We start from the raw sequence: 57,671 nt of genomic DNA on the forward strand, positions 1-57,671 counted from the left end.
CTATAAAAGAGTGGACACTCAGATAAGCCAATATTAAAGAGATTGGCAGGAGGAAGATATGAGTGTTCAAAGAAGAAGATACGATCCAGATTTCAAACGCAAAGAAGTGGCCCCGGTTCGTTGGGCAGGATCGGGGCATGACTCAGAACCAGAGGCGATACTGATACACCTTTTAGGGAAAAACTATCTGCACAAGTACAGGGAGAAAGATTGTGGTGCTGGTTACCTGATCACCCAAGAAGAGAAACAGTTATGTTCAGCTACCATGCCCAATCTACTCCATCGATCAACTGTGCAGAGAGAGTTACAGGCATTGATCGAGCGAATTATTGAGGTGAATTCAAACGAGAGCTACTTTTACCAAATCGACTTAGTAGCCATCTTCGGGGATTACATCTCTGACACAGAAGACATCGCTCCTGTCGATGTCTTCATCAAGGGTAAGCTCAAGGACTCTATCTTGAAGAAGTATGGCCGTCCCGGAGACGCCGGACGTATCCTTGCCAAGAAACATAAGAGACAAATCATTTCCTCCAAGAATGCAGCTGCATCCCCTGAGCTTCACGCCATAAATACACTACAACGTCAATCACACTCGTTTCAGATCGTTAATTCTCTCCGAGAAATTGCATTCGGTGGACCTATTAGGGTTCGCATTTGTGACATCAATGAACCACCAGAGGAAGTAGATCTGGAAGAACCTATGTTCGTTGTAATCTATGACATTGATGACCCGAGCATCCATAGGGCTGGCATCCCTTACATCCCATTCCAGAACAAGGAAAACTAGTAGTAACTTCTCTCCTGAAGTCATCATTACAGGAACAACCCTGCTCTCGTTGGAACAAACCGGAACACCAGAACACGCACACAATAACGCTTTTACAGTGACATAATAAGGTGACAGCACAGTTTGTTCCTGTGTTCCGTTGTTCCAACGGTTTTCTAGTATTCTTTTGGTTCTTCCTCTCCGGCATAAAGAGCCATCAGATCACGTAATCCTTTGGAGAACAATGTAAGAAATTTGTAATACCTACCAAATATAAGGACAGATACAGTAGAAGTACTTTTCATTACACGAGAAATGCGTATGGGCTTTGGCCGGCCTATACGCATTTCTCGTTTATAGCGTGTGGAAGCCCTTTATTGCGTCTATACAAAACTCGCTGTATAGTCAAACATTATCAGTAATATCATATTCATATGATGTTGTTCCTCTTCCTCTCTTTAGCCTAAGTTTTTCAACGAGGTAATATTATGAAATTAAAAAATCGCTTTCTAGGCATACTTGTCATTGCTATCACACTCATGGCGACAGTAGCTAGTGGTCAGATAATAAAAACAAACGAAGCAAATGCTTACATCGGGCAGAAAACCACTGTATGTGGTTTCGTTGCCTCAAGCAAATATTCTGATAAGTCTACAGGGAGACCAACTTTTCTTAACTTTGATAATACATTTCCTAGACATGATTTTACGATCGTAATCTGGGGCAATAATCGCCAATACTTCGGAAGGCCAGAAAAACAATACAAAGGTAAAGATTTATGTGTTACCGGTCAGATAGAGAGCTTTAAAGGAAAAGCTCAAATCGTAGCTGAAAGACCTTCAGAAATTGCAGTAATTAATTGAGGTCTTAATAATAGTTTCACCACTTGTCCTAGATCAATCTGATGATCCAGCTCAAGAGGTTTATATGGAAACGAATACACGTAACTCCACAGATCGTCGAGGCAAGTCAATTAAGATAAATTTTTACTTAATTACAGTTACTTGAGGGATCGTAGAACCTTGCTATCTCTTCTGCTGGTTTTCTCACTTCTATCCATACCATCAAAGTCCTCGACTCTTCATACAGACAACACAAGTAGGCTACCTGCTGTCCTATCAATGTCCTGTCGCCCTATATGGTTACCGGATGTGTCACGCACAAAGTGTCCAATATTTTCCAGACAATGCAGGACGCTGTGTCAAGAATTAAAAATTCAGACTTTACTGGACACGACAGAAAGCGGAGATAGGTGAGCGTCGAGAATGTCACAGGAAGTAAACTCTGATGGACAGGATTGGAATCATGGGTGCAATCTGCTCTGGTTGGTGGTATTGATTTGATATCGTAGTGATAATCCCGTTCCCAACATAATATTTAATATGACAGCAGATATTGAAGAGCTAAAAAATGAAGTGCTGAGAGAAATTGGACGGAATGTCGTTCTGTACCAACAGTTTGAGGTAATGCTCAAGCTCTTGGTTACCCACGGTAAATTTTCAGGATATGTTTGTGATCTCCAAGGCATTCAGGACAAAAAGAAAGCTAAGGTGATGAAGCAGACACTAGGGCAAGTTGCTGGTCAGTTCTTAGACAACACACTCGGAGAATATCAAGAAAGTAACGAGGAACTTCCAGAGCTAAAAGAGAAAGGGATGCATATGTCCTTTTCGTTCCAAATTCAAACTGATGAAGACTTTTACGTAAAAACCAGGGAGAATATTGCCAAGCTCGTAAAAGAGAGAAATGACCTGATCCACCATTTTCCACTGAACTACAATCTGAATACACTTGATGGATTGAAGGAAGCAGAGCAATATCTGGATTCACAAAGAGAATCACTGCTACCAGAGTACGACAATGTTAAACGGTATCTCAAGACTCTTGATCAAGCCAGAAAACAATTTGCTGAATACATTTCTTCCGGGGGAATGAAGAGACAGTGGAAATTAGATGAGCTTCGACAAGAGTATGTAGTAAAATTGTTGGGTAGGATAATTGAGGTTGCCAAGAGGGATGATGGATGGACTCTGGTCGTTCATGCAGGTCAACTGCTCTACCAGAATTCACCTGATCAATTGAAAGAGGTTAAGAAGAAGTACAAATGCAGAACCCTCAACGATCTCATTTTGAAGACAGAGATTTTCGACCTTGAAGAAGAGTCAACTCCCAAAGGTGGCAAACGTACCATATACAGGCTCAAGGATGGGTGGAGATTGGAGACACATCCCATTGATGAGATTTCAAACTAATCTCCCCCCACACACACAATCTCAAAACTGTTAGCAAAGAAGGTTAGTCATGCACTTTACATCCTTGTAAGCCTTTACTGGTCAACGTGTTGCACTTATTACGTGACACCAGCTCCTCCCCCATCCCCGCATTGCTTTCCATCCACTGATCAGTCGAACATACTGGATACTTCAGAATCTTATTGATATTGAACCGTCACACTGGTTATCTATATCTGCATATGCTAATTATCTAAAGATAAATACTAAACATTCTCAACCGAGGTCTTAGCAGGTGATCCGTTCGTTCATAGATATTCTCATACCAACCTTACTCATTTCTTCACCTACCTTTGCCCTGGCACTTACCGGCAAAGTGGTCAGTGTTACCGACTGTGACACTATCACAATTATTGACCGCTCAAACAGGCAGCACAAAATTCGTCTGTACGGCATAGATTAACCAGAAAAAGGACAGACGTATGGCCAAGCCGCAAAGAAATATACATCGAAGTTGGTAGCAGGTGAAAAGGTAGAGGTCAAAGGTACTACAAAGACAGATACGGTAGGACTGTCGGTGCTGTGATTGTTAATGGGATGAACGTGAACGAGAGCCTCATAAGTTGCGGTTACGATTGGCAATACAGGAAGTACTGTAAAGCGTCATTTTGTGATGACTGGTTAGAACTTGATGAACAAGCCAAATCATTAAAAATCGGCCTTTGGCGCGATTCTAACCCTATCCCGCCATGGCAGTGGCGCAAGGAGGTTCTGTCTAATAGTTACAACAAGTAAACATCAACTGTAAGCGGGCAGCACGGCAATATCAAGAGTCATGTGTTCCACTCTGCCTCCTGCCGTTATTTTAACTGTAAGAACGGAACTCAGAGCTTTGACAGTCGGCAATCGGCGCTGCCTGCAGGGTATAGACCGTGTGGAATGTGTAAGCCATAATATTTTATAAATTTTACTCAAACGGGTGGTTTTAGTTGGCAGATTCAATAGAAGAACTAACTCGACGTGTCAAAGAGTTTTGTGAAACAAGAGATTGGGATCAATTCCATGGTCCTAAGGACCTTGCGATTGGAGTAATAACTGAAGCTTCTGAATTATTGGAACATTTTCGCTTTCTCTCTGAGGAGGATTCTCGTTCAATTTTACAGGACCCTACCCGTAAACTTGAAATTGAGGATGAAGTTGCCGATGTTTTATTCTTTTTACTTAGGTTTAGCCAGATGTATGATATTGACCTTACTAAAGCACTAATACGTAAGCTAAAGAAAATAGAGCAAAAATACCCGGTAGAAAAAGCTCGTGGGAAGAATTTAAAATATACAGATCTTTAGCATAGGGCCCTACTGTGATCGTCTACTCAGCAACAAAGTCTCAATTTAAAGATGATGTCATGACTAATGACATCGGCAACATCATTTTTGAAGCATTCAAAACAGCTACCAAGAAAAGTACCAGCAAATCAGAAGTAGACTCATGGCTTAACTCTCTCCAATACATGGATAGGATTCTCAATGACAATGATATTCCTGGTGATGCCGGTGTGTCGATAGAGTACCACCTCCCACAGACCTCAAAACGAATTGATTTCATCCTAACTGGTATAGACCCTCATGAGAGGGATTCTGTCATCCTCATCGAGTTAAAACAGTGGCAAAAAGCTGAGCTGACAGAAAGCGATGCTGTCATCAAAACACGATTTCGTCACGGAGTTAAAGAGACCTTACACCCTTCTTACCAAGCCTGGTCCTACAAAAGTCTACTGGAGCACTTCAACGCTACTGTTCAAGAAGAGCATATCCAGCTTTTTCCATGTGCATACCTGCACAATTACGAGAGCGATACCGTAATAACCAATCCTTTCTATGCTGATCACATAGCAAAGGCCCCGCTCTTCCTTAAAAGAGATGCTAAAAAGCTTCAGGCATTTATAAAATCCCATGTCAAATACGGTGACAAGAACAACATTATGTACCGTATCGATAATGGGAAAATAAAACCATCAAAGAACCTTGCTGATCAGTTATCCTCAATGCTGAAAGGCAATGAAGAGTTCGTTCTCATCGATGATCAAAAGCTTGTCTATGAGACATCAATTCAACTGGCCAAAACTGCGTCCTCCCGGAAAAAGCAGGTATTAATTGTTGAAGGTGGCCCTGGTACAGGAAAGTCAGTGGTTGCTATCAATCTTCTTGTCCGCCTAACCAATGAACAGCTTATTACCCGCTATGTTACTCGTAATTCTGCTCCACGATTGGTCTACGAGGCAAAGCTCACAGGTGCACTGAAAAAATCTCATATATCCAATATGTTTTCAAGCTCCGGCTCCTATCATTCTGTCAAAAATAATGTGTTTGACTGCCTCATCGTTGATGAAGCCCATAGACTCAATGAAAAATCAGGGCTGTATAGCAATCTCGGTGAACACCAAGTCAAAGAGATTATAAACGCCAGCAAGTTAAGTATCTTTTTTATTGATGAAGATCAAAAGGTAACGCTGAAAGATATCGGCAGTAAAGATGAAATAAGACGCTGGGCAAAGCATCACAATGCCTCTGTATCAAAGCTTAATCTAGAATCACAATTTCGCTGCAACGGTTCTGATGGATACCTAGCCTGGCTGGATAACACACTGCAAATCAGACCGACAGCTAACACTGTTCTCGATACCAATGATTTTGATTTCCGAATTATAGACAATCCCGCTGAGTTACATGAGCTGATCACCGAGAAGAACAAAATTAACAATAAGGCACGAGTCGTAGCCGGTTACTGCTGGAAATGGATCAGCAAAAAGCATCCACACATGAAAGATATTATTATCGGGGACTACAAGGCGACCTGGAATCTGGAGTCAGACGGTCAAGCCTGGATCATACAGCGAGACTCTGTAAGTGAGGTAGGGTGTATCCACACCTCACAAGGTCTGGAGGTGGATTACATAGGCGTAATTGTCGGCCCTGATCTCACAGTAAGAGAGGGCAAAGTGCTAACTCATCCTGCTGAACGTGCCGGTACAGATAGATCTGTTCATACTTGGAAGAAGTTGATGAAACAGGAACCAGAATCCACACAAAAACGTCTTGATGCTCTTATAAAGAATACCTATCGCACACTGATGACTAGGGGCCAGAAGGGCTGTTATGTGTATTTTGTTGATGAGGAGGCAAGAGAACATTTCAAAGCCGGCATAACAGACTCCAACTCTACTTCAACTTACCCATGGGCACTGATGGCGGAGTAGCAGGTGATCTGGCCAATCAAACAAATCTAAAAAGACTGTAAGTAAAACCTAGTAGCTGATTACAAGTAACGATTTTTTTTATCTACACTCAAGTTGAACCCCTATGAATCTTAATTACCCTCATCATTCCAAATTCTTAAAATCATGCGAAGCTGTCATTAAGAATGAGAAGGAATCCCTTTCTGAAGGCCAACTGATTTCGATATACCTCCCGAAAGGTGGATACCCTAGAAAGGCCGAGATCATAATTTCTCCCACTGATACGAAATTCTTTTCCACTGACTGGATAAGCTCACATCCATCTCGGTTCTCATCAAGAATCAGGGCAGCGGCATTAGCTCTTCATAACCAAGGCTGTTTTGGCAGGTTCCAAGTCTCCCACTACGATGGGCTGCTTAGGATTAAATCACTTAATGTTAAAAGGGTCCTCTATAAAAAGGTTGCGAAATCACAATATACAGATGGCGTTAGGGTTAACCTGGAATTCCATAGCGAGTTTAATCCGCCATCTAGCGAGTTTTACGCAGGCAAAGGGCAATCCCGCCCTATTACTGTCAGGTTTAACAACAAGGTATTTCAGGCAAAGTATTTACATGAGAACCCTGCATCTTCTAATAGAGACATGCAGTCAATCAGGTTCTCGAAGGAACTGAGGAATGAATTCAGAAATGTAACACCTGATACAACTGGATACTTTTCTATAAAAATCGGCCCATCTCTCAAAGAATTCGCTTTCGATATTGTTACTGCCGATAACCTCACTGAAACTGAATCTTTTGCAAAAATGTTTCTACAGCAACAGCAAAAAGGTATTCTTACGGATAATGACATAGACAGGATCAGAAGAGAAAGGCTTAAAGAATTTGACCAAAACCAAATTGGAGGTAGACAGGAAATCTCTAACCGGTCAGTCAATAAAAGCGACCCGATCCTGAAGGAAGATATAAAGCAGCTGTACCGTTATAAATGCCAAATATGCAGTGAGCAGATACGAAAGGTTGGTTGGGCTGAAGGACTAACCAAACAGCAGGAATTTGAATACCTGTCTGCCGATGCCCATCACGTTGTTCCTCTTGAAGATCACGGGTTAGATACACCTGGCAACATTATCTGTGTATGCCCGAATTGCCACAGGAGGTTACATACCTGGGAGATGATCATTGAGTTTGTAAGTGGGGAACCGGTTTGCCGTAATCAAATTACTGGGGAATTGATGTCGATGGTAGTTGATCAGGATCATGGATTTGGTTGTCAAATGAAGAAATAATGCTTTGGAATTCGATGTGAATTTAGCCCATTCTTCACTTAATACTGGTTACACCCAAATGCCCCTTTTACGTATAGTCAGGAAACATTTCTACGGTAACATTGAAAATAATCCTACAAATCAAGACTTTAACCCAGCTTACGGTATGTTGGTTATTGCGTTGGCCACCACTCAACCAAGCGTTTAGGACGCACTATATACATAAGGGGAAAATCTCATGGCTGAAAAAACGCCTTATTCAAGAAGTCCCGAAAGCACTTCTCGTGAAAAAACCATGAGAAAAAAACTTGCACCAGAATTACTTAGCAATCTGGGAAAAATAATATCAGATCGTTTAGTAAGAGGAATGCATTTCATTGAAGTTCAACCAAACAGTGGCCCATCTCTTGTAATTTGGGTGAAATGTGCTTGGAAACCTGGAAAGTTTGGAAATTGTGCAGTTCAATTAGATTTCCCTGGAAAAGACAAGCGTGCGAACACAGCAAAGGATACGATAAGAGTCGTAGATGAAAAAGCAATTCGTGCACGCGAGCGCGGAGCCACCCATTTACTGATGCTTGCTGCGGATAATGAAGGTCATAAAGCTCTAGCGGCAAATATAGTGCCAATTGAAAAAATAACCCATCTCACCAAAGAATGTCTTTCCATTGATGAATCGCTGACTCGCAATGGAGCATCTCCAAGTATTTATGTAGTAGCCCATGGAGAACGACAAACAAAAATAGTAAATAAAGTCAGAAGATTATCTACAGATCTTCTTAACATAATTGAAGACACTATTTTATTCTCAGATGCAATTGATGATTTGGTTTCATACCCAATTGGTTCTATATCACCGGAAAAGAAAGTAATTAGTTCAGGCTCTTATTCGAGAGACCCTGCAGTCCGAACATATGTGTTAAATAAAGCAGATGGTCAATGTGAATACTGCGGTGAGGTTGGCTTTCTACTTAGTGATGGTGTTTCTCGATATTTAGAAAGTCACCACATAATAGCTCTTGCAGATGCAGGGCAAGATACCATTGGCAATGTCATTGCGCTATGCCCGAAACATCATCGGGAAGCACACTATGGGTTAAAAAGGAATGATCTTGAATCTCAGATGCTTAAAATTGTGAAAAAACGGAACTAGATAAAGGTCAACAAATACAAAGAAAACACAGGGAATTACCACTACGCCTCCTGTTTTCTGCGATAATATCCGGTTATACTGGTCTTTTGCTTACTTGCAGTGGTTGAACGAAGCCGCTACGCGGCAGAGGTCTTGAGTATACTTCAGTAAAGAGTCCAATTCCGGACACTTACAGAAAAAGGAGTATACCATGAAGGCAAAAGATTCCAAACGTTTTGAAATCCTTTACGATCGGCACCTGAAAAAGCTTACGCTTCAAGGCAAGAGTCAGGCAACTATCAGCGCCTATGCCCGGGCTGTTCGTCGTCTTACCGAACATTTTGATTGTTGCCCAGATCAACTGTCGGTGGAGCAGCTCGAAGATTATTTTACCCGTCTGGTAGAAAACTATTCCTGGAGTACGGTAAAGCTCGACAGGCTCGGCCTGATGTTCTTCTGGAAGCACGTCCTGGAGCAGGACTGGCAATGGCTCAATATCGTCAAGCCACCAACTGTGAAAACAATCCCGGATATCCTTACTAGAGAAGAAGTTGCCTTACTTGTTCACAACACGCGCAAACTCCGTTACCGGGTCTTTCTCTTTACTACTTACTCCATGGGGTTGCGTTTACAGGAAGCACTTTCTTTACAGATCGGAGATATCGATGCCAATCGCAGACGGGTACATATCCGCAGAGGCAAAGGACATAAAGATCGTCTGGTTCCACTGCCTGATCGAACCCTGAAGGCATTACGCATTCTCTGGCAGGATCATCGCCATCCCAAGCTGCTTTTCCCAAACTATAGAGGCTCTGCTGAAACCATCATCAGGGCAACCTCTCACATGAACATCGGTTCCACCCAGCAGGCCATGAAAGCGGTGGTTGCAGCCTGTAACATTAAAAAAAAGTCTCCATCCACTCCCTCAGACACAGCTTTGCCACCCACCTCCTCGAAGCGGGTTTAAGCCTTCGCCACATCCAGGAACTTCTCGGGCATTCAAGCCCCACAACCACTGCCCGTTACGCCCAGCTCACCTACACCGCGGAAAAGGATAGCATTGCCACCATAAACGAGCTGATCAATTCCATGGAGCTGAACCCAACGAGGAAGCAACATGGACATTAAATCACTCATCAACAAATACTTCGACCTGTACATGATTCGTCATGGCGGCAATGCCATCCCAGAGCAACTGAGGGCTTTGAGGGACATACAGCAGTGTCGAACCCCTCAATCTGGCGAACTCTATGCACGATGCCCTGATTGCCAGCATGGAGAATGGCGCCCCCTCTCGTGCGGCAACCGCCACTGCCCAACCTGCCTCAATCACCAGACCAGTTCCTGGCTTGATAAACAGCAGGCGAAGCTCATGCCGGTCCCCTACTTCCTGGCCACCTTTACCTTACCATATGAACTGCGATACCTGGCATACGGGCACCAGAAAACTGTCTATTCCCTGATGTTCAAATGCGTCGCTGAAGTCCTTAGATCCTTTGCTGCGAACCCAAAACATCTTGGAGCGGAGATCGGCATGACCATGATCCTGCACACCCACGCGCGAGACCTCTCGTTTCACCCCCACATTCATGTACTCATCCCTGGCGGCGGTATAGATAAACGATTCGGCAAGTGGAGAAAGGTGAAAAATGACTATCTCTTCAATGGATTTGCCCTGGCCAAAACCTTCCGCGGCAAATTCCTCGACATGCTGAAATCAACAGGCCTGTCCCTGCCTCAAAATCTGCCTGAAAAGTGGGTTGCCCATTGTGAATGCGTGGGCAATGGCTTCCCGGCCCTGAAATATCTGGCCAGATATCTCTATCGAGGCGTCATCAGCGAGAAAAATATTGTGGCAAGTCACAACGGAAATGTCACTTTCAAGTACCGTGACAGTAGGACTGATGAGCTAAGATATTCCACAGTAAAAGCAGAGGATTTCCTGAACATCCTGGTCAAGCATGTCCTGCCGAGAGGCTTCAGACGCGTGCGGGATTACGGTTTTCTGCACGCCAATGCCAGAAAAATCAGAACCCTCATTCAGCTTATACTGCATGTCTTTACCCCAATAGTGCCAAAACAGCGGCAAAGGCCAAAGTATTCCTGCCCAAAATGCAAGGCGGCTATGCTGGTGATACGCTTTCGATTCGACTACGGCAGATCAGGATAATGATTAGCCTGGACGCTGCTCTCACATAAATTCAGCAGGAGGTAATGCAGTCTATGAAAACAATCTGTTTCTTTCACACCTTGTCAGGTGAAGGGATAACTATGCTCTATAATTACAGCTAGAATTCAAGGCCCCCTTCCAGGGTAATTACTTTCAAAAGATATTTCCTTAGGAGAAAAGCCGGGCTTGTTCAACCACGGATAAGATTGTGGATCGCTTTGCGATCACAATCTATCCTTATTCGTTAGACACGAAAGGGTTATCGTTTCCTTGGATCTGTTTGATACGAGATACCCTTTTACACTCCCAGCCTGTTACCGGATACATCGTATCCCACGTCTCCATGAGTTTTCTCTGGCTCTTGCTCATGCTGTACCGTGAATAAGTGGAGTCCATGTATAAGTAAGTCCTTGCGATCTGCCCTCTTGCTATCTCTGGTGGATGAGCCTTTCTTCCCTCTATCCTCATATCACATGATCCAAAGGTTGGATAAGCCTCAGGAAGTACTGTGAAGTTGTAATTACTGCGTAAGGCATTAACTGATCCAATAGCAGGAAAGAGGTTATGTAGGTCAGACTCCATATACCTGAACGCAGTGTTTACCTTCCTAGCACAATTTCTCCCCTTAAAAGATTTCCCTTTACTATCTACGCATGCCTGGTCTCCATCTCTCCATTCCACGAATATACGACCAAAGTTCTCTGCTGGAACTATATGCTCCCATTCAACCTTCTTTGATCTCTTAACATACTTTTCTGAGATAAACCCAATAGGTGGGTTGATGTACTTCTTCTCGTCGTAGTCAGCATCGCAATAGATGGTCTTCCTATAGTCAGTGTAGACCTCTCTTTCCAGATATCTCTTAGCCTTATTGAATGAATCTATGCTCTGGTTTTGGGCTGCTGCACTGGTAGCCATAACAGCTACGAGTACTGTTCCTAATATGAATCTGCTTGCTTGTATCATCTTCTCTCTGTCGTTTTAATTCTTTGGTTCATGCCTGGGGCAAAGAGGTCAATATGGAATGACTAAGAGAAGAACGTGCATTAAATCAGGATAAACGTCAAGATTCTAATTAGCTATATGCGAATTGACGGAGGAGAGAAGATAGACGTTCCATTGTGTCTGGTTGTAATCTGGAACACGTGGAACAATGCCGAAATCCTATGTAGCCGATAATGTGTCTAAATCACAATGATCGGTAAAAATGTTCCAATGTTCCTGAGTAATTTACCCGATTGTTGGAAGTTGAGATTGGGGAAGATTACGTAGCCGAGATGCTCACCGGGAGTCAGTTGCATGAAGGTTTTCAGGGAACATCTTCGCCATGTAATACTGATGAGAGTTTGATATTGACAGTACGAATCTGTGATCTGAATTTGCATAATACCACCTTGACTGAGCCAAGGCGGTAAAGCATATAGACATTTCAACATGGGGAGTACGAGTTTATGTTTTGTAACTCTTCGTTCCTTATAAATTGGCCTCTGTTGAATAACCCCTAAAGGGAAGAAAGGTTGGATTCAAGAAATAAGTGCAACACCCCTGCCAATAAAGGCTTCCAAAGGTATTAACCGTCCCAAGACTTTTCTTGGCTTGAAATTTACGATTTAATCACCTGTCCAGCTTTTTGTGTTCGGTGTATTTTATGGTTGACTGATGTTTAGAAATCGAAACTCAAGAAATTTCCAGATCAGCGTTAAGGAAGCGCCTAAAACAAAAAAAACCATGTTTACTACTTTTGCTGTTCCTAAAAAATCTTCAAATATTCCTATATCTTAATTTTAATAAGCATGAATTGCTTTTTTTTTGTTGTATTTCAGTTACCCAATCAGTCCAACTATTATCCCAAATCTTTTTCTGATTACCACTAAGGCTCAGCCTGACACCTTTTTTTCATGGGTGGTCACTAAATGATACCCCGGCCGTGTCATACTCCACGAAACTCAACAGGGGATCTGATATGGCTAAACGAAGCGACATTCACTTTCAATCAGGGGTCAGTTTGTTTGATTTTCAATTGCAATACGGTACAGAGGAGCAATGCCTTGCTCGATTATTCCGCCATAAGTGGCCTAAAGGATATCGCTGTCCGAAATGTAGTCATGACAAGTACTACTTCATTCGATCGCGGTCTTTGTACCAATGTCGTAAGTGTAGGCACCAGGCCTCGTTACTAACCGGCACCATATTCGCGTCGACCAAGATGCCCTTAACAATCTGGTTTCTCGCTATTTACCTAATAAGTCAGTCAAAGGAAGGTGTATCCTCTCTGAAATTACGACGTTTTCTTGGTATTTCGCAAACAGCTGCCATGCGTATTAAGCATAAGATCCAGATGGTTATGAAGTTTTCTGACGATTCAAAACGCCTCGGAGGTTTTGTACAAGTCGATGATGTCTATTGGGGTGGAAAGCGTGGGCGAGGTGCTGAAGGAAAAACACCATTTATCGCTGCAATCCAACGTAATAAGAAAGGCCACCCGATGTATATTCGTTTCAGCCGAATCGCTGGTTTTGATTCCAACAGTATGAAGAACTGGGGCGATAAACATCTTGAAGCTTCAACAGTGATTGTTTCTGATGGCCTACCTTGCTTCCAGAACTTCAACAATCAGGGGCATCACCAGTTTTCAATCAAAACAACAGGAAGATATGGAGACCCTGACTTTCATGTTTTCGATTGGCTGAACACCGTGATAGTTAATGTTAAGAACTCGATTGTCGGAACGTATCACGGTTTAAATCATAGGCATTTACCTCGATACTTGGCTGAATTCTGTTATCGTTTTAATCGTCGATTTGATCTTCAACGTTTATTGCAAACTCTTATTTATCATGCGTCACAAACTGCCGCGATTCCAGAGCGCCAACTTAGGCTTGCTGAGGATTGGTGGTAATTAGAAAATATTTTATAGATCAATTAGATTCATTCAAGCTCTTCAGTTCAGCATAGCGGGGTCAAACGTCCTTCTTAAGTTCCCATTTATTTTCCATCAATAAATCTAATTCATAGGCACTTCTGTAAGGTATTGAATATTTACATTGTCGTCAAACAAACATGTTTCCAACCCTCGGCAAGAGGAAAAAATAGCCTTATCTAAATCAAAAGAACCTCTGAAATCTACATTTTCAATAATGCTGACTTAAAGCTAACACCTTCTAAATTAGCATTCCAAAATGGGGGAAAGTAGGTTTGATCAGAAGTTCCCTCACCAGTGAGATCTTCATACCAATCTGACTTTTCTTTCTTTATATTTTTAATATCGTATTTTATAGTAGCATCTTGAAAAGATGAATTAATTAAGTTGCATTCTACAAAGTCACAATCTTCAAAACGCGTCGGATTTATGAATCCTTTTGAAAAAACGACGTCACTGCAACAAGTATAACTGAAGGATACATTTTTTAGAATTGTGTTGAATGACTCAGGTCGGTTGGGATTGATAGAAAAACAATTGTTTTGAAATGAGGAACCTGATAAATTTCTAATCCCTTCTGATTTAAACGAGAAATCCGACAAATTGATGCCACCTAGATAGTGATCATGTTTTCCTCTTTTCTGGATTCTTCTTAATGCTCCTGCAATACGCCGCTTGCCTTCATCTGTATTCCACTTCAGGTAATCATCGATCAAATCTTCTTGAGTTTGAATATAAGCTTTTTTTTCCTGACGATTTGTATAAATGGCTAGGAATATACCAAATACAATTAGATCAAAAATCATCCCTGAAAATTCTACAAACACCCCATCAAAGAAAACTGCTCTGAATGATTCGGATAAACTTAGAATGCAGAAGATTATCATTACGGAAATAATCACGGCGATAATCGAAAATGGTGCACTTCCCACTCCAATTGTATTCCAGAATTTACAAGCCGTGTTGTTGAACCAGTCTCTGGTCCCAGGATTTATTTTAGATAAAAGTTGTTGGTAGCCATTCATTGTTATAGCTGAGATTTTTTCAGTAAACGGCCACTTTTCGATGATTTTCTTTATTTCCATGTATGATCTCATTTCGTGATAAATGCTAACAAGCATATTTATTAATTTTGTTTAGCTTTTCTTTTTATTGCCTGAAGATTGTTGACAAATCATACGAATTCACCTTAACTGCTGCTGAAGCTTAGCAGCCGCAGTTTATCGGGCAATTAGCCAGTTCGCCCCACGCTTGTTCGGTTCACATCATGGTTGTCCGATAACGTGGAGCTAACAGGTTGCTGGCACCCGTGAACTACGCAATAAAATCATGCTTTTGATATAGCACAAAAGGTTTTAAGAACGAATCGGTAGCCTGACAGCAATCCTTGTTGAGCGTTTTGTTATGCATTTTTTTCTTTTATTTCTAGAAATTTTATATTTTGAACAATTTCTTCGAAGAGGCAATATTCTGGTCCTTTTACCGTGTCCCAATTGGTACCAATATTGTTAAGTCTGAAATAAGTACCAAACTCCATGTACGCACGATGGTTGCTGAGTTTAAATAGTGCCTTTTCTGTTTTTTCTAGTAATTGTAAGTGTTCGGCAATGTCGAAATCCTGGATTATTTGCGGAAGTTCATGCGCTAGTATATTTCTGTGTTTTCTTAATGCTTGAATGGTCATTACGTCTTCTGCATCTATTGCTTGCATGAAGTCACGTAGATAAAGAAGTGACGCTTCAAATTTGTTTTTGTGCCTAGATAATACGTCTTGTTTGTATGATTTGAATGGCATACCTTCGTCGAAGGTCACATTTTTGTAAAATGTTTCGATTGGATTGACAATCATTCCTTTTGCCAACTCAAACGCGACCAAAATAAAGCCTGCATACGTAAGTGTTTGGGTTATTTTTTCTTCAGTCATTATTATTCCGACGCATAATCGGGATAGGGAGGAACCTCACGGCTCCCCTCCTCCCACACCACCGGGCATACGGATCACGTACCACGGCGGTTCGGTTGATTGTTTTGACATTATTGCCAACCGGAGCGTCGATACATTCTCTCAAGTGTAGATTTCTCCTGGTCTAGAGGGATGTTCATCACACTCAAATTAATACTGCACTCCTCTCTTCCGTTCTGGCCTTCAGTGGGTGAGCCCTCCCGGCTTTTCTATTCACCGGGCTCGTTTCCTGACAACCGCTTCCGATTGCTTTCACCTACTATGCCTTCTGCTGACTTCTCCTAAACGGTCGGAATTGATTACTCGCATCCCAGCCAATTTCCGCTGCACGCAGCTTCCCAGAGCAATTCGAGAGACCTCCCGAGGTAAGACATGAAACTTTCATCGCGTAAACGCCGGATTTATAAAACACACCCAAGCGCAGATGGAGGACTTCGCGGTCACGTGCCCGCTCGTCCCGAGTGTGTCACACCTCATATCCGGTTCCTGTTCGTCGCCCCGCGACTTTGAATTGGGCTTCCTCCAGACAACACCTCGCGATGATGCCCTTGCCCTTCTTCTAACCTTCGGCTCTGTTTAACCTGGTAAGAGAACTTACACCTCTCTAGTTTCATGCCATGCCCGGCACACACGCCGCGCTCTGCGGCAAATTTGGAGCGTAGCGGAAAATTTGTCCGACAGCAGCGCCTTGTTAGCTTTTGACACTAATACAATCTCATCCATTGCAAGATGTCATTGTAATCTTTGAGAGATATATCCCACGTGCTCGGGGCTTGGTTTTGTACAAAATCCACTGCTCCACTAGTAAAACTTGATGTTGTAGCGAGTATCACCTTGTTTGGCGCGCCTACAGTATTCTTGACACCATGCAACGCTCTTACAATCTCAACGCCAACCTTATTCTCTGGAGCATACCTTTTACATTCGATGAAGTATTTAGTGTCTATACCAAGATCATTTCTATGTATTGCGATTATGTCTTTACCACCATCCCTTGTTTTTGCAGTCAATGTTACTTCAAAACCCTTCGCTCTAAATATTTCAGCGATAATTTCCTCAAACTCTCTTGGTGTTAAAGAATGTATGTGCTGCGGGTTTTGACTCAAAAACCTTATTAAGTCAGGAATATTTGCCCTGATAAGGTTGATATCTGTAATAATACGACTTTCAGGAACTATTATTTCAGGTTCAGGGAAAGTATAAATAGCTTCATCATCAAGATGGGTTATATATGGTTCATTTGAACAAGATGCACCATTCGAATTGTTAATAACATAACTCAGAAAATCGATTGGATATTCTGTAGCGTCAAAATCCAAAGTAATTTCACTATGGCACCTTGGGCAATTGAATTCAAAGAGGAGCTGATAATTATTTTGAGCTCCCATCCCATTCTCTTTGTAATCACCTCCATAACACTCAATACTGAAATCTGAAACATTATTATTTTGGATATCTCCACAGTTATCACATGCAGAGGTAATCACTCCGTCAAAAGTCCACATTCGTGAAACGTTCTCCTTGTGAAGCTAACAATTAATTATACAGAAGGCTGAGTGAAGCCCCCATATGGCACACATCCCCCTCAAAGATGCTCCAATAAAGCAAAAATTAATGTGTCATATTAGTCAAATAGGATGCAATAGTCAATGCAGGTATTAGTTTCGTTCTTCCGGGTAACATTACAAAAACGAGTGTTATAGGTAAAAAAACTACAGAGTTCGGACCAAAGTTTTAAATGCAAAAAATTATGAGATGAGATTTCCACCTCAAATCTAAACTGAGTTTGATTTCCCACAAATTGAAGATGTCTACTGTAAATCTTCAAGCCCGCCTTGCATGATTGTGTCGTGTAATCTTCCATTCTGCCTCACACCGTAGAAAGCCCAACCTCTAAGGTACGTAGATGGTAAGCGGTAATTAAACCCCACTCACATTTCCAGCTATTCGTAGATCGTCAGCTTTTAAATTCATCGGCAAAAGTTTCAACAGCTCTGAACGAGATTCTGCAAACGGTAATTTTTCAAATAGATATCGAAGGTAGTTATACGGTTCCAAATTATTGGCCTTGGCTGTTTCAACCAGGCTATAGATCACGGCGCTCGCCTTAGCACCTTCCTGTGTTCCTGCAAACAGCCAGTTTTTTCTGCCAACGACAAATGGGCGTATTGCGTTCTCAGCGGCATTATTGTCCGGCGTCATTTCAGGAATATCGAGGTAGACCAATAAGCGTTTCCACTGGTTGAGGGTATAATTCACCGCAGATCCAAGCAAACTCTTCGGTGTCACTTGGCTAGACTTTTTGCTCAGCCAAAGGAAGAAATCTTCCAGAATCGGCCGAGCCTTTTTTCGACGCAAGGCAAGCAGGTCTTCATCTGCAAGACCTTGTTTAGCTGCCTCTTTTTCAATTGCATAAATTTGTCGAATATAGTTCAGCGCTACATCGGTGCTGCCCGCCTTTTTGGTTTTGCCACGACCTTTTTGTGCATCAACAAATTTACGGCGAACATGAGCCCAACAGCCAGCGTGGGCAATATTCGGTTGCGTATCAAGAAAGTCGTACCCAGCGTAACCATCTGATTGCACGGCTCCACGATATCCCGCAAGCAGCTCCCTTGCAATTTTGGCTGAACGACTTGGAGCATAATGATAGATCAGGCCGGGATGATGTGGATCACCACCGCGACATATCCACATATACGATTTAGTTGTTGGTGACCGCCCCGGTTCAGCCAGAACCTGAACCGAGGTTTCATCGATATTGATTAACGGACCGGAATGAATCTCTCGCCACAGCAGTTCAAGAAGTGGTGTGCAGGCACCGGCAGCTTTCATTGCCCAATTAGCCATGGTTGCCCTGGGTATTTCAGCTCCCAGCCGGGAAAATTGTCTTTCCTGCCGGTAAAATGGCAGTGCATCACAGAATTTTGCAGTAAGTATATGGGCGAGTAAGCCCGCGGTAGCAATTCCCTTGCTGATAATCTGCTTTGGCGGTGGTGCAATTTTCACCACTGGCCCTTCAGACTCCAATCCTTCACAGGCTTTACAAGCATATTTAGGGCGAATATGACGCACAACCCGTATAATAGCTGGGACGATATCCAACTTTTCGGAAATATCCTCACCTATACGATCCAGCTCCGCCCCACAATTGCAGACTTTATCATCTTCGGGAATGTCATGTACGATTTCGACCCTGGGCAGGTTAGCCGGTAACGGCTTGCGGCCTCGTTTCGCTCGAGTATGTTCAGGGACTTCAACAACCTCGGCAACTGGCTCAACCTCAGGTTCAGGCATGTCAAAGAGAGGCAGTTGCATCACGCCTGCTTCGGCTCCTCCTTTTTCACTTTTTTTGCCAAACAGTTTGGCATAGAGTAGACGAACCTGCTCTCGTAAAAGCTCGGTTTCCCGCTCGTAACGACGTTGGGTTTCAACGAGAAGTCGTTTGAGTTCTGCCGGGTCATCAGGAAGGTTTGCTGTATCGAAATTCATGTGTGCAATATACCACATAAACATTGCCATAACAGCTAGTTCAAGCAATATTTCCATAAATATTATGATACTGAATTGTAGCTAAGTTGCATGTGAGCCTGTTGCACATCAAGCCCATGTAAAAGCCACTGCAAAGCAGTTTCATGGACTTCAATTACCTCTTCTTCTGATTCCGGCCAACGAAAGACATCTGCCTCAAGTCGTTTTTGCCAGATGCAAAAACCATTTTGATACCAGTAAAGGATCTTGACCATATCCCTTTTCCTATTACAGAAAGCGAACAGACTGCCCGAGAAAAGATCGAGGTCAAACTGATCTTCAACAAGAAGAGACAAACCGTTTATTGACTTGCGCATATCGGTAACCCCGAGAGCAATGTAGACTCGGACATTTGCTGGAGTGGGAATCATGTTAGCTGCTCCAGGGTCTTCACAGCTTTTTTCAATTGTTCGGCGCAGAAGTCACTCTGAATTTCGAGCTTAAATCGATTGACATGTACTGCGATGCTAGCAGGAGAAGCCGTAACAGGATTATCTGGAAGTGTTGCTGGTACAGTAAGTGGGTAAAACGCAACCTGCCTATCATTCAGGTTTTTTAGTTTGCGCTTCCAGTAGCCAAATGTCGCCAGAGCAATGCCGTGCGATTGACAATAGGTTTTCTGACTCAGATTACTTGATTGCCAAGCAGTGATATGTTTTTGCCAGTATTCCTGCTTCTGCTGTAGTTTCGAGATTGTGCCGTTCACGATGTATACCTCCTTGGTTATGGTGAGGCATACTGGAACATGAATTTATAGGACTGAAAAGATGGGGTTTATTGGTCGCTTACCGTAGATGACGATAACAGGAATAGTATAAAGTTGCCGTTGTCCTATCACAATCAAACCTTATCAATATTAACTTCAATTCTGACCATTTTTTTTCTGCAAGATAGATTTGCAATAATGCCTGCCAAGCAACACTACGCTGTGGCATTGATTTCTCCTCTCTGATAACCGAAAATTACAAAGCATTGGGAAAACTGATTGCGCGATAAGACAAGACCAACCTGTTGTAAAACAGGGACGGAGAGCCACGGGTCTCTATTTGATAGCCGAGTTGCCTTTTAATGAGGTGGTTCGGTTTTTTCTGTTGAACTGGATAAAAGGGGGGCTGCTATGAAAACACTTTCTACTATGGCCAGTTGCATCAAACAACGACTCTTTGCGACAACCTTGATGGCAGTACTTTTGACACTACTATTGGATTCTGCAGTCTTGGGAGAGTATTTAGAAGTAGATTTATATCCACTTTACACAGAAGACTACAATCTGTTTGACCATGAATATAGAGGATTTTTTGACTATTTTGAGCAAGACCACATCACTATTCCCGACCTGCCTGGGGCAACCTTTTACGTCAAGTCAAAGAACCATACAGGGCCTCACGTGTTGTCTTCTACCCTGGAAGGCACCGAGAGTTTCAAGATTCCTATTGACGAACCAGGTGTGTCCAAAATTTATATGTTAGGCACGGGTACTTATTTGGCATCGTCATTTGGCCATAGTAGCCTCTGGTGCGAGGACTTAAATCATTTTTCCTTCACCCTTTCCTATTCTGATGGCGCTGAGGAAGAGGTATTTCCGGTTAACACACTCACTGGACTTTCACAGTGGAGTGACATTCTCCATGGATACATGTACGGCTATAGTGGCATAGCAGTGGGCCATTTTCCGGCGTCTGAATGGGGTCACTATCACCTTTACGAAATAGCCGTAGATAATCAGAAAACGATTACTGCAATAACTATGAACGACAAGTCAGGAGGCACCTATGATGTTGGTGATTACACCATACTGGCAATGACTCTTGAGGTAATTTCAATCCCAGTAGAGGTGGATATTAAACCTGGTTCTTGTCCGAATCCGTTAAATACAAGACAGAAGGGGATATTACCTGTCGCAATTTTAGGCACTGAGGATTTTGATGTAACTACTATAGACCCTGAGTCTGTTCGATTGGTGGGGGCTGCCCCACTTCACTGGTCAATGGAGGATGTTGCCACACCATATGAAGATATCATGCATGGTTGTGATACTCATGCCTGCACCGAGTTACGATATGATGGCTTCATAGATCTCACTTTGAAGTTCAATGCTCAGGAGGTAGTCGCCGCCATTGGTGAAGTAGAGGATTATGAGTGTCTGATCCTCGAACTTTCTGGAAACCTGAAAGATGAATTTGGAGGAACTTCTTTTGAAGGTGAGGATTTTGTGTTTATCCTGAAGAAGAACAAAAAGTAAGTATTTCTATATTAGTATGATTTGCCATAAGGCAGAGTCATTTAGCTGGCTCTGCCTTTTCTATTTGCTATGGAGAAGGGTAGCAAATACCAATACTAACAATATAAATGGTGATCGGGCCTGACGTTTTAGGATTTTGAGGTTTGATTTGATCTCAATCTTCTGATAAACGAGCTCCAAGAGTTACAGGAAATACCTCTCACTGGCGGAGGCGACAAGACTGCTGACCTTCCCCGCAGGTAATGTTGAAGTGCAAGGCTCAGTTGTTGGAATTACCTGATCAGGAAGAATCTTCAACTCCACCTTGCATGATTGTGTCGTGGAATCAATCACGACGCCTGACATCTCGGTGCAAACTGGCGAGTAACGATTATTTGGTATTTTCTCCGCGTTCGATAGAAGAAATCTGCTCTAGCATGCTAACCCTGTTTCTGCATATCCTAACAAAATTCCGTCTTGTTAGTATGACCTACATGTTGTAAACATCAGTAACATAGCTAAATCAAGAACTGGTTTATGAAGTATTCTTTACCGAGGGAGTTGATTTATACGGTGGGACTCGACACAGTTCAGCTATAGCTGTTAGGGAGCATTTTACACCAGAACAGATTAAACAAGGGACGATGCATCAAACCAATAAAGCTTTTGAAAGATACTTTAGAATAGGTTCTGATGATGTTCGCAATATTTACCAACATACATCACAGATGTGGCTCAAATGATGTCTTAACAACTAACTTAGATAAAGCATAAAAACATTGATAAATCTACCTAATATACCCACCGACAACCTATATAAGTTTATAGCTATTTTTGGCTTGGTCATTACGATTTTTGGACTATATATGTTGAAATCTCGATCTAGAGAAATGCAACCTAAGATATTCATCTTACAAGAAGAAGCAGCGTTGTTGGAGAGCGAGATAGATATCTTATCACAGAGTTTAGATAAAGTAGAAGAGCAATTAGATAGCCTCGAAAAAGATTCTAACCGAGATCCAAATAAAATAGCCCATGTTAAATTATTACACGAAAAGAACCGAGAAAACCATAATGAGGTTAAAAGGAAAAGGGCTGTACAAATTGTTAAAGTCCAAAATAGTCGATTATTACTAAATCAAATCACACGAGAGAATAGAGCTGATAAATTGCTAATAACTCTCGGTATATTATCTATGCTTTTGGGATTCAATCTTTGGTACTTTTTATTACAGAGTCCGCAGGACAAACTACTGAAACACGAACTGCAAAAAGCAACTTTAGCTACTGATAAACTAAGCATTCGGGGGCAGACCCCAAATCCCTGATGATATGACTGATTGTGTCGTGGAATCTTGCAGGTTGCCTAACAGCGCTTTCTTCTGTATAACATTACAAAAATTATGTTACGCAGATTCTGTATAATTACTTGTTAGAAATCCAAAATAAAATATCGAATATGAAAACAAAGGTAGCTTTACAATTTAAGATTGAATTATTAGAAATTTCTCCAATAATTTGGAGGACTATTCAAGTTTCAGCAAGATATAGTTTCTGGGATTTGCATGTAGCAATTCAAGATTCAATGGGATGGCTTGATTATCATATTCATGAATTCAAAATTAAGCCACCTAGAAAAAGAAATTTCATATCCATTGGTATTCCACATAATGAATATGAAAACAAAACTCTCCCTGGGTGGGAAACCAAGGTTACAGATTATTTAAATGAACCTGGTGACTTTGCACTCTATGAGTACGATTTTGGTGATGGATGGGAACATAAAGTAACATTAGAGAGTAAGTTTTTAGCAGACGATAATGTCAAATATCCAATATGCATCAAAGGCGAGCGATCCTGTCCCCCTGAAGACTGTGGTGGAGTGCCAGGCTATTATGAATTAATCGAAATACTTTCAGATAAAAAGCATGAACGTTACGAAGATATGGTTTACTGGTTAGAGAACCATGCCAAGAGCTATATGCCTTATAAGCCTGAAATTTTTGATTCTAGTTCAGTTGAATTTTGGAATCCAAAAAAACGCTTCAATATGGCATTTAAATAAAAATATTTTGCTAAAAAAGTCGGTCAACACGGACTCGCTGAAGCTCGCCGGTTACCTTCACGTTATGTATGTAGAGCAATTCAAATCCAACAGGAGGTGCCAAATGTGGCCATTTAGTAAAAAAAAGAAAGAGGATGATAGCTCATCAGTATTTGTAACAGACGCAATTCTATCTCGTGCATTAATGGGCAACCGAGATGCTTGGGACAAAATTTTGAATGACAGTTCTAGAGATTTGTTAAAAGCCATTTCGGGCGTCACTATGTCATGCACAATCATCCATCGCTGGGGAGATACTCTTGAAAAAGAGGATTATTTCAACACAAATAAATTTATTGATTTTGTGATTGGCCAGCACGCAAACAAGAGTACTCTCCAAGAAATAAATGATGACGACAAACTATGGGAAGTAACACAGGAAATCGTTAAGAGCTGTATTGATTTTATGAAAGAGAAAAAACAAATCCCAACGGAAATAAGTAAATATATTGAAGATGCAAATAATGCACCAGCAATCCATGAAGGGGCATTGCTTAGTGCAATGATGAATCCCGTTTCAAACCTGACGAAAAAAGCTCAAGACATTACCAAAAGATTATCGTGAGAAAATTATCAAAAACAGGAGAAGACAAATGGGTGGTGCTTTTTATTTAATAGGTATTGCTCTGGCTGGGTTTGTAGTAAGAGAATTAAGGGACAGACCACAAATTTCTTCATTCCTAAAAGAGGATTATGACCACCAACGAAGCTGAATCACTCTCCCCTTTCACCACCAAGGATGCTGAAACCATTTGGCGTGAAAGCATTGCCGGGCTACTCAAGGCAGCCTACTTGCAAAGCTTCTCACAATCCAAGATTGATTCTGCCCGATACAAGTTTCCATCATTCAAAGAGTGGTGGGCAACCCTCGACAACGAACAGCGAAAACGAGTGAAGGGGGCGCTGGCCGCGTTCATCCTCTGATCGCGGCCGGTGCCCCCTTCTGGTGATATGACTGATTGTGTCGTGGAATCAACCATACCGCCTAACAAGCTCGTCTCGGCAGCCGATCCCCTTTTTCTTAACTTCAACATCCCTTAAGGCATTGACAGTACAAACAATACATGCAAGTGTAGTAGTCCAATGATTCCCCTGTTTTCCATAAAGTTGACCTCTCAAAAAAGGTTAGCCTTAAAAACCAAATAACTTTAACCGTAAAGGTGACGTAATGAGTGAGGTAAAAGGCTTGGATTTTGAAGAATATGTTCAATGGCGAAAAGACCTGGAAGATGCAGTAAAAATTGAAAATGACTTAATAATTCTTGGGCCGCAAGGGTTCTATGATATAGAAATTTCATCATGTAATACCTATGAGAAAATATTGGGTTGGGCATTCCACTTATCTGAAAAAACTTGGATGACCACTGATGTGTTGCGGTATTTCATCAGAGTTGCATGTCAAGCTAGTGATATAAAAGTGCCTTCCGTGTAATGCGAATCTCAAACAAGCCTAGTCCTAAACGGTATTAGGCTTGAGTAGGACTGTATTGCTCCACTTTGACAGATCCCTGTGACTGATAGTACATTCCTATCAAGCATTAAGGTTGATGGGGCATATCTCAAGTAAAACGATACATGCTAGAGGTTAACCTTCCTACTGTTAAGGCTCAGGCTCTACTGCATGGAAGATTTGCTCCATTAATTGTAGTGGTAGGAAAGATACTGCTTTCATCACCAGAGCCTCCAGCTCGCCCGTATAAGGTCAACCGGCTATGTCCTGATAAGCTGCAACCCCCATTCCACTGGTTAGGCATTCTTTGATCCGCTGATAGCACCCCTTTAGAGGCAACTGAGATCGCCGATTGCATGATCACCAACGGTTCCTGTACAAATGTGACAGTCAGAAAACCACTTTCCTAAAAAATGTAGAGGTACCTATAGACCTGATAGGTGGCAATGGGGTACAGGGCGGTTCAGCCTAATCATTCAGACATGCTTTCCAGGTATTTACTCCACTTGCCTTTTTCCGATTTTACAATTCTTTCTTGTTCTGCTCCACCCTCTTTGTAAAAATAACTTCGTTCACCAATCTCAGCACCATACGAATGCTTATATCCATATTGTTCAGCACTACAAAACTCATTGCCTAGCCAAATTGCATCAAGCTCATGATACTTGAGAGGGGTACCGTTTTTAACCTTCCGCTCAACCCTCTCACATGCCTCTAGTGCAACTGCTTGACGTACCTTCGTTGCTTGGTATTCATCATAGGCAAAATAACCTCCTATGATGATTGCGGAGATTAACATTAATGATCCGGTAATTACCGATATTGATTTTACGACCCTTTTCTGCTTCTCGAGAGCCTTCTCATCAAGTGGTATCTCAGGCCCCTTAGCCCATAGGCATGCTAATCCTCCGAGTATCAGAGCTCCTAGCCAGTTAACAAGTAATCCTAAATAGTTAGTAGCTTCCACCCTTCCCTGCCTTTCAGTAGGAGGGAATAACCAACAAACAGTGATCAGTACGATACATACAATTATGATTCTCTTTTGCTTCCTGTTTAAATTCATCCGTGCTCCCTACCTTGAAAACTGATGTAATTGCCCAGACGATCCCTGTTTCGTCAAAGTGAATAAAAAGCTGCCAAGCTGTCCTGACGTGCTATTCATCGAAAGAACTAAGTATACGATGCCATCATCTTTGATATCTGCAAATGTAGTTTCCAACTGGCTTACTTGACGTCTTCTCATCCATCAGGTCATTTTTCTCACGCGAGGGTAATAATATCCAGTCGATATTCGAACCGTAATTGTTCTAATTCTCTCGGAATGTCAGACAGTACCCTGAAGGCTATCGAGCTATGTGCATGACCAGACCACTATTTTTATACCAGCTTGAAAGTGAGTGCTTTTCTCAAGGCTTTTGAGTTTCTTGGCATCTGACACCTCCATTCCTCCAAATTTACTGCGCCAGCGGTAATATGTCTGTTCGGTGATGTTGCGCTGCCGACACACTTCCCGAACGTTTCCAATGGCATCACCCTCTTTGAGTATTCGAATAATCTGTTCTTCCGAAAATCTCTTTCTCTTCATCAGTTCCCTCCAGTTGATTTGCCCGAAAGTCTAACATATCAACTGGCATAAAAGCTAAGGGGCTAGTCACTAAGTGGATGAAACGCTAAGTTCACCAGCGACCTTAAGCGAGTCCAGCGGAACGTAGTGAAGCGAGGTGAAACGTTTTTTTATGCCCATTTTTATCTGGATTATCTTTAGGCATACCATGCAAACCCAACTCACAGTTAGACTTGAGCCATTCTATAAAACTATTCTGAACTTTTTCATTGTGATTAACACGAGTTCCTCTGCCACCGACCAAGCATAGATATTTCGCCGGAATATTTATTCTGTTATCTCCATAGTAAATGAATTTATCAGATATAAAAACTGGCTCCTCGACGTATTGAGTGGATTTGATTTTTTAGACGGTTGCTGGAGTCACGTAATAAGTGCAACACGTTGACCAGTAAAGGCTTCCAAAGGTGTTAAGCCATCCAATACTTTTCTTGGCGTGAGGTTCAGAATGAATACCCCATCCTGAATATCCTCATCAGCCAATGTAGCGAGATCAAATCTCTTTGGCCACAAACGGCGGAGACGACCGTTTGTGTTTTCATTGGTGCCACGCTGCCAACTTGCATATGGTTTGGCAAAGTACATATCTGCTCCAGTCTCCTTTGAGACTCGGTCATGGTCGGCAAATTCACCCCCATTATCCAGTGTTACTGTCAATGCAGAGTGCACTTTGCCGAGCATGCAGATCAGTGCATCAGCTACAGCTTCCTTGCTCTTACGAAGCACACGTTGAGCCAAGGTAAATCGACTTGTCCGATCAACCAATGTAACCAGGCTTGCATTGACGCCATGAACAAGATCACCTTCCCAATCCCCAAGGCGCGATCTTTGATCGACAACCTCTGGCCTTGAACTGCTGTCTACTCGATTGGGAATGGCAGCTACACCAGCCTTTCTGTAACGTTTACCTCCCTTCCAGCGTTTTTTCCCATACCGCGGCAAGCGAGTATGGAGCAGGCCACCTTGCTGGCGATCCTCACTGATACGCCTGTAGATGGTCGTGTGGCTGAGCCTGTTTGCTCCTGAGCATTCAATGCCCATACGGGAACTGATAGCGGCTGGCGACCAGCCAAGGGCCAGGGACTCTCGTATGATTGTATCTGTTTCAGGATCACGTTTATCTGCTTTGTCTGCGGAACGTCTACGGTTATCGCTGAGCACTTGGGCACCCTGGGGATCATAACCCTTTTCGGTACGGTTTCTTTTCAGTTCACGACTGATAGTACTGCTGCTGACTCCTGCTTCTTGGGCTATAGCCTTTTGGCTCATGCCCGCTTTACGCAGGCCGTAAATCTGGTATCTTTGCTGTTGAGAGAGTTGGCGATAGTGCTTGTTGTGATTGTTCATGACAGACCGTGGTTAAGTGTGAGAGCTGACACCATATCGTCAACTCACTCACTTTTCAAACTTCAGTCTGTTGCACTTATTGTATTACTCCAGCTTCCTTCTACACAACGTTTGCTGAGCCATTTTGCAGGAGTCCCGTCGGAGACGCCTTTTCGCTTTCGTCACTCTCAGGATCAATGAAGTTAAGGGAAGCGGTCAAGGTTGCGAGGTACGAGCACCCGTAGGGCTTGACCTTTACTGGTTCCCTTGACTTCATTACCTGCTATCTCATTAGCACAATGGGCAAATCCTAAATCCACACGAAACGTCGAAGAGCCTAAAAACTTTTGGTTTTCTTGTGTCTTTCTTTAAGTACTCTTCTCCTATATGAAACCTATTCCAATGTTGAATCCAATTTCCATTTATTCTTGAATAAAAATTATCACCACATCTTTGCTTCCAATCACCATTGGCAATAGATTTTTTGGGGTTAAAACGTTTATCTTCAAAGTATTCATCTAGCCCCATCACTTCGGACGTATACATAGCATATATTAATTTATGCCCGTCACTTTTGGGTGAAAAACCTGCTACCAAATCATCAACTTCGACTCTTGAACCTTGACGGTTAGGTGTACAGCAAGACAAGGTGCAGTAGTCCCAAAATGGATTCGGTGCTAGTCCAGTATCATGCTTGACAATATATGTAAATAAGTTCATTTATTATTTCTGTGAATAATGTTACGACAACCTGAGCGCGCCGTTTGCTGGTCCGTGTTTATTGGTTTGTTACACCTTCCATCTTGTTGTTTTATATAGATTTACAACTTCTTCGCTTAATATTGGTAACACTGAAAGAAGAGTAGATATTTTATTTTCTTTGAAAAAGAATATTAGGATTTCACTTGCCTTTAAACCTTTATTCTGCGTTCCCCCCAGTTTAAGACTTTTGACAGATTGTAGAGATGAGCATTTTAGCCTCAAAATGTCTCTATTTGCATATTTTATGGATTTTGAGGTTTCTGTGACGTTAGAATATTGCGTTAAACGAATATAAAGTTTTTTATCCCTTCTGTCGATTCTCCAAAATATCGATTCACCCATATTTGAATATGCATTGGGTCTTGTAGCGATACTTAACTGAACCCATGGAGAACCACCATTGTTACTAGAGTACCTAAATTTTAAATATTCAAAACCATGCTTAGTCGCTAAGATTTCGTGCAATTTCGATAGTACAAACTGTTGTGCTTGACCTTTGTTTTTATCCGAACAATTTATTACCTTGATTTCATTATTCTTCACCATTTCATCAAAGATCTGATTTTGTTGAGATACATATTCTTTCTCAATATAATCAATGTAATGTTCAATAAGAAAGTGCTCTTTGCGAATATGGATTAGAGCGTTATACAACTCTCTGGCGTCGATAACCTCATACCCTTCTCTTAATGCGTGACTTTTCTCTTCATAATTTATTAAGCCAAGTTTCAGATATATGTATTTGTCACATAAAGGAAAAAGTTTTTTATATTTTCTTAATTGATTTGAATGAATTGTGGAATATGTTTTATTTTCAAACAAATAGGAGCGTTCAGTGCCATTAATATTACATTCTAGTAGTAAATCAGCTTTACCTTCTTGCCTTAGGACGGAAATGCATGATATTTCATCATCCGGATGAGAGCACAACCCAATTTTGTTGAAAAAAAGTGATGTAAAATTATTCAATTCATCATTGAAACTGTAAAATAGCCAAGTGAGAAATGCGTCAGTTTGAAGCTCTTTTGTTGAATATTGAAATATATTGTTCAAAATATGTATCCGTTGGTATTGCAGGTATAACAATTAATTATACTGATCTGTATATTAAGACGAAACCCGATTAGACGATATTGCATAGGCGTTCTGAAGAGCTATGAATCTGAATTTGCGTCTGGTGATCCTAGGTCAATGTCTGGTAATCAACGTACTTCTTAATAACATGATAAAACGGACGTTATACAGAATGATTGCTCATGAGCCCATGAACTTTTCAACCCGTTAATGTGTGCCAAAACAGCATGTTAACTTCGATCAACTTAGAATGTCAACGTGTATCTCGGATGATCTATACGAATGACGATGGGATGGTCAATGAGGATAGTGCCTCTGGTTGAATGAAAAATTTCGTCGCCAGGGCCATTTCAAGATTCCACGAAACAATCGTGCAACAGAGGAGAAAGGTGTATCTCGTCAATCTAATACTGTCGATGACTTAGGGAAGTGAAGATGTTTCCTGGGCATCTTGAGGTTCGTGTGCAAGCAAAATGTTAGATAAGGCTGTTCCTCACCGCCCTAACGTGTCAGGTTTGATTCCAATTTTTACAGCCGGATGTAAGTGAGTTCTCAAGTTCAATACGTTAATGACAGGAAATGCTCTATATTGATCAACGATACTTATAGATAAACACCCTAAAAAATCATTGATATTCCGTGGATTTTACATAGTAGTAAAACAGTCATTTCTAGTAGGCTCAACAAGGTGAATACTTAGCAGGAACCGTCTTTCCACACATATCAATTCCAGTACTACAGGTGTCGCATTCTTAATATCCACCGATTGTCATCCATCTGTCATTCACGGAAACAAAACCTTTTCCCATGCTGGAGTACAATGAGGGGGGATCAAAAGCTGATAGCTTCTTTACTAGACCGGCATAGGCAACTATTTGTATTCTAACGCGATATTGAAGAAAAAAGGTAACAACAATACACTTCGGAAATCAACCTCCATTAGCCATACAATTTAGCCAATTCCAAAGATATCAGTAGTGGATACCTATACGATATAAATATATATTATACGTACATCACACGCGGCTTATAGGAAGTGGCTCTTAGCCTGATTTGTCGGTATGGGATTTTTTAGCATATGCATAAAGGGTATACATAAGGGTATATATTATACCCAAAATCACTTATCTCATCTGTACATACCAATATTAATCATCTTTTTCATTAATTCGATTCTCGCCCTAGGCACCAGGAACTCAGAAGCCGTAGAACTTGATTTTCAAGCTCTACGGCTTTTTTATTTTCAGCCATTACCAGACAATTTTCTCAAAATTGATCATCCGTTCATTTCAGATCACCAAACGTGCCTGTTCAGCTTTGGCTATTCAGCGACATTGCAGAAACCCATCGTCCGTCATACTCCAATCCCTATAAAACACTTCGAAGGGATTCGATGACTCCAGACAATTCACCTGAATTCTTCGTAAAGATGCTGATATTCAAGGTTGTATTCATTTTTTGCATATCATGTAACTTGTTGGTTTTAAAATTAATCTCTCAAAAACAACACAAACCCAACACAAACAACGTATTTATACCTATTTACAGGACATATCCTAACATTTAAGATGTGCTGTACCGCTGCTCAAACCAGGATCAAGTAACTCGAATGGAATATTTTCTTGCTTGAAGAAAAGAAGATGCAGACTAAAAAATCGAAAAAAGCAAAAGGTACAACTAAGGGCCGCCGAAATCGTGCTGCTGTAAGAGGGGAGAAATTCAACTTCACCCCCAACATGCGCTTTGTTGTCGTACGCAATCAGCGCAATCCATGGCTGGATGAGCTTTACGAGACGCCACCGAATCTGGCAAGTCTTCCTGTTTTCAATTGATCAATCCCTGGATACTGTAAATTTAGAAACGACAAAGCCCCTTCCCGGAAACCGGAAAGGGGCTTGTTGTATTTCTGGAGCCAGCAAGCGGGATCGAACCGCTGACCTACGCTTTACGAGAGCGCCGCTCTACCAACTGAGCTATGCTGGCACATTGAGAAGCCTATATATCAGGTAATCATTGAAAGTTCAACTATTATACAATATAAAATGGCCTTATCAGAGGAGCTTTCTTACCTTGATATTTTCGAATGTAATTCCATCAACTTAACAATAAACAGGTAGCAATTGTAATGATATTTTTCTGCAAAAATCACGTCCACCCCTGCCTGCTATGCCTTGGGATAGTCGTACTTGTTGCAATTTCCGGCTGCGTGGAAGAAAAAAAACAGCCGGAATCTACCTGTCTAGCATGTCATGAAGCAATGGCCGACTCTTCGCATCAGATGTCATGCACTGTCTGCCATCAGGGAAATGCCGAATCATCTGAAATTGCCGAGGCGCATGTCAACCTTATTGCCCAGCCTGCTCATCCCGACAATATCGCGACAATATGCGCAGAATGCCACCGGGAGCAAGCCGATTCCCTGCCCCGGTCACTTCATTATACCCAAAAAAATCTCGTGAACCTTGTCAGGAAAAGTTTCGGAGCAAAAGAGGATATTCCCAATCTTTTGGAGATCCCTATTATTGAAAACCCAGAAATCCCGCTTGAACTCTCCGAGGATCTTCTTCGCAGGCGCTGTCTGCGTTGCCACCTTTTTTCTTCAGGTGATGAGTACAGCGCCACAAAACATGGTACCGGCTGCGCTGCATGTCATCTCAACTATCAAGATGGAGAGCTCTCCTCTCATGCCTTCAGTGCCACTCCCCAGGATACTGCCTGCCTCTCCTGTCATTATGGAAACCGCGTTGGTTTCGACTACTATGGCCGATTCGAGCATGACTTCAATCATGAATACCGCACCCCGTACAGCGCCGCTGATTTTACAGACAGGCCTTACGGGGTGGATTACCATGATCTTGCTGCCGACGTTCACCAACGACGTGGAATGCTCTGTGTAGACTGCCATGGTGCTGAACTGATGACGGGCTACAGTAGTGACCTCCCCAACACCATGAGCAATCCTGAAGCAAAAACATGCAGCTCCTGCCATGAAAAGACTTTGCTCGAAATGGAGCTGCCTTCCGGGGTCACCCCAACGCCTGATGGCTACTCCTTCACTTCCAAAAGCGGTTCCTCCCATGCGCTGCCGGTGATGAAAAACCGGGCCCATGAGATATACCAGGAAGTCTCCTGCCAGGTGTGTCACGCACAATGGAGTTTTAATGACACTGGCACCAACTTGCTGCGCTCCGATCTTGACGACTACTATAGCTGGGACCGGCTCACAGTCCAGGGCAGTAAAGAGGTGGAAACCCTGCTCGAACATAACCTTGACTATGATAAAGATGAATTACCACCTGAAATGTCGGATAAAATAACAGGCGATATGAGGCTCGGCATATGGTATAAAGGTTTTGTAATGCGCCGCTGGGAGGAACCGCTACTCGGTCGAGCGGATGACGGCACAATTCAGGTTGTCCGTCCAAAACTTGATATTTCTCTCTCCTGGATAGATGAAGACGAGGAGGTTCATTTTGACAGCATCCCGTCTCTTGCTCCAAATCAGGGAAAGGTTCCTTACACACCTCATACCACTGGGCCTGCCGGCATCTACTACGAACAACGACTCAGGGATTTTCTCCGTTCCGAAGAAGCTTCCCAGGACAGCAAATAAACTTGGACTGCTTTTGCCTTTGCGAAGCGTTTACCGCTTATATTCATCGTTTTAAGCTGACAAAAAAATTATGCCTCATACTCTGACCTTTAGACAAACGACGCTTAGGGTAGTTCGCAAGCCGCTCGCCAACCGTTTTTCGTACAGTGCAATTGTATTTCTGACAGTCCTGCTTTTACTCGGTGGCTGTTCCAAGAGCAATTACCCGGTCAGCAGCCCCGGCGCAAACACCAACTCCGGCAACGAACCTACCCAGCGTCCCTATACCATAAAAAACATTACCTACTACCCAATACCCCACGCTCATGGTTTTACTGAACGGGGGGTAGCTTCCTGGTATGGCAAAAAATTCCACGGCAGAACTACCTCCAACGGTGAGCGTTACGACATGTATGCCATGACTGCGGCTCACAAGACCTTACCGATGGGGACTATGCTGCTCGTCAAAAATCTGGAGAATGGCAAAGAAACTATCGTACGGGTAAATGACAGGGGACCTTTTGTCCGTGGCAGGATCATCGACCTCAGCTATACTGCAGCCAACAAGTTGGATATCGTGCAGCACGGACTTGCCAAAGTACAGATTGTAGCCCTTGCGGACACCACTCAACTTGCCGCCTCAGCTTCTGGTAAAAAGCCACTGCCAGACCTGTACCACGGCGAGTTTTATGTGCAGATCGGCTCATTCAGCCGACGGGACAACGCCTTGAGGTTAATGAAGAGATTTACGGACGCAGGTCATAGCGCCTTGATTAAAACGCATCAGGGCCTGGACAGGATTTACTACAGAGTTCACGTTTACGCCGGCAACGAGCTGTCCATAGCAAAAAGAGCCGAAGCCGCGCTTATCCAGCACGGCTACAACGGTGCTTTCCTGGTCGCCAGATAACATCTATTCAGCAAGCAGATAGCACTATGTTGTGAAAAAACGTATTCCGTTAATTACACAGCAAGATCGGTGGAAATCACCTGTTTCACCAGGGCCTCGAGTTTATCAATATCTTTCCTGCCCGGTTCTCGCTCGACCCCTGAGTTCACATCAACTGCAAATGGGCGCACCGCACGGATAGCATCGCTGATATTTTCGGGGGTGAGTCCTCCAGCCAGGATAACCGGGAGTTTAAGATCAAGCGACTCGATCATTGCCCAGTCAAAAGTCTTGCCTGTCCCTCCTTCCTGCCCCTCGACAAAGGTATCGAGCAGGAACCCTTTCACGATATCCTGATAAGGTGTGAAATCCTCAGCTTTGCTGGAAGAACCCACCCGTATCGCCTTAATCAGCATGCAGGGATTCGCATTCTGGGCAAGCTTGGCGCAATACTCCGCATCTTCGCTGCCATGCAACTGCACATGGGTTAATCCGCAATAATCGATTATCTCCTCAATCTCTACAGGGTCTTTGTCTACAAAAACCCCGACTATATGGATAAAGGGGGGCAGATCAGCCACAATCTCCTTGGCATCTTCCGGTGAGATGTAACGGGGGCTGCTCTCGGCAAAAATAAAACCGATTGCATCCACTCCCAGATTGATTGCTGCTATTGCGTCATCGGCATTGGTAATGCCACAGACCTTTATCCTCGTTCTACTGTGCATTATTGATCCTATCATTCGGAAGGAGAACAATTATTTTCGTAATTCTTGCAGTAATGTGCCCGAACTGCCTGCCCGCATCAGCGATTCACCGATAAGGGCTGCGGCTATTCCTGCTTCTTCTAGTGCCTCTATGTCTTCTCTGGTTTTCAATCCTGACTCACTGACGACTGGAATGTCGGCAGGTACCAGCTTCTTCAACCTGAGGGTGGTGCCCAGATCCATGGAAAAATCATTCAGATTTCTGTTGTTCACACCCAATAGCGAACATCCTGCTGCCAAGGCTTTATCCAGCTCGGCCTCATCGTGTACCTCCACCAGACTGTCCATACCATACTCAAGAGCCTGGGCCTGATAGTCCCGCAGCTGCGACTCATCGAGAATCGCTGCTATAAGCAGGATAGCATCGGCCCCATGGCGGTGTGCCTCTTCTATCTGCAACGGATCAATGATGAAATCTTTTCGTATCACCGGCAGGTTCACCGCCTGGCGAATCTGCATCAAATATTTGAGACTCCCCTGAAAAAAGTCGACATCAGTCAGGACAGATATTGCCTGAGCGCCAAGTAGCTGATAATTCTCGGCGATTTTTACAGGATTAAAATTATGGCTGATGACTCCTTTGGAGGGAGACGCTTTTTTCACTTCAGCGATAATAGACACTCCAGGGTAATCGACCAGAGCTCTGACAAACCCTCTGGGAGGTGATATTTCTGAATCTACAAAGTCAGCTGGCAATGAGATACCATTTTTTTTCAGTATCTCTACTTCTTCCCGCTTTCTCTCAACTATTTTATCTAAAATCATTTTCGTCAATCCAAGGCTATGCTTATTCGAACTTGTTCAACTGATTTACAGCTACTATTTCGTACAGTATGCAACAAGCCCGTCCAGTTTGGCCAGCGCCTTTCCACTGTCTATCAGTTCCTCTGCCATGGTTACTCCATCCTTGAGGTCGGTAACCTTGCCAGCCACCAGCAAGGCTCCTGCGGCATTCAGTAATACCATGTCACGCTTCGGTCCCTTTTCCCCGGCCAGAATATCCCGGACCTGTGTAGCAGATTCCTCTGCGCTTTCGCCACCTTGCAATTCGACCATAGTCGCCCGCCTCAAACCGAGATCTTCTGGCTCTACAGTATAGTTTTCCACTTTGCCGTCCCTGCCATCAGCTACGTAGGTAGTACCGGTTGTGGTCATCTCATCCAGGTTACCTTCACCCCAGACAACCAGGGTCCTCTTCATCCCGAGTCGCACCAGGACCTCAGCCAGGATTGTGGTGAGTTCTTTATCAAAGACACCTGTCAACTGGACATTCGCACCTGCCGGATTCGTCATTGGCCCCAGAATATTAAAGATAGTGCGGATACCGATTTCACGGCGGGGACCGATAGCATGCTTCATTGCCCCATGCAGCATTGGCGCAAACAAAAAGCCTATGCCAACCTGTTTTACGCAGTCAGCAACCTGATCCGCTTTCATGGTCAGGTCGACCCCAAGCGCCTCAAGGACATCAGCACTACCACATTTTGAGGACACGGCACGGTTGCCATGCTTGGCCACAGGAACATCGGCCGCAGCAACAACAAAGGAGGTAGTGGTCGAGACATTGAAAGTACCTGCACCATCACCACCTGTACCGACTATATCCATGAGCAATTCGCCATCTTCAGTCTGAACACCGGTATCGACAAAAGTCGCTTTATCGCGCATAACCCGCACGGCACCGACGATCTCATCGATAGTCTCACCCTTCATCCGCAAGGCTGTAATGAATGAACCCACCTGGGCGGAGGTTGCCTCTCCGCTCATGATAATATTCATCACATCCCGCATTTCTGCCTCACTGAGATCTCCCCGCTTCACTACCCGGTCTATAGCCGCTTTGATATCCATCTTTTCCCTGCTCCCAATGCTTACTGTGCCGTCGAGACCAACGGCCTCTCCTGCATCCCTTTATTGTTTTGCTGATTACATCAATTCCGGATAGTCTGGATCCATGAAATTTTTAAGCAATTGTATACCCGCCGGCGTCATAATCGATTCCGGATGAAACTGCACACCCTCAAGGGGCAGCTTTTTGTGTCGAATCCCCATCAACTCGCCTTCATCTGTCCGACACGTTATTTCAAAGCATTCAGGCAAAGTCTCTTCCTCAACGATCAATGAATGGTAACGCATGCCGTCAAATGGATTCGGCAACCCACGGAAAACACCTCTACCGTCGTGATGCATCGGGCTGGTTTTTCCATGCATAATTCGGGCAGCACGGATGGTTCTGCCACCGAACGCCTCACCCATGGACTGATGTCCGAGACATACCCCCAATACCGGGAGATTGCCGGCAAAATACTTTATTGCCTCAATCGAAATACCAGCCTCCTGCGGAGTGCAGGGGCCTGGAGAGATCAATAACCGCCGGGGCTTTAACTGTTCGATCTCCTTTATACTGATCTTGTCGTTGCGATAGACCCGAATTTCTTCATTCCTCCCTTCAGCCCTGACATTCCCTGCGATGGTCTGGACGATGTTATAGGTGAAGGAGTCGTAATTATCTATAATGACTAGCATGATCTAGAATCCTTTCTCAGCAAGCTCGAGTGCCCGGCGTAATCCCATTGATTTATTGATAGTTTCTTCATACTCTTTATCAGGATCGGAATCGGCAACGATCCCGGCACCCGCCTGGACCCAGAGATTCTCACCGCTCATCACAAATGTCCTGATAGTAATACAGAAGTCCATATTGCCCGAAAAACCGAAATACCCCACCGCACCGGCATAAGGTCCGCGTCTTTCAGGCTCCAGCTCGTCAATAATCTCCATTGCCCTGATTTTGGGAGCGCCGCTTACTGTCCCGGCAGGAAAGCAGGCGGACATGACATCGAATTGATCTTTGTCCTGAGCGATAATGCCATGCACACCCGAAACGATGTGCATTACGTGGCTATATCTCTCGATTACCAGCAAATCACGCACCTCGACCTGACCGCCCTCGGCTACACGACCGACATCGTTTCTGCCCAGATCTACAAGCATAAGATGCTCGGCACGTTCCTTCGGATCAGCGAGCAGCTCTTTTGCCAGGGCGAGATCTTCCGCCTCTGTCACACCACGTCTACGTGTACCGGCAATCGGTCGAAGTTCGATGTGGTTGCCATCTTTTCGTACCAGAATCTCGGGTGATGAACCTATCTGGATCAAATCTCCGAGTTTCAAAAAGAAGAGATATGGGCTGGGATTGATTTGTCTGAGAGCCCTGTAAAGTAACATTGGCGGCAACGCAGTGGTGGTATGAAACCGCTGAGACAACACCACTTGGATAATATCGCCCGCCCTGATGTACTCTTTAGCCCGCTCAACCATCTGCTGAAAATCAGCTTGACTCATATTTGAGGTAAAGCTGTGCGATGTGGCAAACTCTTTATCAGACTGTTGCAGATAGTTTTCAGGAACAGGCCCCCGCAAGCGATCAACTACAGCATCAATGGCCGATCTGGCATCCCGGTAAAGCTTTTGACTGTCACCCTGGTCATTCTTCACCCAACAGACTACAGTTACTTTCTGCTTGAGGCTGTCATAAACCAGCACGATTCTCGGGATCATGAAGGACGAATCCGGCAAATCAACAGGGCTATTCACATCTGGCAGTTCTTCCATGAACCGCACCATGTCATAGCCTAAGAAACCTACAGCCCCACCACAGAAGCGGGGCAGGTTTTCATACTCTGCAGCCTCTAGATCTTCGATGAGGTTACGTAGCGCGTCTAGAGGATTGCCGGTAATTACCTTTTTTTCAGGGGGCGTTACACTGAAATCTGTAATTTCAATGTTCTCGTCTTTTGAGACGAAAGTCGTCAGCGGATCAAAACCGATGAAAGAATACCTGCCCCACTTTTCACCACCTTCCATACTCTCAAATAGAAAGATACGTTCGTGGGCTTCGGAAACTTTGGCAAACAGGGTGAGAGGAGTATCGAGGTCCGCAACGATCTCGGTATAGACCGGCACAAGCTGAGAAGACTCCAGCATTGTGGAAAATCTCTTTACGTCAGGAAAATATTCTCTAGGTTGCATGGAAATGCTATGTGATAGGAAACTTCACAGAAATGGAAAAAATACTAACTCGTGAAGATCATAACATACCAGTTATTAATCGAATTTGTCCAGCTTCTTAACAATGTAAACGAAAAAAGCCGTAGAATCTTATGATCCTACGGCTTTACAATTTCACACCAACCTGCCGGACTAAGCCGGTAATAGAGAGCTACAGGCGGAATTACGCAAGCGGCTCCATCTTGTTGACGCGCTTGGTAAGACGGGAAATTTTACGGGATGCAGTCTTCTTATGAATGGTACCCCTGGAAGCAGTCTTGGCAATAACGGAGACAGCGTCCTGAAGTGCTGACTTTGCATCTTCTTCAGCACCGGCGACGATTGCCTCGTTCACTTTGCGAACCTGGGTCTTCATCCGGGTCTTGTTCACTTTATTGCGCAGACGACGCACCTGAGCCTGACGATTTCTCTTTTCAGCTGATTTATGATTAGCCACGAATTAATTCCTCCTGTTATTGACTCTCATATATTCCGACCGGTTTTATCCGGTTTAGTCTGATATGAGCAGACAGAGCCACTTTCCGTGGTCACCTGTCCACCATGATCTATTTTCACAAAGAGAGAGTTTATAATATGGTTTCCTGTTTTAGTCAACAAGTAACAAAAAATAATACCATGTTATCCACGATTCTGTCCAAATGATATTTGACACTCCCTCTTCTATAAGATACTCTGTGATTCGGCCTAAAACTGGCTAAGTTACTCAATCAATTTAGACACATATCAATTTGCAAGAGCGTTAAGAATTAAGAAAATGGGATTTCCGAAAGTCATTTTTCGTATTGTTGAAAACCGAAGCTGCCCTCTTTACGAGTATGGTGATGCATTTAAGCTTACCGGAATCTCGATCCCGTTGAACAAGAATTCGGACAACACTCTAGTTACCACCGCTATTGTCAACTTTCCAAAAGATAAGAACATCTGCAAAATTTTGAATGGTGATTTATCAAAATTAATCATTCAGTATGAGCGAGGCGATAAAGTTCCTATCTGTCTGCTTAGTTGCAGCGGCTGCACAGGTTCCGTAAAAGTTGAACACTCCATTGAAGATGCCGCCCCCATAAACGGTGGTGACCAGCAACTCTCCAATGAGGTTGGCTCATTATTGCACGTCCTCAGTGATTTTGAATTTTTCAGATATATCGATGAGTCCAATCACGAAGTGGTCGTCAGCTTTTTCAAATTGATCAAGTTCTGCAAAAACGATTTCGTGATCAGAAAGGGTGACCCCGGAGGCAATTTCTATATCATTGTCTCAGGATCGGTAAACGTCTTGAATGACTCAGGCATCATCATCTCCAAACTCGGCAAGGGGGATGTTTTTGGCGAGATGAGTCTCATCTGCAACGAGTTGGTCAGTGCAAGCATTCAGGTCACCGAAGACACGTCTATCCTCCATATCGATCATCACAATTTCAGAAAAATCATCGATCGCTTTCCGGCCATACAGCTCTTTTTCTCCAAGCTCATGGCTGAACGACTGAAGGCTTCCAATTCGATACGAGCAAAAGATCTTTCGTCCGGAATTATCGGCAACTTAACTGAAATTCCACCCGAGGCGCTCTTCCAGACCCTGAACGTCAATAATAAAACAGGCATTCTCACCATATCGGAACTTACCGATGGCTCTGCCTACTTCTCTTTCAGGCAGGGCTCTCTCATCAAAGCCAAATACGGTAAATTCGTGGGGGATGTGGCCTTCTATCAGGTACTGAAAGAGAGCACCGGCAGGTTTCGTTTCACCCCGGGAATTCCGCCTGAGGATTTCGAAGTACCCGAAATCGGTTTTTTCATGAAACTGCTTATGGAAGGGATGCGAATGCTTGACGAAAGTAAGCTGAAGCGGGCCAACTAGAGTTCACCCGCTTCAGGACCTGCCAAAACATGTACTACTCAAGGGTACCCATGTAGTTAAAGGTCGGCAGCTTCGGTTTCCTGGCGTTGCCGCTCATCCTCTCCGCAAGATCCTGAAGATCTTTCTTGCCGGAAAGGCCGCCTGTCAGATCCACAACCGCAAAGTCAATCCCCATTGACTTCAGATCATACAGATAGGGCAGCAAAGAAAACGGTCTGGCTGGTCTGGTCTGGGTAAAACCATCCTTTTTGCTGATTACAAACCCTTCCTGCTTGGGACTGATAACAGGCTTGTTGTACTGGAAAAACGATGCAGCGAGTCTGGCTGTAAACAATGGCGGAGCACCATAGACAGTCATGCCAAGTCGCATTGTTCGTCTGCCACCAGTCTTTCTCGAAGCGGGAACACCCATTTGCTTATAACCCTGCACGGCGTTCTGAATGCTTTCACGGTCTGCCTCCATCGCCAACTGCACAGACTCAAAACCAGCTTCCGCCGCAAACAACAATGCCTGGTTGTTGAGCAGGTTCAAACTGTGATCGGCAGTAAGGAAAACTTTTTCACCGTCAAAAAGATCTATCTGGCTGACATGGCTGACCTGAAAACAACGGAACCCGGAACGAATAAGCATCGAGATATGCTTTTTCATTCTGCTGAGTTCCCTGTCAAGCATAATGGGCGGCAATGCCCAGGTCACACTTTTGGACTGTTTACCGAGCAAACGTTTAAGCTGGCCTGCATCGCGAACGCTGTTTTTATCCAGGGTTATAATATACTTATCCGGCCGCAAGACCATGCTGGCAAGAATCGGCTTGGCCGAGTCGAGCTTAAGCCACCAATCCATGGGAAGCTTAACCTTAACAGTCTCACCATGATTCTGCCGCTTCCCCTTTTGCTGCTGTTTCTTCCTCGGTGGCTGCTTCAGGGGTTCTTTACTGGCAAATGCAGGGTCGTGCGCGGTATCGTAAACTCTCTCCTTGACCGAAATCAGGTGGGGTAAGAGTTTTTTTCGTGCCCTGCCAATTTCGTGAGCAGCATCAGCTACCGCAAGCTTTGTCCCGTAGCCACCACCTTTGCCGACATCAACCTTATAAAGGTCGATATGTTTCCAGCTCTTATCAAAAGCTTTCTCCGGGAGAAGCAGATCAGCATTTTCACCGGCGGCAACATAATCAACCTCTGCCCCGCGAAGAAACAACTTTCTCAGACTGAAAGCCAAGCGCTCGCCTGAAGGCTCAAGATGCAGGCGCACCCTGTCTCCGACGGCCAGCCCCTCTTTCAATTCAACCCGAAGCATCCCCTGTCTGGCAGCGCCCCTGGCGCGACCCAGGTGAAGCCCCATATTACCGGAGTGGTGCGGGGTAATCGCCTCTGCAGGCTGAGGTGTGAAAAAGTAGCCGGAACTCACTTTGCGGCTCATCGCCTGATCTACCAGAATTTTGGCCTCACCCAAAGCTTCTTTGTACGAGCTTTCCGGTGCATCCATCACCTTGCGGTAAGCACGTACCACCTTTTCCACATACAGAGCGGAACGCAGGCGACCCTCGATTTTCACAGAGGCAACACCCAATTCCCGGAGATCTTTTACAACCTCAAGTCCGTCGAGATCATTCATCGAAAAGAGATAACTCCCCTTTCCCCGATGACTATCCGGTCGGCTACCGCCTCTCGCCCCGGAACGCTGGCCGGAGTTAGTTCCGTAGGAACGCCGGCAGGGCTGTACACATCTGCCACGCAGCCCGCTTTTGCCCCCCAGATATGAGGAAAACAAGCAGTACCCGGAATAGGAAAAACACATGGCACCATGCACAAAAACCTCAAGCTCCACATCGGTGCGCCTGGCTATGGCTTCTATTTCGGCCAGGGTCAACTCTCGTGCCAGCACCACCCTGCTACAGCCCATACGGGCCAGTAACTCAACACTCTGCAGGTTATGTGCTGCCATCAGAGTGGAAGCATGAATCTGTAATTCGGGGAAATAACGACGAACGAGATTAATAATACCCAGATCCTGGACAATCAGCCCATCAGGGGCCAGATACTCGAGAACTCCAAGAGTTTCAATAACCTCAGTGAGTTCTTTCTCAAGAATCATACTGTTTGCGGCCACGTAGATTTTCTTGTCGTGGCGGCGACAGTGGGCAATCATTGCACCTATCTCTTCCAGGCTGAGATCCCGGGCGAGATTTCTGGCATTGATACCAGGTGCACCGACATAAACTGCATCCGCCCCGGCTTCCAGGGCGGCATAAAAATTCTCTACATTCCCGGCAGGGGCCAGTAATTCCATACTACTCTACAACTCTTAAGCTAAATTAACTTTCAACTACGACCGCATTACTATCGGAATTTTCTTCAAGCAAAACCTGAATTCGTTCCTTTGGTAAAATTGTGGTCTGCATACCGACAAAATCAGGCTGAATGGGCAACTCCCTGCCACCGCGATCGACCAGAGCGGCCAGCTGTATGCAGGTTGGTCTTCCATAATCCATCACGGCATCCATCGCAGCGCGAATTGTTCTGCCAGTGAAGATAACATCATCAACCAGAATAAGATGTGAATTGTCCACATCAAATGGTATGTCGGTGGTTCGTACTACAGGGTTTTGCGACATCAAACTCCAGTCATCCCGGTACAGGTTTATATCGAGACTACCGTAGTGCACTTCTGCAATATCCTCACCCACCAGCTCCTTGAGTGTGGCAAATAGCCGCTGCGCCAGAAAAACGCCGCAGGTATGAATTCCGACTATTGCCAGGCTACTAGCCGCCTGGTTTCGCTCTAAAATCTGCAGGGCGATCCTCTTGATTGCAAGATCTATATCCTGCGAGTTCATTATGGTACGTTGTACTTTACTCACGCTTTCACCCGTTTCCAGAAAAATTCCACCCCTCGCTCAGCCACCCGGTTAATCGCCTCGGGAAAAGCCTCACATTCCAAGGCAAACACCTTGGAAGCAATTGTGTCTGCATCGTCATCATAGTCGAGGTCAACGGTCTTCTGGAGAATGATCGGCCCTTCATCATACTTGTCATCGGCGAAATGCACAGTGCAACCACTCACTGTACAGCCCCGATCCCTTACGGCCTGGTGCACGTGATGACCATAAAACCCATCACCACAAAAGGAAGGAATCAGTGATGGATGAATATTAATCACATTTTTAGCAAGATGCTCAGGCGGGGAATACAGCTTCAGGTAACCAGCAAGGCAGATAATATCCACAGAATAATCCTGTAGTATATCATTGATCGCTGCATTGTCCGTGGCGTGGAAAGCCGGATACCCATAGTTCCGTGCCTTTTCAAGCCCCAGGGCACCATCAACATTTGAGATAACCACCTGAATATCACCCTTCAGGGTACCAGCCTGAATACGCTCATGAAAGTTATCCAGAGTTCTGCCACTGCCAGATAACAGGACCGCCATTTTTAACATAATTTACTCTCCGGCAAAATATTCGTTGGAATCCACATCAACCTTTTCCAGCCAGGCTGAAATCACAGTGTCATATTTCGCTGTAAGGGCAAATACCTTGCGAGCAAGCTTAAAGCGGGTTTTGAGTGTTGTATTGCCGGTTTCCCTGATCTCTTTGATTACCTGTGGGTAATCGGCAGGATCAACGATGACGGTTACATCGTGAAAATTCTTTGCTGAAGAACGCAGCATGGTCGGTCCACCGATATCGATGTTCTCGATAGCGTCGGCCAGAGAGCAATCGGGGTCCGCTACAGTTTTTTCAAAAGCATAGAGGTTCACCGCAATCAAGTCGATATTCTGAATGTTGTGCTGGGCACACTGACTCCGATGACTCTCGTTCGCCCTCTGGTTAAGTATACCGCCATGAACTTTGGGGTGCAGGGTTTTCACCCGGCCATCGAGCATTTCCGGAAAACCGGTAAATTCAGAAACATCCTTGACCGTTATACCAGCCTCACGGATCTTTTTGGCGGTACCACCGGTTGAAAGTATCTCAACGCCCAGATCAGCGAGTTCCTGGGCAAACCCCTCAATACCTGATTTGTCGGTCAAGCTGATCAGCGCGCGCTCAATTTTAGCCATTCTCTCCTCCAATCAATCTTTACGAATAAATGCTTTTATTTTTCTTCGATCACGCTTATCGGGCTTGGCAGTAGGATGCACATGACCTGCATTCATCATTCGCCGCATATCCCTTTGATTTTCACGCTCCCGAATACTTTCTTCCGTCTCTTCATACAACAGTCTCGCCTCACTGGCCGGTCTTCTCATACTGGCTACGGCGAGTACTTCTATGTGAAATTCATCTTGGCCTTTACTTATTACCAGCTTATCTCCCTCCTGCACATTTCTGGCCGCCTTCACTCTGGTATTGTTCAAATGTACCTTACCGCCATTGACAGCCTTAGCCGCTAAAGACCGCGTCTTGAAAAAACGTGCAGCCCATAGCCATTTGTCTATACGTACATGAGGAACCTGACCTGATGAAGTTTCCATACTCTGACCTGATCAATTTCTTTGGCCCGAATTGTGCCTGGAAGGTAACAACTAAATTTTCTGAATTGGACTGTACAGGTTACACCGATTTCACCTGAAACGCTTGAAAAATTGTTGCGATAGATTTTCTCACCGAAAAGAGTATTGTCTGCCATTCGAAAAAAGGGTAAGTAAGTTTCTTACAGGAATCACCGTTACCTGTCCGTTTTGCTCGGATCAGACACGCCTCATTTCCCGATTCAATTACATCAGGAATTAAGGGCATGTCTTTCCGGCTTTAAATTTTATAACCTAAGGTACGAGAGGGTTATGCACATCCAAGCTGTCGGCATAAATAATATTCACACTCCCGTTAAAGTGCTCCAGAAAGGTGGTGGCCTGCAACATACTATCGCCACTATCAGCATGCAGGCCAAGCTACCCAGCTCAAAACGGGAGAGCTGTGTCGAGACGTTCACGAGCATCCTCAACCAGTCCCTTGATGAACTGAGCTGGGAAAGCTTCGGAGAGATCCTGCGGGAAGTCCAGAGCGCCCTGGGTTCACAAAGCGCCCGACTGGAAATGACTTTCCCTTATTTTATCGAGAAAAAAGCACCCGTCACCGAGACTCGCAGCCTCATGGAGTACAGCTGCACTTTTTCTGGCGGAATAGGTGAAGCTGAAGGGCTGACCCTGAGTGTCGCCGTACCTGTTACCACGTTATGTCCGTGTTCCAAGGAAATCAGCCAGCACGGAGCACACAACCAGCGGGCCGAGGTTAAACTCAATGTGGAGATGAAGAAGTTCGTCTGGATAGAAGACCTGATTAGCCTCGTTGAACAATCAGCTTCCTGTGAACTCTATGCTCTCTTAAAAAGACCGGACGAAAAGTATGTAACGGAAAGAGCTTTCAACAATCCGATGTTCGTTGAAGACGTAGTTCGCAAGGTGGCTGAATCTGCAATGGCCCACCCTGAAATAGATCGGTTTTCCGCCAGTGTTGAGAGTTTTGAGTCCATCCATAAGCATAGTGCCTACGCCTATGTGGATAGTGACGAAATCCGCTAGCTCCTGAAAATGGTTCGGAATAACTGCTGTTAAACTCTGAATTGCTGAGATTGCCTGCCTACCTTGTTCAATTACGAGTAGACAATCTCAGTCCCGACTTTTTTGCTGCAACTATCGATAAAACTGCTAAGGGACTCAGCCTGGTACGCCGTGAGACCAACAAACTCAAAAAAACAATTGGGCGGCACAGGCAAAGCTTTACGTTTTTCCCGGTCTGAAACGAGGCGCTCCACCCGCCGACACTCAAGCCCCTGTATAGCGGTACCATTGTTACAATTGAGCAGTTCAACATCATCCAGCCTGATAACCCTGTCCGTCATCCCCACCAGGCTTCTGCAGGCGATGCCTCCGGAACTGATATCGATTATCTCAGCCAGGTTCTCCGCGCTACAAAGCAAGGCATCATGCAGCACCTTGAAGCGTCTGTACTTCCGTCGTTCCATGGGCTGAATCTTGGCTTTTTTCGCTTTCACCTTTGTGTGTGTAGTCATCTCCCAGCCTCTGTATTATGGAAAACAGCAAGACCAAAACCTAACACACATTAAGAGTAATACGTTTCGTTGAATTACACAATAGCGGGTTTATATGAGTGGAGTGGCAGTACAGACTCTTCAGAGGAAAGCGAGAAATTACAGTATATTAAACAAGCAAAACACATTATTTGCGGAACCACCAGAGGATCAGGGAGATAACAACACTTATGACGATACAGGTTGTTATCGGCATAAAGAAACGAAAATTGTCGCGATTGACGACAATATCGCCAGGGAGACGTCCAAAAGGAATCTTCTGAAGCCATGGCCAGAGAAGACCGATTATTATGACGATAACGCCTATTGTGATGAGGTTCTTATTCACAGTGTCCACTTGCGAAGAGTACAATCCATCTACCAGTTATACCTCACGCCATTATCCCGGTTGATCAGTAAAAATCAACAAAGACTACCTGCTGTATTAAATCATATGGGGGATTCGACAGACACGCGAAATATTCAGGTCATATTTCAGAACACGTCATAATCGTCATTTCAGCAGCATGCAACCGGCCAAACGGATCCTATCAACCCGGACAAAGGCCTACCAAACCAGTAATATGCTGCAATCTCAATAGCACTATAGTTGTCACAGATAAAACAAACCGGATACTATCAATAAATCAAAGGAGAATGTACCCGGTGCATATCGTTACGCGGCACAGGCAATACTATCGCGATACTGCTCAAAAGCCCTGGCAAGCCTCTGCATACCTTCTTTAATGGATACAGGTTCTGTACAGGAAAAATTCAGTCGGAATGTAGACTTCCCTTTCCCGGAGGTATAAAATGCCGCCCCAGGCACAAAAACCACTTTTTCTTTTACCGCGAACTCAAAGAGTTCCATTGCGTCATAACCTGCTGGCAGTTGCCCCCACAGAAACATTCCACCCTCAGGTTCCCAAAGCTTAACTTCCCCCGGCAAACATTCATGTGCCGCAGCCACCATCGCCTTACACTGCTGGCCATAGGCTTTGATGATTATTTCAAGATGGGAATCGAGATCGTTATCTTGCAAATATTTTGCCAGAATGTACTGATTGATACTTGCCGTATGTAAATCTGCAGCCTGCTTGGCAATAAGCAATTTTTCATACAGTGGTTCGGGTGCCACCAGCCAGCCAACCCTGAAACCCGGCGCTACTGTCTTGGAAAATGAACCCAGGAGCACAGTATGCTCAGGGCAATAGTGATAAAACGATTTCTGGGCCACTCCGCTAAAACGCAACTCCCCATAGGGGTCATCCTCTACCAGAACAATCCCCTTATCCTTTACAACTTCGGCCACTTTCTCCTTCGTTGCATTGGTATATGTGACCCCTGAAGGGTTTTGGAAATTGGGCACGGTGTAAAGCAATTTCGCCTTACTTTTACCTGCGGCCGTAACCAGGGCCTCAGTGTCGAGACCATCTTTACAGACCGGAACAGGCTCAAATCGAGGTTCATACATGGACAGAGACTGAATCGCTCCAAGATATCCGGGCTCTTCGATCAATACGGTATCACCCTCATCGATCATGACCTTGCCAACCAGGTCAAGAGCCTGCTGGGAGCCGGTTGTAATCAGGATTGAATCCACCGGGATTTCGATCCCTTTTTTCAGCCGGTACCTGTCTGCGATAATCTTCTTGAGCTCGGCAATCCCTTCTGAATTATTGTACTGAAGGGCATCTGCACCATATTCGGCAAATACTGCACTCGTCGCCGCCTCGATGCCACGTACCGGAAAGTATTTCCTATTAGGCAATCCACCGGCAAATGAAATAATTTCGGGATCAAGTGACACTTTTAATATTTCCCGTATAAACGACCGAGGTACAGTAGCCATTCTTTGTGCAAACATCTCTTCCATTGTAATTTCCTTTCGGTGGGTACTACCAATTGTAAATGCGGCAGAGTACTTGAACTATGCCGGAAACGGCAAAGAGGAATGAAGTATATTCAGCAGAAAGACCAACGCAGGTGACAATGATATCACCTGTTCCACTTGCCCGGTTCCCTGAACCAGAGCCGGAATTATACTGTACCAAGACGAAAAAGTATACGAATATGAAACATTGAGAAGCTTTACTGCGATCACGAACCCTGAAACATACGGTTAATAATCAATACCGGGTTGTGGCTCAATGTCCTTACGATAGGCATGTTTTATCTCACGTACCTCGCTCACAGTATCAGCCCTTGCCACAATTTCCGGGTGAGCATCACGACCGGTCAGAATCAGGTGCAATTCAGGTGGTCGATTATCAAGAATTTCCAAAACTTGTTCAAGATCAACCAGTTTGAGGTCAAGGGCGTTGTTGATCTCATCAAGTATAATGACCTGATATTTCCCGGATCGTATTTTTTCATTAACAAGGAGCAATGCCTGCTGTGCATTTTCACGGTGCTCAGAGTGTGGATATGGATTGCCCTGTATGCCACAAAAGCCTTTACCGGTAGCATAGAGTTCAACCAGTCCGCCCAGGAGTTTAACACCATCCCACTCCCCGGAATAGATATCCCCTTTCATGAACTGGATAATAGAAACATGCAGTCCGTGTCCGGCGGAGCGCAACGCCATTCCCATGGCGCTGGTGGTTTTGCCTTTACCTTGCCCCGTAAGTACCACCAGCAGCCCTTGTTTTTTTTTGGGCACCAACTTGGTGATCTCCATACTCTTTTCCTCCCGGGCAGGGCAGCAGAGAAAACCTATCTTCCCCCTTACTGGCCGAATCCCTGAAATTTTTTCCTGAAATCTGATGATTCCTTCTCACCATCCAGCATCCTTTTCAGAATGTTAAATTCATTACTGGCAACACGTAGTTCACCACGCAGGTTATCCTGCTCAGCAAGGCCTGCTGTCTCCATTTTTTTCTCAATTTCGTTTACTTTCTGTTGCGCGCGGTAAAGATCACGGGCAATCGCTTTAATGGACATGTATTACTTTTCTCCTAGGAAAAATTGCTGAACTTCTATAGTTTCTTAACATATAGTAACATCATTCTGGCTAAACCGGCTAACTCAAGCCATCTCGGCAATGATGACCACACAGAATTGATTGTTTTCCTAACCTCGCATACCGCTCAATCCTCTAAAAGAGAAAGGTAATATTAAAATGAGCTGCATTCAAAGACAATCCTCCAAAACAGGAAACTGACAATATGAAACGTATACTCACATCATTTATTCTATCGACCCTCCTCCTGTATCCCGCGTTCGTCACCCAGGCCGCAGAAAATGACGCAAATCGGTCTATAACGGTTACCGGAAACAGCTCTGCAACTCTTCCCGCAGAAACGGCAACTATCCACGGGCAGGTAAAAGTAGTGAGTGATTCCACTGAGAATAGCTACTTGAAAGTAGTCGAGATTCTGGTCGAATTATCCACGAAAGTTCAGGAGCTTGGCCTGAAAAAAACAGATATCATCGCAGGGGCGATTGGCCAAAGGGAAGAATATGAATACAGTGCGAACATTCGCAAGCCTAAGGGATTCTCTGCCACAAGCAATATTTTGTTAAAAGTGAGTAACGTAAAGGATGCATATAAAATCCATAACGAACTCTCACATTTTCAGAATCTTACCATACTCACAACAGAATTTGGTCTGAAGGACCATGCCAAGGCTAAAGGGGACACTCTCGAGCAAGCCTTGGCCAACAGCAAAAGAAAGGCAGAGCTTATGGCAAACTCCATTGGCGCACAGCTTGGTCCTGCCCTTACCATAGAAGAGACAACTGCCAATCCATACCCAATGGGTCGGTCAGAAATGATGCTGCAGCACTCTCCGGCACCTTCCAGCCCGGTATCGATAACCACCACAGGATCAGTCACCATAGAAAGCAGTGTGCGAGTGAAATTCCAGCTTCAGTAGTTAGACTCAACACTATTGATAATCTCCTGCATACAGAGGGATTGCACAGCTAATTGCCAGGCAATCCCTCTGAAATGTTTACAGCAGGAAAATCAGCATGTCACCACACGAAGCTTGCCGCCCGCTTTCCAGCTTTCAATATTTTCAACTGTCTGATCCACAATCCGTTGCCGGGCCTCCTTGCTGGCCCAGGCTATATGGGGAGTGATAATCAGGTTTGGAAGTTCTGCTTCAAGCAGTGGATTCGAATTCTTAGGCGGCTCAACGCTCAACACATCCATGGCTGCACCGGCTATTTCTCTGTTCTTTAAAGCCTCCACCAGAGCAACTTCATCTACAATACCGCCACGGGCAGCATTGACCACCAAGGCAGTGGACTTCATGCTTGCAAATTCCTGTTCGCCTATCAGCCCGCGGGTAGCATCATTTAAAGGGCAATGCAGAGTAAGAATGTCGAGCTGAGGCAAAAGTTCTGAAAGTGAGGGCCGCGTGCTATCATCTGAACCAGGACGGGCAGCGACCACGACCTCCATCCCAAAGGCTTCCGCGATTTTAGCCACCCCCTTGCCGAGAGTACCGTAACCTACTATTCCGAGGGTCTTGCCACGTAGTTCCGTAATGGGGTAGTCGAGAAAACAAAACTGTCTGGCAGACTGCCATCTTCCCTGCCGCACGGCCTGTTGATATTGCAGCAGGTTTGTCTGCAGGGCAAGGATAGAGGCGAACACATGCTGTACAACTGAGTCAGTACCGTACGCCTGGCAATTACAAACGGTTATTCCCCGCTCGGCGGCGGCCTTCAGGTCAATCACATCCGTACCTGTTGCAACCAGGCAGATGAGCTTGATGTCAGGGTTAGCTGCCATCTCGTCATGGCCTATTCTGGCTTTGTTGGTGATTACTATCTCTGCACCCGACAATCTTTCATTTACTTCCTCGGGGGTGCTGAATAAATAAATTTCCAATTCATCGCATGCCGACTTCAACATTTCGAGATCACAATTATCTATCCCTTCAGCATCTAAAAACACTGATTTCATAACACTTCTCCAGTCTCAACTCCAATATTCAATGCAAATTACTGTAGAGCCCGTCAGCTGATGGCAGAACAGCATTTCATCTCTCCTCAATTACACGAAAACCAGCATATTGTTCAGTAAAGAATCGCTTGCCCTTCTCAAGAAATTCACGGTAACTCCAAATTTCTTCAGAAAGCAGATGCTGGTAATGCGGTTTAACAATATATGCCATCACCTCTATCAGCTCGTCATCATTTTTTTGCTTCACTTGTATGGTCTGGCGTGTGTACATCTCTCCTTCAAAGATATCCAGTCGCTCCATGGCAACATGGTCTACCTCATCATAGACCACACCTTCGACCGTACCGGCATAATCTGCCACCATTCCAGGATAATGCTCATTTCGAACACAAAATCGCTGAAAACCATCAGCTGTCGCACTAAAAGAGGGAAATCGTCTTCCGGAAACTTCATCCATGATATCTTGTGACATCAATGAACCATAAGTAAATAATTTCATTGCAATACTCTCCCAAGCTCTTCTGATCCTCACTGCCTCTCATGTACTTTGATTCAAACCAAACATTGCATTTACTATTTTTTTCTACTAATATCTGCGGCTTCAACAATCATCATCCACCATATCAGACTAATTTCAACGTAACTTTTTACGCTGTTTATACATATGTTTTTTCGAAAAAAGGCACAATTACGCATTTCCTTCTTGGGAAAACGAACAGCCCTGATATCCGCGCTGCTATTGACTTTCGTGACCCAGCAAGGCTGCTCGACTCACAGCAGCCCCCTGTCAGACGCAGAACTTGAGAGCGGCAGCCTGTTAGACGATGAAATTGCTCTTTCAGATACCCTGCAAGCAGGAGATGTGGAAGCAGCTCAGAAAGCGCTGAACGATTTTCTCAGCCAATGGGAAGGTACACCATACAGACTTGGTGGAAACTCACATAAATCAATCGATTGCTCAGCCCTGTCTTCTCGGACTTACAAAGAACTTTTTGATATTGACCTGCCCCGTACCGCAAGGGACCAAGCTGGTCAGGGGACAACAATTCCACAGTCAGAACTACAGCCCGGTGATTTGATATTTTTCAAAACCGGTAGATACCAGAACCATGTTGGCGTCTACATGGGCAACAATATTTTCATGCATGCATCAAGCACAAATGGAGTGACTGTCTCAGAAATCAATTCACCGTATTGGCAAAAACGTTTTTGGAAAGCAACAAGCCACCATAAAAGTTAGCCCCCTGATTTGTTTAAACGTATTGACCACCCCTTGCCTCTCACCAGCTGGCAGGCAAAGGGTGTACGATTGCTCGTCTCCCCTTGCCTCAATAGTTCAGTCAAATCACCCGATTTTAGTTTTCATATCGACCAGATCTATACCGGCCTTAAGCATTCTGAACAGTTCACGATAATGCAAGCGATTACGGGTTTTCACATAGCTATACACAGCTTTTCGAACCTCACCTTCACTGATTGAAGGATAACGTTTCAGCACTCCCGCTATCTCACTGCTTGGCCAATCCATATCCCACTGAACATGTTCTTCCATACAGCGATCATGGTCGTCTATGGCTTCATTGATCAGCGAGTCCCTGAGTCGTTCCGCCTCATGAAATTTCTTTTTACTTTTCAGATCAGAACCTTTTCGCTCTGCCAAAAAGTCATAAATATCCTCTAACGGTTCCAGCCGCATTACCTTGGCAAGATACTTAACCTGGCGTTTTCGTGCCCCGGCCTTCAAGCCTCTGCAGTTGCGTATTTCCTCTTTAAGCTCGTCAGTGCAGGGAAGCTTTTTCAATTCATTATCGGAAAACTCAGCGAGTTCCATCGCCACCTGCTCCGTTTGCTTAAACTGCCTCTTTTTCTCAGACCTGCTTATGTTTTCTTCCATAAATGATAGTCTTGCAGAGCATCAGGCCCAAAAGCCGTGCCATGCATTATGTTAACTTTTAAAATTTATAATTCAGTTAATTTCACGATTGATGACTCGTAGTCTTCCGGCTTCTCCAGCCCCAACAGGGTACAGAGAGTTGCTGCGATATTGGCAAGACCCGGACCCTCTACTCCGGCGAGTTCGAATTCATTGTTACCATTATAATCTTTTACTATAAACGGCACAGGGTTTTTGGTATGAGCCACCATTGGAGCCCGTTCGCCATTCTTCTCTGTCCACATGCAGTCTGCATTCCCATGATCTGCTGTGATTACTGCTATGCCGCCAGCCTTTGCGATCACTTTCAGCAATCTCCCTAGACACATGTCAACCGCTTCAACAGCTATGCGGATAGCCTCCGGCACGCCGGTGTGACCCACCATATCACAATTGGCGTAATTGAGCCTGATGAACTTTTTCTCACCAAGCTGAACCTGCTCAATCACCTTGTCTGTTATCTCAGCGGCCTTCATCCATGGGCGCTGATCAAACGGCACCAGATCTGACAATATTTCTTCGTAGTTTTCAAGTGATGGATCAACGTAACCTGACCTGTTCCCATTCCAGAAATAGGTCACATGACCAAACTTCTGGGTTTCAGATATCGCATAGGAGGAGACACCGTTGGCACAAAGATATGCGCCAATGGTTTTATCAATGGCTGGCGGTTCAACAAGATAGTTCTTGGGAATTTTGGCATCACCATCATACTGCATCATGCCCGCATAGAAAACATCCGGGCTCCGCTTTCTGTCAAAAGCTGTAAAGTCTGCCTCTTCGAAAGCTCGCGAGATCTCGATGCCGCGATCACCCCGGAAATTAAAAAAGACAACCCCGTCACCATCCTCTATAGTGCCGACCGGTACATCATTTTCCGTAACGACAAAAGATTGCATATACTGGTCTGTTATATCAGGATCTTCGTCATAGTACGTCTGAACAGCTTCCCTGGCACTGGAAAAATGACGCCCCTCTCCAAGTACATGAGCTTTCCAGCCATATTCCACAATTTCCCAATTCGCCTCATAGCGGTCCATGGTAGTTATCATCCTGCCGCCACCTGAAGCAATCCTGTAATCTTTGCCGCCCGCCGAAAGCTCGGTAAGCTTTTCTTCCAATGGCACAATATAACTCAGGGCACTCTTTGCCCCCACATCCCGCCCGTCGAGCAAAGGGTGAACCCGAACCCTGTCCACACCTGCGGCCAGGCAACCATCCAGTAACGAATACAGTTGTTCGATATGACTGTGAACATTGCCATCTGAGAGCAACCCTATAAAATGGAGGGTGCCACCCTTCTCTGCCCGGGCCAGCAGACTCTTCCAGGCGTTGCCGCGAAAAGCCTCGCCAGACTCCAGTGCGTCATTGACCAGCTTGGCCCCTTGTGCAAAAACACGACCAGCGCCCAGGGCGTTATGCCCTACTTCGGAGTTCCCCATGTCTCCGTCACTTGGCAAACCCACCGCTTTACCATGGGCTTTCAAGGATACCATCATCTTTTCCTGAAACAACCGGTCAAGAACCGGGGTATGTGCAGTGTAGACTCCGTCACGTTCATCCCTGGTGCCAATACCCACACCATCCAGAATTATCATTACCACTGGCCCTGGGAATTTTGTATATCCTTTCAATTGTTCTAATTTAAGGGCTTCCATCATATCTCCTTTTCATTCTGGTTGGTTTACAAGAGAAGCAGAATATCAAGCGAAGGTGCGAACCAGGTCATCATCACCAAGTCCCGTTATTATTGAAATGAAAAAACATTTTGTGGCGTCACAGATACCACGAATATAAAGTATGACGCAATACAGGATACAGCCTGTTGCCTCAATCTGTTGGTAATTCCCGCCATCCGCCAGTTCAAACCTCACATATTAACTGTTCGACATCCACCCAGCTCTGATTCTTAAACCTGTGACTTTAGCTATTTGTGGATGTAGCCGTCAAATTAAGCGAACATTTCCGCGAGATCCTGCCAACAAATGTTAGTTTGGCTCCGTATAAGTTAGTATTGTTCTTGATGCCAGCTGTTTTTAGGTTTATCAATGTTTCTAATTCTGCTATTGTCAGCATCATGTATCGCTTATCAAGCGAATGCTGCAAAAATGTAACATCCACAGAGAAAACTCGGTTTCCGCCACCGCTGAATTCAAGAGAGTAACAGCACTTACAGATTTATATGTTAAACACTATTACAGCATCACCAAGCCTGGCAATACGGGTATCCGCCGAAAAATTATGGATGTTCAATTCATTGCTTCAGGCAGGAATACACGTTCAGTCGGAATCAGAGACCTCAATAGGCGTTTTTTTAAAACAGTTACCAGGATTCAGTGAAGATTATATTACTGAACAGATACAGACAATTTTCCTGAATGGCACAGCCACTGATGATCTGGCAACACCGTTGGTCGGCGAGGCTCCTGTACTTGCAATATCCGCGGCGATGCCGGGACTTGCCGGCGCGATTTTCAGAAAAAACAGCCTCCACGCTGCTTTGAGAACCACAAAGGGACCTGAGAACACCACGTTCAACAAACAGCAGATTACCGTTTGTCTTAAGCTTTTCAATACTATAGCAAGAGATCGCGGCGAAGAGATGCTACGCCTTGGCGTTTTGATTGACAGCTCCGCTATACAACAATTTTTCTCAACCCGCTCTTCCACTCTGCAGCACATTACCAGTATCACACTGAATAACGAATCGATAACAGAACCTGAAATGCTCTCTTTACTGGAGCAATATGACAGGTTGAATATACAGGTAGTATGACGTCATGACATCCAAACCACAAACCCGGGATATGCTGGGGCGCACAACCCTTACTCCCGTACCGGAGGCCAGATCGATACTGCTCGACCAGCTGCAAAAGATCTCCCCGGAAACAGAAACTATTCGTATAGAAGATGGCCTGGACCGGGTCCTTGCACAATCTATATTCTCCGCAGAGAACCTTCCACCTCACCCGCGTTCAGTCATGGACGGTTTTGCTGTCTGTGCCGCAGACACTTTTGGCGCAAGCGAATCTATGCCTTGCTATCTGCAAATCACCGGCAACGTCGCCATGGGGGAAATGCCAGTAGGTGAAGTACAGCGGGGCTGCTGCTTCAAGATCGCCACCGGCGGCTTTCTGCCCAAAGGCGCTGATGCGGTGATCATGCACGAGCACACGGTTCCAGTCGATGAGACCATGATTGAAATCGTAAAAGGCGGTGGACCTGGCACAGCTATCATCGGCGTTGGCGATGACATTCGCGAAGGTGAAGAGGCCCTGAAGCCCGGCCACTTGCTCAGACCACAGGATCTTGGCCTATTGGCTGCACTCGGCATAACCCAAATCAAGGTGTATCGCCAGGTACGGGTAGGCATTGTCTCAACCGGCGATGAAATAGTCCCCCACTCCGAACAACCGGGTCCCGGCAAGATTCGAAACATCAACAGTGTGGCTCTCGTTGGCCTCATTTCAAGGGCCGGAGCCATTCCGACAGATTACGGTATTGTCTCAGATCAGCGCGAGGTGTTCTTTCCTGTTCTTGAAAACGCTTTAAAAGAAAACGACATCGTGCTCTTTTCCGGCGGTAGCTCTGTCGGTGTACGCGACCTTGGGGAACAGGCTGTAGAATCTCTCGGGCCTCCGGGAATATTGGTACACGGCGTTAAGCTTAAACCCGGAAAACCCGTTCTCATAGGCTTGAGCGGCACAAAACCTGTTTTTGGGCTTCCCGGCCATCCGGTGTCCGCACTGGTTTGTTTTGATTTATTCGTTGCACCGGCTATCAAACAACTTTCTGGTGAAGTTACCGGACCGAAACCGACAGCAACGGTGACAG

Annotated in this window: 57 protein-coding genes, 1 tRNA gene, 3 pseudogenes and 1 riboswitch (1 of these 62 only partly in view); of the genes and pseudogenes, 27 read left to right on the forward strand and 34 right to left on the reverse strand. The window is 44.5% G+C overall.

All coding sequences use genetic code 11. From position 1 onward, the window contains the following. The first annotated feature begins 58 nt into the window (after nucleotides 1–58). From FCL45_RS16385 to FCL45_RS16445, 11 genes and pseudogenes are all read left to right on the forward strand, one after another. Nucleotides 59–790 carry a hypothetical protein gene (locus FCL45_RS16385; RefSeq protein WP_136799687.1) on the forward strand — a complete coding sequence of 244 codons (732 nt, stop codon included), beginning with the start codon at nucleotides 59–61 and terminating at the stop codon, nucleotides 788–790. 467 nt (nucleotides 791–1,257) lie between these two features. After that, nucleotides 1,258–1,632: a DNA-binding protein gene (locus FCL45_RS16390; protein WP_136799686.1), complete on the forward strand. Its 375-nt coding sequence runs from the start codon at nucleotides 1,258–1,260 to the stop codon at nucleotides 1,630–1,632. A gap of 519 nt (nucleotides 1,633–2,151) precedes the next feature. Then, nucleotides 2,152–3,021 carry a hypothetical protein gene (locus FCL45_RS16395; RefSeq protein ID WP_136799685.1) on the forward strand — a complete coding sequence of 290 codons (870 nt, stop codon included), beginning with the start codon at nucleotides 2,152–2,154 and terminating at the stop codon, nucleotides 3,019–3,021. A 274-nt stretch (nucleotides 3,022–3,295) separates the two neighbouring features. Further along, nucleotides 3,296–3,463 (forward strand): thermonuclease family protein, encoded by a 168-nt coding sequence (locus tag FCL45_RS16400; protein WP_153305570.1) that lies wholly within the window; start codon nucleotides 3,296–3,298, stop codon nucleotides 3,461–3,463. A gap of 134 nt (nucleotides 3,464–3,597) precedes the next feature. After that, on the forward strand, nucleotides 3,598–3,795 hold the full coding sequence (locus tag FCL45_RS25345; RefSeq protein WP_420811219.1) for a thermonuclease family protein: 198 nt from the start codon (nucleotides 3,598–3,600) through the stop codon (nucleotides 3,793–3,795). Between the two features lie 194 nt (nucleotides 3,796–3,989). Next, nucleotides 3,990–4,346, forward strand: a complete 357-nt coding sequence (locus FCL45_RS16415) for a nucleotide pyrophosphohydrolase (protein WP_136799683.1) — start codon at nucleotides 3,990–3,992, stop codon at nucleotides 4,344–4,346. A gap of 14 nt (nucleotides 4,347–4,360) precedes the next feature. Next, nucleotides 4,361–6,256: a DNA/RNA helicase domain-containing protein gene (locus FCL45_RS16420; protein ID WP_136799682.1), complete on the forward strand. Its 1,896-nt coding sequence runs from the start codon at nucleotides 4,361–4,363 to the stop codon at nucleotides 6,254–6,256. 103 nt (nucleotides 6,257–6,359) lie between these two features. Continuing rightward, nucleotides 6,360–7,523, forward strand: a complete 1,164-nt coding sequence (locus FCL45_RS16425) for an HNH endonuclease signature motif containing protein (protein ID WP_136799681.1) — start codon at nucleotides 6,360–6,362, stop codon at nucleotides 7,521–7,523. Between the two features lie 217 nt (nucleotides 7,524–7,740). Next, nucleotides 7,741–8,655 carry an HNH endonuclease gene (locus tag FCL45_RS16430; protein WP_136799680.1) on the forward strand — a complete coding sequence of 305 codons (915 nt, stop codon included), beginning with the start codon at nucleotides 7,741–7,743 and terminating at the stop codon, nucleotides 8,653–8,655. A 190-nt stretch (nucleotides 8,656–8,845) separates the two neighbouring features. Further along, nucleotides 8,846–9,762: pseudogene (locus FCL45_RS24905) on the forward strand (tyrosine-type recombinase/integrase). Beyond that, nucleotides 9,752–10,804: an IS91 family transposase gene (locus FCL45_RS16445; protein WP_176360015.1), complete on the forward strand. Its 1,053-nt coding sequence runs from the start codon at nucleotides 9,752–9,754 to the stop codon at nucleotides 10,802–10,804. The pseudogene FCL45_RS24905 and the gene FCL45_RS16445 overlap by 11 nt, the downstream one beginning before the upstream one ends. Before the next feature lie 237 nt (nucleotides 10,805–11,041). On the opposite strand, the gene FCL45_RS16450 is transcribed toward FCL45_RS16445, so the two are convergent. Then, nucleotides 11,042–11,770 (reverse strand): endonuclease, encoded by a 729-nt coding sequence (locus tag FCL45_RS16450; RefSeq protein ID WP_136799973.1) that lies wholly within the window; start codon nucleotides 11,768–11,770, stop codon nucleotides 11,042–11,044. Between the two features lie 997 nt (nucleotides 11,771–12,767). Between FCL45_RS16450 and FCL45_RS16455 the strand changes: the two genes are divergently transcribed. Continuing rightward, entirely contained in the window at nucleotides 12,768–13,703 is a 936-nt protein-coding gene (locus FCL45_RS16455; protein ID WP_136799972.1) for an IS1595 family transposase, read from the forward strand. A 224-nt stretch (nucleotides 13,704–13,927) separates the two neighbouring features. Here FCL45_RS16455 and FCL45_RS16460 read toward each other — a convergent pair whose 3' ends face one another. The 6 genes from FCL45_RS16460 to tnpA all read right to left on the reverse strand — a co-directional run bounded on the left by FCL45_RS16460 (nucleotide 13,928) and on the right by tnpA (nucleotide 19,924). Beyond that, nucleotides 13,928–14,809, reverse strand: coding sequence for a hypothetical protein (locus FCL45_RS16460; protein ID WP_136799971.1), 882 nt, complete (start codon nucleotides 14,807–14,809; stop codon nucleotides 13,928–13,930). Between the two features lie 317 nt (nucleotides 14,810–15,126). Next, complete coding sequence (locus FCL45_RS16465; protein ID WP_136799970.1) at nucleotides 15,127–15,648, reverse strand: hypothetical protein; 522 nt, start codon at nucleotides 15,646–15,648, stop codon at nucleotides 15,127–15,129. A gap of 743 nt (nucleotides 15,649–16,391) precedes the next feature. Continuing rightward, a complete protein-coding gene (locus tag FCL45_RS16470) occupies nucleotides 16,392–17,192 on the reverse strand; it encodes a restriction endonuclease (protein WP_136799969.1) in 801 nt (266 codons plus the stop codon). Nucleotides 17,193–17,607: 415 nt separating this feature from the next. After that, complete coding sequence (gene tnpC / locus FCL45_RS16475) at nucleotides 17,608–19,179, reverse strand: IS66 family transposase (protein WP_420811227.1); 1,572 nt, start codon at nucleotides 19,177–19,179, stop codon at nucleotides 17,608–17,610. Between the two features lie 62 nt (nucleotides 19,180–19,241). Next, entirely contained in the window at nucleotides 19,242–19,589 is a 348-nt protein-coding gene (gene tnpB, locus FCL45_RS16480; RefSeq protein ID WP_136800062.1) for an IS66 family insertion sequence element accessory protein TnpB, read from the reverse strand. Then, on the reverse strand, nucleotides 19,586–19,924 hold the full coding sequence (gene tnpA / locus FCL45_RS16485) for an IS66 family insertion sequence element accessory protein TnpA (RefSeq protein ID WP_136800063.1): 339 nt from the start codon (nucleotides 19,922–19,924) through the stop codon (nucleotides 19,586–19,588). Before tnpA ends, tnpB begins: the two co-directional genes overlap by 4 nt. Before the next feature lie 286 nt (nucleotides 19,925–20,210). Beyond that, nucleotides 20,211–20,284: riboswitch (cyclic di-GMP riboswitch) on the forward strand. Between the two features lie 51 nt (nucleotides 20,285–20,335). Here tnpA and FCL45_RS16490 point away from each other — a divergent pair. From FCL45_RS16490 to FCL45_RS16515, 6 genes are all read left to right on the forward strand, one after another. Then, nucleotides 20,336–21,460, forward strand: coding sequence for a hypothetical protein (locus tag FCL45_RS16490; protein ID WP_136799236.1), 1,125 nt, complete (start codon nucleotides 20,336–20,338; stop codon nucleotides 21,458–21,460). Nucleotides 21,461–22,305: 845 nt separating this feature from the next. Continuing rightward, complete coding sequence (locus tag FCL45_RS16495) at nucleotides 22,306–22,767, forward strand: hypothetical protein (RefSeq protein WP_136799235.1); 462 nt, start codon at nucleotides 22,306–22,308, stop codon at nucleotides 22,765–22,767. A gap of 131 nt (nucleotides 22,768–22,898) precedes the next feature. Beyond that, a complete protein-coding gene (locus FCL45_RS16500) occupies nucleotides 22,899–23,504 on the forward strand; it encodes a plasmid pRiA4b ORF-3 family protein (protein ID WP_136799234.1) in 606 nt (201 codons plus the stop codon). Between the two features lie 103 nt (nucleotides 23,505–23,607). Next, complete coding sequence (locus tag FCL45_RS16505; protein ID WP_136799233.1) at nucleotides 23,608–24,108, forward strand: hypothetical protein; 501 nt, start codon at nucleotides 23,608–23,610, stop codon at nucleotides 24,106–24,108. 128 nt (nucleotides 24,109–24,236) lie between these two features. Beyond that, on the forward strand, nucleotides 24,237–24,467 hold the full coding sequence (locus FCL45_RS16510) for a hypothetical protein (protein ID WP_136799232.1): 231 nt from the start codon (nucleotides 24,237–24,239) through the stop codon (nucleotides 24,465–24,467). Nucleotides 24,468–24,711: 244 nt separating this feature from the next. Beyond that, nucleotides 24,712–24,975 carry a hypothetical protein gene (locus FCL45_RS16515; RefSeq protein ID WP_136799231.1) on the forward strand — a complete coding sequence of 88 codons (264 nt, stop codon included), beginning with the start codon at nucleotides 24,712–24,714 and terminating at the stop codon, nucleotides 24,973–24,975. A gap of 490 nt (nucleotides 24,976–25,465) precedes the next feature. On the opposite strand, the gene FCL45_RS16520 is transcribed toward FCL45_RS16515, so the two are convergent. From FCL45_RS16520 to FCL45_RS16545, 6 genes and pseudogenes are all read right to left on the reverse strand, one after another. Continuing rightward, nucleotides 25,466–26,056 (reverse strand): hypothetical protein, encoded by a 591-nt coding sequence (locus FCL45_RS16520; RefSeq protein ID WP_136799230.1) that lies wholly within the window; start codon nucleotides 26,054–26,056, stop codon nucleotides 25,466–25,468. A gap of 342 nt (nucleotides 26,057–26,398) precedes the next feature. After that, nucleotides 26,399–26,578: pseudogene (locus FCL45_RS16525) on the reverse strand (transposase); the annotation flags it as partial. Nucleotides 26,579–26,681: 103 nt separating this feature from the next. Then, nucleotides 26,682–26,960, reverse strand: coding sequence for an Nmad2 family putative nucleotide modification protein (locus FCL45_RS25350; RefSeq protein WP_167495873.1), 279 nt, complete (start codon nucleotides 26,958–26,960; stop codon nucleotides 26,682–26,684). 20 nt (nucleotides 26,961–26,980) lie between these two features. Then, on the reverse strand, nucleotides 26,981–27,964 hold the full coding sequence (locus FCL45_RS16535) for an IS30 family transposase (RefSeq protein WP_136799228.1): 984 nt from the start codon (nucleotides 27,962–27,964) through the stop codon (nucleotides 26,981–26,983). A gap of 270 nt (nucleotides 27,965–28,234) precedes the next feature. Then, a complete protein-coding gene (locus tag FCL45_RS16540; protein ID WP_136799227.1) occupies nucleotides 28,235–28,663 on the reverse strand; it encodes an Nmad2 family putative nucleotide modification protein in 429 nt (142 codons plus the stop codon). A gap of 69 nt (nucleotides 28,664–28,732) precedes the next feature. Continuing rightward, nucleotides 28,733–29,758: a PDDEXK-like family protein gene (locus FCL45_RS16545; protein ID WP_136799226.1), complete on the reverse strand. Its 1,026-nt coding sequence runs from the start codon at nucleotides 29,756–29,758 to the stop codon at nucleotides 28,733–28,735. Nucleotides 29,759–31,401: 1,643 nt separating this feature from the next. Here FCL45_RS16545 and FCL45_RS16550 point away from each other — a divergent pair. Continuing rightward, entirely contained in the window at nucleotides 31,402–31,611 is a 210-nt protein-coding gene (locus FCL45_RS16550) for a hypothetical protein (protein ID WP_136799225.1), read from the forward strand. Nucleotides 31,612–31,686: 75 nt separating this feature from the next. On the opposite strand, the gene FCL45_RS16555 is transcribed toward FCL45_RS16550, so the two are convergent. Next, a tRNA-Thr gene (locus tag FCL45_RS16555) sits at nucleotides 31,687–31,762 on the reverse strand. A gap of 142 nt (nucleotides 31,763–31,904) precedes the next feature. Here FCL45_RS16555 and FCL45_RS16560 point away from each other — a divergent pair. Both FCL45_RS16560 and FCL45_RS24915 read left to right on the forward strand, forming a co-directional pair. Further along, entirely contained in the window at nucleotides 31,905–33,392 is a 1,488-nt protein-coding gene (locus FCL45_RS16560; RefSeq protein WP_136799224.1) for a hypothetical protein, read from the forward strand. Nucleotides 33,393–33,462: 70 nt separating this feature from the next. Beyond that, nucleotides 33,463–34,281, forward strand: a complete 819-nt coding sequence (locus FCL45_RS24915; RefSeq protein WP_136799223.1) for a septal ring lytic transglycosylase RlpA family protein — start codon at nucleotides 33,463–33,465, stop codon at nucleotides 34,279–34,281. A gap of 53 nt (nucleotides 34,282–34,334) precedes the next feature. Here the strand turns inward: FCL45_RS24915 and FCL45_RS16570 are convergent, their stop codons facing one another. From FCL45_RS16570 to rpsT, 6 genes are all read right to left on the reverse strand, one after another. Beyond that, nucleotides 34,335–34,988, reverse strand: a complete 654-nt coding sequence (locus FCL45_RS16570; protein ID WP_136799222.1) for a phosphoribosylanthranilate isomerase — start codon at nucleotides 34,986–34,988, stop codon at nucleotides 34,335–34,337. A gap of 30 nt (nucleotides 34,989–35,018) precedes the next feature. Next, nucleotides 35,019–35,792, reverse strand: a complete 774-nt coding sequence (gene trpC / locus FCL45_RS16575) for an indole-3-glycerol phosphate synthase TrpC (protein ID WP_136799221.1) — start codon at nucleotides 35,790–35,792, stop codon at nucleotides 35,019–35,021. Nucleotides 35,793–35,846: 54 nt separating this feature from the next. After that, entirely contained in the window at nucleotides 35,847–36,878 is a 1,032-nt protein-coding gene (trpD, locus tag FCL45_RS16580; protein ID WP_136799220.1) for an anthranilate phosphoribosyltransferase, read from the reverse strand. Between the two features lie 75 nt (nucleotides 36,879–36,953). Next, on the reverse strand, nucleotides 36,954–37,553 hold the full coding sequence (locus FCL45_RS16585) for an anthranilate synthase component II (RefSeq protein WP_136799219.1): 600 nt from the start codon (nucleotides 37,551–37,553) through the stop codon (nucleotides 36,954–36,956). 3 nt (nucleotides 37,554–37,556) lie between these two features. Beyond that, on the reverse strand, nucleotides 37,557–39,014 hold the full coding sequence (trpE, locus tag FCL45_RS16590) for an anthranilate synthase component I (protein ID WP_167495870.1): 1,458 nt from the start codon (nucleotides 39,012–39,014) through the stop codon (nucleotides 37,557–37,559). 247 nt (nucleotides 39,015–39,261) lie between these two features. Next, nucleotides 39,262–39,534, reverse strand: coding sequence for a 30S ribosomal protein S20 (gene rpsT, locus FCL45_RS16595; protein WP_136799217.1), 273 nt, complete (start codon nucleotides 39,532–39,534; stop codon nucleotides 39,262–39,264). Nucleotides 39,535–39,852: 318 nt separating this feature from the next. Here rpsT and FCL45_RS16600 point away from each other — a divergent pair, with 318 nt between their 5' ends. Further along, entirely contained in the window at nucleotides 39,853–40,953 is a 1,101-nt protein-coding gene (locus tag FCL45_RS16600) for a cyclic nucleotide-binding domain-containing protein (RefSeq protein WP_136799216.1), read from the forward strand. Nucleotides 40,954–40,987: 34 nt separating this feature from the next. Here the strand turns inward: FCL45_RS16600 and FCL45_RS16605 are convergent, their stop codons facing one another. The 5 genes and pseudogenes from FCL45_RS16605 to FCL45_RS16625 form a co-directional block, all read right to left on the reverse strand. After that, a complete protein-coding gene (locus FCL45_RS16605) occupies nucleotides 40,988–43,243 on the reverse strand; it encodes a peptidase U32 family protein (protein ID WP_136799215.1) in 2,256 nt (751 codons plus the stop codon). 25 nt (nucleotides 43,244–43,268) lie between these two features. Beyond that, nucleotides 43,269–43,814, reverse strand: coding sequence for a bifunctional pyr operon transcriptional regulator/uracil phosphoribosyltransferase PyrR (pyrR, locus tag FCL45_RS16610; protein WP_267313994.1), 546 nt, complete (start codon nucleotides 43,812–43,814; stop codon nucleotides 43,269–43,271). Next, nucleotides 43,811–44,392: a formyltransferase family protein gene (locus FCL45_RS16615; RefSeq protein WP_136799214.1), complete on the reverse strand. Its 582-nt coding sequence runs from the start codon at nucleotides 44,390–44,392 to the stop codon at nucleotides 43,811–43,813. The genes pyrR and FCL45_RS16615 overlap by 4 nt, the downstream gene beginning before the upstream one ends. 48 nt (nucleotides 44,393–44,440) lie before the next feature. After that, nucleotides 44,441–45,016, reverse strand: a pseudogene (locus FCL45_RS16620) (IMP cyclohydrolase); the annotation flags it as partial. A gap of 12 nt (nucleotides 45,017–45,028) precedes the next feature. Continuing rightward, nucleotides 45,029–45,430, reverse strand: a complete 402-nt coding sequence (locus tag FCL45_RS16625) for an RNA-binding S4 domain-containing protein (RefSeq protein WP_136799212.1) — start codon at nucleotides 45,428–45,430, stop codon at nucleotides 45,029–45,031. Nucleotides 45,431–45,739: 309 nt separating this feature from the next. On the opposite strand from FCL45_RS16625, the gene folE2 reads away from it, so the two are divergent. After that, a complete protein-coding gene (gene folE2, locus FCL45_RS16630) occupies nucleotides 45,740–46,477 on the forward strand; it encodes a GTP cyclohydrolase FolE2 (RefSeq protein ID WP_136799211.1) in 738 nt (245 codons plus the stop codon). A gap of 71 nt (nucleotides 46,478–46,548) precedes the next feature. Here the strand turns inward: folE2 and FCL45_RS16635 are convergent, their stop codons facing one another. The 5 genes from FCL45_RS16635 to FCL45_RS16655 all read right to left on the reverse strand — a co-directional run bounded on the left by FCL45_RS16635 (nucleotide 46,549) and on the right by FCL45_RS16655 (nucleotide 49,929). Further along, nucleotides 46,549–46,968, reverse strand: a complete 420-nt coding sequence (locus tag FCL45_RS16635) for a PilZ domain-containing protein (RefSeq protein ID WP_136799210.1) — start codon at nucleotides 46,966–46,968, stop codon at nucleotides 46,549–46,551. Between the two features lie 166 nt (nucleotides 46,969–47,134). Continuing rightward, nucleotides 47,135–47,335 (reverse strand): DUF2905 domain-containing protein, encoded by a 201-nt coding sequence (locus tag FCL45_RS16640; protein ID WP_217907594.1) that lies wholly within the window; start codon nucleotides 47,333–47,335, stop codon nucleotides 47,135–47,137. Nucleotides 47,336–47,662: 327 nt separating this feature from the next. After that, a complete protein-coding gene (locus tag FCL45_RS16645; protein ID WP_136799208.1) occupies nucleotides 47,663–48,862 on the reverse strand; it encodes an aminotransferase-like domain-containing protein in 1,200 nt (399 codons plus the stop codon). 246 nt (nucleotides 48,863–49,108) lie between these two features. Next, nucleotides 49,109–49,666, reverse strand: coding sequence for a cob(I)yrinic acid a,c-diamide adenosyltransferase (locus FCL45_RS16650; protein ID WP_136799207.1), 558 nt, complete (start codon nucleotides 49,664–49,666; stop codon nucleotides 49,109–49,111). A 47-nt stretch (nucleotides 49,667–49,713) separates the two neighbouring features. Continuing rightward, nucleotides 49,714–49,929: a hypothetical protein gene (locus tag FCL45_RS16655; RefSeq protein WP_136799206.1), complete on the reverse strand. Its 216-nt coding sequence runs from the start codon at nucleotides 49,927–49,929 to the stop codon at nucleotides 49,714–49,716. 224 nt (nucleotides 49,930–50,153) lie between these two features. Here FCL45_RS16655 and FCL45_RS16660 point away from each other — a divergent pair, with 224 nt between their 5' ends. After that, nucleotides 50,154–50,864, forward strand: coding sequence for an SIMPL domain-containing protein (locus FCL45_RS16660; protein WP_136799205.1), 711 nt, complete (start codon nucleotides 50,154–50,156; stop codon nucleotides 50,862–50,864). A 92-nt stretch (nucleotides 50,865–50,956) separates the two neighbouring features. Here FCL45_RS16660 and FCL45_RS16665 read toward each other — a convergent pair whose 3' ends face one another. Then, nucleotides 50,957–51,904, reverse strand: coding sequence for a 2-hydroxyacid dehydrogenase (locus FCL45_RS16665; protein ID WP_136799204.1), 948 nt, complete (start codon nucleotides 51,902–51,904; stop codon nucleotides 50,957–50,959). Nucleotides 51,905–51,980: 76 nt separating this feature from the next. Next, complete coding sequence (locus FCL45_RS16670) at nucleotides 51,981–52,403, reverse strand: gamma-glutamylcyclotransferase family protein (RefSeq protein WP_136799203.1); 423 nt, start codon at nucleotides 52,401–52,403, stop codon at nucleotides 51,981–51,983. Nucleotides 52,404–52,568: 165 nt separating this feature from the next. Here FCL45_RS16670 and FCL45_RS16675 point away from each other — a divergent pair, with 165 nt between their 5' ends. Next, on the forward strand, nucleotides 52,569–53,144 hold the full coding sequence (locus tag FCL45_RS16675) for a C40 family peptidase (RefSeq protein ID WP_217907595.1): 576 nt from the start codon (nucleotides 52,569–52,571) through the stop codon (nucleotides 53,142–53,144). 105 nt (nucleotides 53,145–53,249) lie between these two features. On the opposite strand, the gene yjgA is transcribed toward FCL45_RS16675, so the two are convergent. After that, nucleotides 53,250–53,798, reverse strand: a complete 549-nt coding sequence (yjgA, locus tag FCL45_RS16680) for a ribosome biogenesis factor YjgA (RefSeq protein WP_136799202.1) — start codon at nucleotides 53,796–53,798, stop codon at nucleotides 53,250–53,252. A gap of 65 nt (nucleotides 53,799–53,863) precedes the next feature. Next, complete coding sequence (gene gpmI, locus FCL45_RS16685) at nucleotides 53,864–55,498, reverse strand: 2,3-bisphosphoglycerate-independent phosphoglycerate mutase (RefSeq protein WP_136799201.1); 1,635 nt, start codon at nucleotides 55,496–55,498, stop codon at nucleotides 53,864–53,866. A gap of 521 nt (nucleotides 55,499–56,019) precedes the next feature. Here gpmI and FCL45_RS16690 point away from each other — a divergent pair. Next, nucleotides 56,020–56,613, forward strand: coding sequence for a hypothetical protein (locus FCL45_RS16690; RefSeq protein WP_136799200.1), 594 nt, complete (start codon nucleotides 56,020–56,022; stop codon nucleotides 56,611–56,613). A 4-nt stretch (nucleotides 56,614–56,617) separates the two neighbouring features. Continuing rightward, a protein-coding gene (locus tag FCL45_RS16695; protein ID WP_136799199.1) for a molybdopterin molybdotransferase MoeA crosses the window boundary here: on the forward strand, nucleotides 56,618–57,671 show its 5' portion. 215 nt of this gene lie beyond the right edge of the window; 1,054 of the gene's 1,269 nt are visible here — the first part of the coding sequence; it begins with the start codon at nucleotides 56,618–56,620; its stop codon lies beyond the right edge, outside the window.

The sequence above is a fragment of the Desulfosediminicola ganghwensis genome (assembly GCF_005116675.2).
Taxonomy (GTDB): Bacteria; Desulfobacterota; Desulfobulbia; order Desulfobulbales; family Desulfocapsaceae; genus Desulfopila; species Desulfopila ganghwensis.

Bases quoted from the DNA above. Each gene is read 5' to 3' on its own strand.
- FCL45_RS16460 (WP_136799971.1), bottom strand. From the start codon at position 14,809: ATGGAAATAAAGAAAATCATCGAAAAGTGGCCGTTTACTGAAAAAATC.
- FCL45_RS16650 (WP_136799207.1), bottom strand. From the start codon at position 49,666: ATGGAGATCACCAAGTTGGTGCCCAAAAAAAAACAAGGGCTGCTGGTG.
- FCL45_RS16425 (WP_136799681.1), top strand. From the start codon at position 6,360: ATGAATCTTAATTACCCTCATCATTCCAAATTCTTAAAATCATGCGAA.
- FCL45_RS16470 (WP_136799969.1), bottom strand. From the start codon at position 17,192: ATGTGGACTTTTGACGGAGTGATTACCTCTGCATGTGATAACTGTGGA.
- FCL45_RS16510 (WP_136799232.1), top strand. From the start codon at position 24,237: ATGACCACCAACGAAGCTGAATCACTCTCCCCTTTCACCACCAAGGAT.
- FCL45_RS16625 (WP_136799212.1), bottom strand. From the start codon at position 45,430: ATGGAAACTTCATCAGGTCAGGTTCCTCATGTACGTATAGACAAATGG.
- FCL45_RS16465 (WP_136799970.1), bottom strand. From the start codon at position 15,648: ATGACTGAAGAAAAAATAACCCAAACACTTACGTATGCAGGCTTTATT.
- FCL45_RS24915 (WP_136799223.1), top strand. From the start codon at position 33,463: ATGCCTCATACTCTGACCTTTAGACAAACGACGCTTAGGGTAGTTCGC.
- FCL45_RS16635 (WP_136799210.1), bottom strand. From the start codon at position 46,968: ATGACTACACACACAAAGGTGAAAGCGAAAAAAGCCAAGATTCAGCCC.
- FCL45_RS16515 (WP_136799231.1), top strand. From the start codon at position 24,712: ATGAGTGAGGTAAAAGGCTTGGATTTTGAAGAATATGTTCAATGGCGA.
- trpD (WP_136799220.1), bottom strand. From the start codon at position 36,878: ATGGATATCAAAGCGGCTATAGACCGGGTAGTGAAGCGGGGAGATCTC.
- folE2 (WP_136799211.1), top strand. From the start codon at position 45,740: ATGCACATCCAAGCTGTCGGCATAAATAATATTCACACTCCCGTTAAA.
- FCL45_RS25345 (WP_420811219.1), top strand. From the start codon at position 3,598: ATGAACGTGAACGAGAGCCTCATAAGTTGCGGTTACGATTGGCAATAC.
- FCL45_RS16385 (WP_136799687.1), top strand. From the start codon at position 59: ATGAGTGTTCAAAGAAGAAGATACGATCCAGATTTCAAACGCAAAGAA.
- FCL45_RS16660 (WP_136799205.1), top strand. From the start codon at position 50,154: ATGAAACGTATACTCACATCATTTATTCTATCGACCCTCCTCCTGTAT.
- FCL45_RS16490 (WP_136799236.1), top strand. From the start codon at position 20,336: ATGAAAACACTTTCTACTATGGCCAGTTGCATCAAACAACGACTCTTT.
- FCL45_RS16500 (WP_136799234.1), top strand. From the start codon at position 22,899: ATGAAAACAAAGGTAGCTTTACAATTTAAGATTGAATTATTAGAAATT.
- FCL45_RS16495 (WP_136799235.1), top strand. From the start codon at position 22,306: ATGTTGAAATCTCGATCTAGAGAAATGCAACCTAAGATATTCATCTTA.
- FCL45_RS16395 (WP_136799685.1), top strand. From the start codon at position 2,152: ATGACAGCAGATATTGAAGAGCTAAAAAATGAAGTGCTGAGAGAAATT.
- FCL45_RS16690 (WP_136799200.1), top strand. From the start codon at position 56,020: ATGTTAAACACTATTACAGCATCACCAAGCCTGGCAATACGGGTATCC.
- FCL45_RS16645 (WP_136799208.1), bottom strand. From the start codon at position 48,862: ATGGAAGAGATGTTTGCACAAAGAATGGCTACTGTACCTCGGTCGTTT.
- FCL45_RS16535 (WP_136799228.1), bottom strand. From the start codon at position 27,964: ATGAACAATCACAACAAGCACTATCGCCAACTCTCTCAACAGCAAAGA.
- trpC (WP_136799221.1), bottom strand. From the start codon at position 35,792: ATGATTTTAGATAAAATAGTTGAGAGAAAGCGGGAAGAAGTAGAGATA.
- FCL45_RS16455 (WP_136799972.1), top strand. From the start codon at position 12,768: ATGGCTAAACGAAGCGACATTCACTTTCAATCAGGGGTCAGTTTGTTT.
- FCL45_RS16445 (WP_176360015.1), top strand. From the start codon at position 9,752: ATGGACATTAAATCACTCATCAACAAATACTTCGACCTGTACATGATT.
- FCL45_RS16430 (WP_136799680.1), top strand. From the start codon at position 7,741: ATGGCTGAAAAAACGCCTTATTCAAGAAGTCCCGAAAGCACTTCTCGT.
- FCL45_RS16655 (WP_136799206.1), bottom strand. From the start codon at position 49,929: ATGTCCATTAAAGCGATTGCCCGTGATCTTTACCGCGCGCAACAGAAA.
- FCL45_RS16540 (WP_136799227.1), bottom strand. From the start codon at position 28,663: ATGAACTTATTTACATATATTGTCAAGCATGATACTGGACTAGCACCG.
- yjgA (WP_136799202.1), bottom strand. From the start codon at position 53,798: ATGGAAGAAAACATAAGCAGGTCTGAGAAAAAGAGGCAGTTTAAGCAA.
- tnpB (WP_136800062.1), bottom strand. From the start codon at position 19,589: ATGATTCCCACTCCAGCAAATGTCCGAGTCTACATTGCTCTCGGGGTT.
- FCL45_RS16665 (WP_136799204.1), bottom strand. From the start codon at position 51,904: ATGAAATCAGTGTTTTTAGATGCTGAAGGGATAGATAATTGTGATCTC.
- FCL45_RS16390 (WP_136799686.1), top strand. From the start codon at position 1,258: ATGAAATTAAAAAATCGCTTTCTAGGCATACTTGTCATTGCTATCACA.
- FCL45_RS16560 (WP_136799224.1), top strand. From the start codon at position 31,905: ATGATATTTTTCTGCAAAAATCACGTCCACCCCTGCCTGCTATGCCTT.
- FCL45_RS16670 (WP_136799203.1), bottom strand. From the start codon at position 52,403: ATGAAATTATTTACTTATGGTTCATTGATGTCACAAGATATCATGGAT.
- FCL45_RS16520 (WP_136799230.1), bottom strand. From the start codon at position 26,056: ATGAATTTAAACAGGAAGCAAAAGAGAATCATAATTGTATGTATCGTA.
- FCL45_RS16570 (WP_136799222.1), bottom strand. From the start codon at position 34,988: ATGCACAGTAGAACGAGGATAAAGGTCTGTGGCATTACCAATGCCGAT.
- FCL45_RS16585 (WP_136799219.1), bottom strand. From the start codon at position 37,553: ATGCTAGTCATTATAGATAATTACGACTCCTTCACCTATAACATCGTC.
- gpmI (WP_136799201.1), bottom strand. From the start codon at position 55,498: ATGATGGAAGCCCTTAAATTAGAACAATTGAAAGGATATACAAAATTC.
- FCL45_RS16600 (WP_136799216.1), top strand. From the start codon at position 39,853: ATGGGATTTCCGAAAGTCATTTTTCGTATTGTTGAAAACCGAAGCTGC.
- FCL45_RS16505 (WP_136799233.1), top strand. From the start codon at position 23,608: ATGTGGCCATTTAGTAAAAAAAAGAAAGAGGATGATAGCTCATCAGTA.
- FCL45_RS16675 (WP_217907595.1), top strand. From the start codon at position 52,569: ATGTTTTTTCGAAAAAAGGCACAATTACGCATTTCCTTCTTGGGAAAA.
- FCL45_RS16605 (WP_136799215.1), bottom strand. From the start codon at position 43,243: ATGGAATTACTGGCCCCTGCCGGGAATGTAGAGAATTTTTATGCCGCC.
- FCL45_RS16450 (WP_136799973.1), bottom strand. From the start codon at position 11,770: ATGATACAAGCAAGCAGATTCATATTAGGAACAGTACTCGTAGCTGTT.
- tnpC (WP_420811227.1), bottom strand. From the start codon at position 19,179: ATGAATTTCGATACAGCAAACCTTCCTGATGACCCGGCAGAACTCAAA.
- trpE (WP_167495870.1), bottom strand. From the start codon at position 39,014: ATGCTGGAGTCTTCTCAGCTTGTGCCGGTCTATACCGAGATCGTTGCG.
- FCL45_RS16615 (WP_136799214.1), bottom strand. From the start codon at position 44,392: ATGTTAAAAATGGCGGTCCTGTTATCTGGCAGTGGCAGAACTCTGGAT.